At 42.3% G+C, this 57671-nt stretch carries 47 protein-coding genes and 3 tRNA genes (1 of these 50 running past the window's edge); 24 read left to right on the top strand and 26 right to left on the bottom strand.

Annotation, left to right across the window (positions count from 1 at the left end; genetic code table 11):
* Positions 1-270: the beginning of an arsenosugar biosynthesis radical SAM (seleno)protein ArsS gene (gene arsS, locus ACI2JM_RS11435; RefSeq protein WP_404644282.1), read on the bottom strand. 729 nt of this gene lie to the left of the window's left edge; the window shows 270 of its 999 coding nt (coding positions 1-270); its start codon is at positions 268-270; its stop codon lies beyond the left edge, outside the window.
* A gap of 536 nt (positions 271-806) precedes the next feature.
* Between arsS and ACI2JM_RS11430 the strand changes: the two genes are divergently transcribed.
* From ACI2JM_RS11430 to ACI2JM_RS11400, 7 genes are all read left to right on the top strand, one after another.
* The gene (locus tag ACI2JM_RS11430) at positions 807-2540 is read left to right on the top strand and encodes an amidohydrolase (protein ID WP_404644280.1); all 1734 of its coding nucleotides are present in this window, start codon (positions 807-809) and stop codon (positions 2538-2540) included.
* 135 nt (positions 2541-2675) lie between these two features.
* The gene (locus ACI2JM_RS11425) at positions 2676-3632 is read left to right on the top strand and encodes an alpha/beta fold hydrolase (RefSeq protein WP_404644278.1); all 957 of its coding nucleotides are present in this window, start codon (positions 2676-2678) and stop codon (positions 3630-3632) included.
* Positions 3633-3775: 143 nt separating this feature from the next.
* Positions 3776-4597 carry a 2,3,4,5-tetrahydropyridine-2,6-dicarboxylate N-succinyltransferase gene (gene dapD / locus ACI2JM_RS11420; RefSeq protein ID WP_045445317.1) on the top strand — a complete coding sequence of 274 codons (822 nt, stop codon included), beginning with the start codon at positions 3776-3778 and terminating at the stop codon, positions 4595-4597.
* 241 nt (positions 4598-4838) lie between these two features.
* Positions 4839-5570, top strand: a complete 732-nt coding sequence (gene queE, locus ACI2JM_RS11415; RefSeq protein ID WP_404644276.1) for a 7-carboxy-7-deazaguanine synthase QueE — start codon at positions 4839-4841, stop codon at positions 5568-5570.
* A 61-nt stretch (positions 5571-5631) separates the two neighbouring features.
* Positions 5632-6786, top strand: coding sequence for a multidrug resistance efflux transporter family protein (locus ACI2JM_RS11410; RefSeq protein ID WP_404644274.1), 1155 nt, complete (start codon positions 5632-5634; stop codon positions 6784-6786).
* Positions 6787-6917: 131 nt separating this feature from the next.
* Positions 6918-7553 carry a trimeric intracellular cation channel family protein gene (locus tag ACI2JM_RS11405; RefSeq protein WP_201539950.1) on the top strand — a complete coding sequence of 212 codons (636 nt, stop codon included), beginning with the start codon at positions 6918-6920 and terminating at the stop codon, positions 7551-7553.
* 261 nt (positions 7554-7814) lie between these two features.
* Positions 7815-8480: a trimeric intracellular cation channel family protein gene (locus tag ACI2JM_RS11400; protein WP_404644272.1), complete on the top strand. Its 666-nt coding sequence runs from the start codon at positions 7815-7817 to the stop codon at positions 8478-8480.
* A 73-nt stretch (positions 8481-8553) separates the two neighbouring features.
* Here ACI2JM_RS11400 and recJ read toward each other — a convergent pair whose 3' ends face one another.
* Positions 8554-10383 (bottom strand): single-stranded-DNA-specific exonuclease RecJ, encoded by a 1830-nt coding sequence (gene recJ, locus ACI2JM_RS11395; protein ID WP_404644270.1) that lies wholly within the window; start codon positions 10381-10383, stop codon positions 8554-8556.
* 313 nt (positions 10384-10696) lie between these two features.
* On the opposite strand from recJ, the gene ACI2JM_RS11390 reads away from it, so the two are divergent.
* Positions 10697-11212: a hypothetical protein gene (locus tag ACI2JM_RS11390; RefSeq protein WP_055123847.1), complete on the top strand. Its 516-nt coding sequence runs from the start codon at positions 10697-10699 to the stop codon at positions 11210-11212.
* A 281-nt stretch (positions 11213-11493) separates the two neighbouring features.
* On the opposite strand, the gene ACI2JM_RS11385 is transcribed toward ACI2JM_RS11390, so the two are convergent.
* The gene (locus ACI2JM_RS11385; RefSeq protein WP_404644268.1) at positions 11494-11808 is read right to left on the bottom strand and encodes a hypothetical protein; all 315 of its coding nucleotides are present in this window, start codon (positions 11806-11808) and stop codon (positions 11494-11496) included.
* A gap of 204 nt (positions 11809-12012) precedes the next feature.
* On the opposite strand from ACI2JM_RS11385, the gene ACI2JM_RS11380 reads away from it, so the two are divergent.
* The 3 genes from ACI2JM_RS11380 to ACI2JM_RS11370 all read left to right on the top strand — a co-directional run bounded on the left by ACI2JM_RS11380 (position 12013) and on the right by ACI2JM_RS11370 (position 14637).
* Entirely contained in the window at positions 12013-12234 is a 222-nt protein-coding gene (locus ACI2JM_RS11380; RefSeq protein ID WP_404644266.1) for a hypothetical protein, read from the top strand.
* A gap of 195 nt (positions 12235-12429) precedes the next feature.
* Positions 12430-12819 (top strand): hypothetical protein, encoded by a 390-nt coding sequence (locus ACI2JM_RS11375; protein ID WP_045451282.1) that lies wholly within the window; start codon positions 12430-12432, stop codon positions 12817-12819.
* A 153-nt stretch (positions 12820-12972) separates the two neighbouring features.
* A complete protein-coding gene (locus ACI2JM_RS11370) occupies positions 12973-14637 on the top strand; it encodes an alkaline phosphatase D family protein (protein ID WP_404644264.1) in 1665 nt (554 codons plus the stop codon).
* 137 nt (positions 14638-14774) lie between these two features.
* On the opposite strand, the gene ACI2JM_RS11365 is transcribed toward ACI2JM_RS11370, so the two are convergent.
* The 4 genes from ACI2JM_RS11365 to uvrB form a co-directional block, all read right to left on the bottom strand.
* The gene (locus ACI2JM_RS11365; protein ID WP_404644262.1) at positions 14775-15152 is read right to left on the bottom strand and encodes a hypothetical protein; all 378 of its coding nucleotides are present in this window, start codon (positions 15150-15152) and stop codon (positions 14775-14777) included.
* Positions 15153-15429: 277 nt separating this feature from the next.
* Positions 15430-16482 (bottom strand): pyridoxal phosphate-dependent aminotransferase, encoded by a 1053-nt coding sequence (locus tag ACI2JM_RS11360; RefSeq protein WP_404644260.1) that lies wholly within the window; start codon positions 16480-16482, stop codon positions 15430-15432.
* Positions 16483-17028: 546 nt separating this feature from the next.
* Positions 17029-18081: a pyridoxal phosphate-dependent aminotransferase gene (locus tag ACI2JM_RS11355; RefSeq protein WP_404644258.1), complete on the bottom strand. Its 1053-nt coding sequence runs from the start codon at positions 18079-18081 to the stop codon at positions 17029-17031.
* A 239-nt stretch (positions 18082-18320) separates the two neighbouring features.
* On the bottom strand, positions 18321-20432 hold the full coding sequence (gene uvrB / locus ACI2JM_RS11350) for an excinuclease ABC subunit UvrB (protein WP_025652097.1): 2112 nt from the start codon (positions 20430-20432) through the stop codon (positions 18321-18323).
* Between the two features lie 370 nt (positions 20433-20802).
* On the opposite strand from uvrB, the gene dps reads away from it, so the two are divergent.
* Positions 20803-21285 (top strand): DNA starvation/stationary phase protection protein Dps, encoded by a 483-nt coding sequence (gene dps / locus ACI2JM_RS11345; protein WP_045451268.1) that lies wholly within the window; start codon positions 20803-20805, stop codon positions 21283-21285.
* A 219-nt stretch (positions 21286-21504) separates the two neighbouring features.
* Here dps and ACI2JM_RS11340 read toward each other — a convergent pair whose 3' ends face one another.
* The 8 genes from ACI2JM_RS11340 to ACI2JM_RS11305 all read right to left on the bottom strand — a co-directional run bounded on the left by ACI2JM_RS11340 (position 21505) and on the right by ACI2JM_RS11305 (position 29713).
* Positions 21505-22131 (bottom strand): DUF2059 domain-containing protein, encoded by a 627-nt coding sequence (locus ACI2JM_RS11340; RefSeq protein ID WP_404644256.1) that lies wholly within the window; start codon positions 22129-22131, stop codon positions 21505-21507.
* 73 nt (positions 22132-22204) lie between these two features.
* Positions 22205-23326, bottom strand: a complete 1122-nt coding sequence (locus ACI2JM_RS11335) for a cation diffusion facilitator family transporter (protein WP_404644254.1) — start codon at positions 23324-23326, stop codon at positions 22205-22207.
* Between the two features lie 102 nt (positions 23327-23428).
* On the bottom strand, positions 23429-23974 hold the full coding sequence (locus ACI2JM_RS11330) for an acyl-CoA thioesterase (protein WP_045445278.1): 546 nt from the start codon (positions 23972-23974) through the stop codon (positions 23429-23431).
* A gap of 126 nt (positions 23975-24100) precedes the next feature.
* Positions 24101-24511: a DUF2177 family protein gene (locus ACI2JM_RS11325; protein ID WP_060491490.1), complete on the bottom strand. Its 411-nt coding sequence runs from the start codon at positions 24509-24511 to the stop codon at positions 24101-24103.
* Between the two features lie 101 nt (positions 24512-24612).
* Entirely contained in the window at positions 24613-26106 is a 1494-nt protein-coding gene (locus ACI2JM_RS11320; RefSeq protein WP_404644252.1) for a class I SAM-dependent methyltransferase, read from the bottom strand.
* An 83-nt stretch (positions 26107-26189) separates the two neighbouring features.
* A complete protein-coding gene (locus tag ACI2JM_RS11315; protein ID WP_404644250.1) occupies positions 26190-27161 on the bottom strand; it encodes a DUF1365 domain-containing protein in 972 nt (323 codons plus the stop codon).
* A 41-nt stretch (positions 27162-27202) separates the two neighbouring features.
* Positions 27203-28918: an NAD(P)/FAD-dependent oxidoreductase gene (locus tag ACI2JM_RS11310; RefSeq protein ID WP_404644248.1), complete on the bottom strand. Its 1716-nt coding sequence runs from the start codon at positions 28916-28918 to the stop codon at positions 27203-27205.
* Positions 28919-28975: 57 nt separating this feature from the next.
* A complete protein-coding gene (locus ACI2JM_RS11305; RefSeq protein ID WP_404644246.1) occupies positions 28976-29713 on the bottom strand; it encodes an SDR family NAD(P)-dependent oxidoreductase in 738 nt (245 codons plus the stop codon).
* A gap of 541 nt (positions 29714-30254) precedes the next feature.
* Here ACI2JM_RS11305 and ACI2JM_RS11300 point away from each other — a divergent pair.
* Both ACI2JM_RS11300 and ACI2JM_RS11295 read left to right on the top strand, forming a co-directional pair.
* Complete coding sequence (locus tag ACI2JM_RS11300) at positions 30255-31457, top strand: pyridoxal phosphate-dependent aminotransferase (RefSeq protein ID WP_404644244.1); 1203 nt, start codon at positions 30255-30257, stop codon at positions 31455-31457.
* 301 nt (positions 31458-31758) lie between these two features.
* Positions 31759-31834, top strand: a tRNA-Asn gene (locus tag ACI2JM_RS11295).
* A 259-nt stretch (positions 31835-32093) separates the two neighbouring features.
* Here the strand turns inward: ACI2JM_RS11295 and icmH are convergent.
* The 4 genes from icmH to ACI2JM_RS11275 all read right to left on the bottom strand — a co-directional run bounded on the left by icmH (position 32094) and on the right by ACI2JM_RS11275 (position 36144).
* On the bottom strand, positions 32094-32906 hold the full coding sequence (gene icmH, locus ACI2JM_RS11290; protein ID WP_060491495.1) for a type IVB secretion system protein IcmH/DotU: 813 nt from the start codon (positions 32904-32906) through the stop codon (positions 32094-32096).
* Between the two features lie 114 nt (positions 32907-33020).
* On the bottom strand, positions 33021-34367 hold the full coding sequence (gene tssK, locus ACI2JM_RS11285) for a type VI secretion system baseplate subunit TssK (RefSeq protein ID WP_404644242.1): 1347 nt from the start codon (positions 34365-34367) through the stop codon (positions 33021-33023).
* 9 nt (positions 34368-34376) lie between these two features.
* A complete protein-coding gene (locus tag ACI2JM_RS11280) occupies positions 34377-35063 on the bottom strand; it encodes a hypothetical protein (RefSeq protein WP_404644240.1) in 687 nt (228 codons plus the stop codon).
* Positions 35064-35094: 31 nt separating this feature from the next.
* Positions 35095-36144 carry a M15 family metallopeptidase gene (locus tag ACI2JM_RS11275; RefSeq protein WP_404644238.1) on the bottom strand — a complete coding sequence of 350 codons (1050 nt, stop codon included), beginning with the start codon at positions 36142-36144 and terminating at the stop codon, positions 35095-35097.
* Positions 36145-36561: 417 nt separating this feature from the next.
* On the opposite strand from ACI2JM_RS11275, the gene ACI2JM_RS11270 reads away from it, so the two are divergent.
* From ACI2JM_RS11270 to ACI2JM_RS11235, 8 genes are all read left to right on the top strand, one after another.
* Positions 36562-38346, top strand: coding sequence for a hypothetical protein (locus tag ACI2JM_RS11270; RefSeq protein ID WP_404644236.1), 1785 nt, complete (start codon positions 36562-36564; stop codon positions 38344-38346).
* A gap of 66 nt (positions 38347-38412) precedes the next feature.
* Positions 38413-42462: a type VI secretion system membrane subunit TssM gene (tssM, locus tag ACI2JM_RS11265; protein WP_404644234.1), complete on the top strand. Its 4050-nt coding sequence runs from the start codon at positions 38413-38415 to the stop codon at positions 42460-42462.
* On the top strand, positions 42459-43439 hold the full coding sequence (gene tagF, locus ACI2JM_RS11260) for a type VI secretion system-associated protein TagF (RefSeq protein ID WP_201554346.1): 981 nt from the start codon (positions 42459-42461) through the stop codon (positions 43437-43439). Before tssM ends, tagF begins: the two co-directional genes overlap by 4 nt.
* Before the next feature lie 233 nt (positions 43440-43672).
* Positions 43673-44386: an OmpA family protein gene (locus tag ACI2JM_RS11255; protein ID WP_045451536.1), complete on the top strand. Its 714-nt coding sequence runs from the start codon at positions 43673-43675 to the stop codon at positions 44384-44386.
* Between the two features lie 172 nt (positions 44387-44558).
* Entirely contained in the window at positions 44559-47225 is a 2667-nt protein-coding gene (locus tag ACI2JM_RS11250; RefSeq protein ID WP_404644231.1) for a DUF2345 domain-containing protein, read from the top strand.
* 10 nt (positions 47226-47235) lie between these two features.
* Positions 47236-48222 carry a DUF2515 family protein gene (locus ACI2JM_RS11245; protein ID WP_404644229.1) on the top strand — a complete coding sequence of 329 codons (987 nt, stop codon included), beginning with the start codon at positions 47236-47238 and terminating at the stop codon, positions 48220-48222.
* 104 nt (positions 48223-48326) lie between these two features.
* Positions 48327-49454, top strand: coding sequence for a hypothetical protein (locus tag ACI2JM_RS11240; protein WP_060491504.1), 1128 nt, complete (start codon positions 48327-48329; stop codon positions 49452-49454).
* A gap of 354 nt (positions 49455-49808) precedes the next feature.
* Complete coding sequence (locus tag ACI2JM_RS11235) at positions 49809-50522, top strand: GAD-like domain-containing protein (protein ID WP_404644227.1); 714 nt, start codon at positions 49809-49811, stop codon at positions 50520-50522.
* 259 nt (positions 50523-50781) lie between these two features.
* Here the strand turns inward: ACI2JM_RS11235 and ACI2JM_RS11230 are convergent, their stop codons facing one another.
* The 3 genes from ACI2JM_RS11230 to ACI2JM_RS11220 all read right to left on the bottom strand — a co-directional run bounded on the left by ACI2JM_RS11230 (position 50782) and on the right by ACI2JM_RS11220 (position 52794).
* Positions 50782-51516 carry a DUF305 domain-containing protein gene (locus ACI2JM_RS11230; protein WP_404644225.1) on the bottom strand — a complete coding sequence of 245 codons (735 nt, stop codon included), beginning with the start codon at positions 51514-51516 and terminating at the stop codon, positions 50782-50784.
* 125 nt (positions 51517-51641) lie between these two features.
* The gene (locus tag ACI2JM_RS11225) at positions 51642-52109 is read right to left on the bottom strand and encodes a DUF305 domain-containing protein (protein ID WP_404644223.1); all 468 of its coding nucleotides are present in this window, start codon (positions 52107-52109) and stop codon (positions 51642-51644) included.
* A gap of 76 nt (positions 52110-52185) precedes the next feature.
* Entirely contained in the window at positions 52186-52794 is a 609-nt protein-coding gene (locus ACI2JM_RS11220) for a DUF411 domain-containing protein (protein ID WP_404644221.1), read from the bottom strand.
* A 223-nt stretch (positions 52795-53017) separates the two neighbouring features.
* Here ACI2JM_RS11220 and ACI2JM_RS11215 point away from each other — a divergent pair, with 223 nt between their 5' ends.
* Together ACI2JM_RS11215 and ACI2JM_RS11210 are read left to right on the top strand one after the other, a co-directional pair.
* A complete protein-coding gene (locus ACI2JM_RS11215) occupies positions 53018-53785 on the top strand; it encodes a heavy metal response regulator transcription factor (protein WP_404644219.1) in 768 nt (255 codons plus the stop codon).
* Between the two features lies 1 nt (position 53786).
* Positions 53787-55268, top strand: coding sequence for an ATP-binding protein (locus tag ACI2JM_RS11210; RefSeq protein WP_404644217.1), 1482 nt, complete (start codon positions 53787-53789; stop codon positions 55266-55268).
* A 286-nt stretch (positions 55269-55554) separates the two neighbouring features.
* On the opposite strand, the gene ACI2JM_RS11205 is transcribed toward ACI2JM_RS11210, so the two are convergent.
* The 4 genes from ACI2JM_RS11205 to msrB form a co-directional block, all read right to left on the bottom strand.
* Positions 55555-55631, bottom strand: a tRNA-Asp gene (locus tag ACI2JM_RS11205).
* A 51-nt stretch (positions 55632-55682) separates the two neighbouring features.
* Positions 55683-55758, bottom strand: a tRNA-Val gene (locus ACI2JM_RS11200).
* A 304-nt stretch (positions 55759-56062) separates the two neighbouring features.
* Positions 56063-56548: a glutathione peroxidase gene (locus tag ACI2JM_RS11195; protein WP_404644216.1), complete on the bottom strand. Its 486-nt coding sequence runs from the start codon at positions 56546-56548 to the stop codon at positions 56063-56065.
* Positions 56549-56709: 161 nt separating this feature from the next.
* A complete protein-coding gene (msrB, locus tag ACI2JM_RS11190) occupies positions 56710-57135 on the bottom strand; it encodes a peptide-methionine (R)-S-oxide reductase MsrB (protein ID WP_045448234.1) in 426 nt (141 codons plus the stop codon).
* Positions 57136-57671 lie beyond the last annotated feature (536 nt).

Genomic DNA, 57671 nt, shown 5'->3' with positions numbered 1-57671 from the left:
GGCTGTGACCAAATACTTAAAGTCTTCATGCATCTCAGGCGCACCGCCCGTTAAATCAAGCGTCTCGATATTTTGTGCTTGCAAGACTTCTAGAATCAACTCAACAAGCTCACGCGACATCATCTCTGTGCGGTAAGGACTGGCAGCCACATGACAATGCACACAAGACATATTGCATAAGTAACCCATATTGACCTGTAGCGTGGTTAACTCACGACGTTTGATCGCTGGGAAATCCGTGTGCTCGAGTAATTCGATAGTTGATTTCATAATGGTATAAAACCCCGTTGGTAGCACCTCTAAAGCAAAAAGGATGACGCAAAAATAAAAGGTTAAAAAAAGACAAATTCACACGCAAGCAATTGCTTTTTATGACTATTTCATAAAATTATCATCTCATTTTTAGCCTTATCACTTTACGCTTTATCTAATTAATCATACCTGATTGTGAAACAATATTGACAACTAATATCGTGATTTTCATCTTTTATGCCAAATGAGCATGACGTCTCGTAGGATGTCATACAGCGCTTGTCAATTTGCATTTTAAGATATTATATTCAGCAGCTTTATAGATCGACCTTCTCCTCCAATTGGCAATGCCACAGTTGTCAGTGCAAAACTCTTAAATAGCATTGACCGCACAAGGCTTTATCGCTAAATTGGTTGCAACATTCCTATCTTTTAAAACAACAGTCACTGATAAAATATGAATACTTTTAGAATATAGAAAGCCCACCACGTACCAATGCTTATGACACACGGATGTAAGCATCAAATCACCTTTTAAGGATAACGTAATGAATATGAGCACATTACTAAAACCAACTGTACTGAGCATTGGATTAATGAGTGTCATAGGTTGCACTACCATGCAGACCGCGCCCAAGGATATGAGCAACTCAGCAACTGTCTATTACAATGGCAACATCATCACGATGGAGGGCGATCAGCCACAAATGGCTGAAGCCTTAGTCACTCAAGCGGGCAAGATTGCCTATGTGGGCAATTTACAAGAGGCACAATCGAAATATAAAAATGCCGCGCAGATTAATCTACAAGATAAAACCTTATTACCCAGCTTTATCGATCCGCACAGTCATTTTGATATGGTGTCGAACACCATGGGTCAGGTCAATCTCAACCCGCCGCCCATCGGTCAAGTCGATAGTATTCCCAAAATGATGCAAACGCTAAAAGATTATAAAGTGGACAATAACATTGCTGATGGCGATTGGATATTTGGTTGGGGTTATGATGAAACTCAGCTCGCTGAGGGGCGTCATCCGACCAAAAGTGAAATTGATAAAGTATTGCCAAACAATCCAGTGTATTTACAACACACAAGTGGTCACATGGGCGTGGCAAATAGCAAGGCGCTGGCCATGATGAACATCACTGCTGACAGTAAAAATCCACCAGGCGGTAATATTGCTCGAATTAAAGGCTCTAATGAACCAAACGGTCTCGTACAAGAAACGGCGATGTATCCGTTCGTGCGCAATATGCTAGAAGTGTTAGCGCCGAATCAAGGCAAATTCTTTGAGCAGACGCAAGAGTATTATGCAAAGAATGGCATAACGACGGCACACAATGGCTCAACGGCTCGAAACACTATTCAGTTTTTTCAAAAACAAGCCGATGCAGGTAAGCTCAAAATTGACTTGGTCGCACTAGCAGGAGTGAGTGACTTAGATGAGAATTTGGCTGATAAAAACTTCGTCTGGAAGACCTATCAAAACGGTTTTAAAGTACAGGGTACCAAAATCGTCGCAGATGGCTCGCCACAAGGCAAGACCGCCTATTTTAGCCAACCTTATCTCACACCGGTTCCAGATTGTGAAAAGGACTGCCGCGGTCTACCAAGTGTCGGCCAAGATGAGCTGAACGAGATGTTTGTCAAAGCCTATGCTCGTGACAATCAGCTCTTTATCCATAATAATGGTGATGGCGCAACCGATATGCTCATCAAGGCACACGAGTATGCCGTCAAAAAGACTGGTCAAGCAGCTGATAAAGATCGCCGTACTGTGCCCATTCATGCTCAATTTGCCCGACCTGATCAGCTAGCCGCATTCAAAAAATACAATATGGTACCGTCCTTCTTTACCAACCATACTTACTTTTGGGGAGATGTACACGTTAAAAACTTAGGTAAAAAACGTGCCGACTTTTCAAGCCCGATTGCCACTGCTGATAGAATGGGACTTAGATACACCAATCACTCTGATGACACAGTGACACCTGTTGACCCGATATTTACAGTCTGGTCAGCAGTCAATCGTACTTCGCGCTCAGGTAAAATCATTGGTAAAAATGAGCGAGCGACGCCGTATCAAGCGTTAAAGGCCATTACCAGCAATGCCGCTTATGAGTATTTTGAAGAAGACAGCAAAGGCACTTTGACGCCAGGGAAACTGGCTGATTTGGTTATCTTGGATGCCAACCCATTAACTATAGAGGCAAGCAAGCTCAAAGACATCAAAGTCATCACAACCATTAAAGAAGGTCAAACGATTTACCAACGTCCAGTACAATAGTTCATGGTAAGCGCCGTATAATAAGCCAAATTTTAGCAGGCGATTTCAAATTGTCATGCCTGCTATTCATTAAGATGATAAACCATTAAAGCCATTTATTAAAAACATTCATTAAAACTGTTTAAGGAATCCTATATGAGTACCAACACCGATACAGGTAGCGACCACATTCTCTCCTCCGATAATATTCATTACTTGCATCATAATTTTTTTGAACCAAGCCATGAAAACACAGCGGTAAAAGCCACATTACTGATTGTCCACGGTATGGCAGAGCATAGCGGACGTTACGCAGACTTCGCTCAGTTTTTAGCGAATAATGGTATCGCAGTGGCAACTTATGACCATTTGGGACATGGAAAGACCGTCAAAACATCAGCAGATTTAGGTTTTTTTGGTGAAGAGCATCCAGTACAGTCCCTGCTAAAAGACGTCATTGTCATGGCAGATAGCTTAAAAAACCGCCATCCTGACGTGCCGCACTTTGTGATGGGTCACTCTATGGGCTCGTTTATTGTGCGTAATGTCCTAAAGCACCATGCACACAATTTTACAGGTGCTATTTTGATGGGTACAGCAGATGCCAACCCCTTGACTAAAGTACTACTCCCAGTCAATAAAGTACTGGCAAAAGTAGCCCCTAAAAAACCAAATGCAATATTTGCCAAGGTGATGAATAAAGTCTTGAATAGTAAGCTTGAAGATCGCATCTCTTCATCAGAATTTGCATGGTTAACTGAAAATCCTGCTGCCATTGAAGCCTATGAAGCGGATCCCTTAACGGGCTTTGATTTCACCAATAATGGCTTTATGACATTATTCTTTCTGATGGAAACTGGCTTAAACAAAGGCTGGGCAATGACTATTCCAAAAAACTTCCCGATGCTATTTATCAGCGGCGAAGATGATCCTATCGGAGATATGGGCAACGGCATTCGCAAAATTGTCACGCGCTTAAACAAGCAAAATTTCAGTCAAGTAGATATCCAACTCTACCCAAACATGCGTCATGAGCCTTTGCATGAAAAAGACCACCAAACAGTTTATGAAGATATCTTAGAATGGATAGAAAGCCATAGCTCAGACAATTAACCGCAGCGCTCATCTTGGCGGTTAACTCGTTTGCTAAAAGTCGCCAAATTAGCGACAATACGGCAAGCAAGTTTTTACGCCAAGTCATGCGAGTTATTTAACGATAATATATGCTTTACCTTCCACTAACTTTAGGAACCTTTATGTCATTACAACAAACCATCGAACAAGCCTTTGAAAAACGCAACGAATACAGCCCAAGCACGATGCCACAGGACGTGCGTGATGCTATTAATCAAGTACTTGAGCAATTAGATAACGGCACATTGCGCGTTGCAGAAAAAAAGGATGGCGAATGGGTCGTGAACCAGTGGGCAAAAAAAGCCGTTTTGCTCTCTTTTCGCTTAAACGACAACTATGTTCAGGCAGCGGGCGAACATGTGCAATTCTATGACAAAGTGCCGACTAAGTTTGCCAACTGGACCGAAGCACAGTTCAAAGAATCAGGCGTACGTGTTGTACCACCCGCTGTTGCTCGTAAAGGTTCATACATCGCAGCAGGTGCAGTTTTGATGCCATCGTATGTCAACATCGGCGCGTATGTCGATCAAGGCGCGATGGTAGATACGTGGGCGACCGTGGGTTCATGTGCCCAAATTGGTAAAAATGTGCATTTATCAGGTGGCGTTGGTATCGGCGGCGTATTAGAGCCATTGCAAGCGAATCCAACAATTATTGAGGACAATTGCTTCATCGGTGCACGTTCTGAAATCGTTGAAGGCGTAATCGTCGAAGAAGGCGCTGTTATCTCGATGGGTGTATTTATTGGTCAATCAACGCGCATTTATGATCGCGAAACGGGTGAGATTCATCGTGGCCGTGTACCAGCAGGCTCTGTTGTCGTACCGGGTAGCTTGCCATCAGAAGATGGTACGCATAGCTTATATGCTGCTATCATCGTCAAAAAAGTCGATGCACAAACCCGCGCTAAAACATCAGTCAATGAGCTATTGCGTTTAGCCTAGTATTTTTAATACTTAGAGTCTCGTACCCAAACCGTACGGACAGCGACAGATCCTCTTTATTAAAGACGCTGAAGAAAACTTCAGCGTCTTTTTTGCAGCTTAATAGAGGGTGGTGCGTTATAATCCCTTTTTTTGGTTTGGCTTTATCCAAACGCAAAACGCCCATACCAGAACCTGCCTTTTTATTACGATTGATAAATGCCTCATCCCATTAGCAATCTTTAACTGTATTTGACATATTATGAGTGAATCACTATTACGCACCGCCGCCATTCCTGTCACTGACCCTGAAGCAGGTCTACGTTTGACAGAAATTTTTTATTCTTTGCAAGGTGAAGCGCTGACCTCAGGCTTGCCAACGATATTTGTACGCTTGACTGGCTGTCCACTTCGCTGTGTCTATTGCGATACTGAATACGCCTTTACTGGCGGCGAGCGGCAGTCGCTAGAAACCATTATAGAGACCATCAAAAGCTATCCTTGCAAGCGTATTTGTCTGACTGGCGGAGAGCCTTTAGCTCAGCCGAACGCCATTGAGCTGATGAAGCGCTTACTGAGCGACGGTTATGAAATCTCGCTTGAAACCGCAGGCGCGCTCACGGTAGCAAACGTGCCAAAAGCCGTCAGTAAAGTCATGGATCTCAAAACGCCAAGCTCAGGTGAAGTCGATAAGAATCTATGGTCAAATCTCGACCACCTCACTCAGCATGACCAAATTAAATTTGTCATTATGAATCGTGAAGATTACGACTGGTCGAAAACCAAGCTGTCTGAGCATAAATTAAATGAATTGGTCGATACGGTTTGGTTTTCGCCGATGTTTAATGTCGCAGAGGATATCGACGACGAAGTCAGCCCCGATATACCTGTGTTGGCGCGCGAACTTGCAGAATGGATGTTGGCTGACGCGCTGCCCGTACGCTTCCAATTGCAACTGCATAAAATCATCTGGGCAGATGCTAAAGGTAAATAATAGTCCAATCATCTAAACGGATATTCAACATAAATAGCGACCCAAGGATAGGAATATAGGTATGGTCAAACTCATTTTATTGGGCTTATTATCGGGGGCATTTTTTAGCTCGACGTTTGTGTTAAACGAAGTTATGAGTGCGGCTGGTGGGCATTGGTTTTGGTCAGCTAGCCTTCGCTATGCATTTATGTGGCTAATACTCACGGCTATTATAATTATGCAGCATGGTTTTGGGCGTATTACAGAGCTGATGACTATATTCCGTCAACATTGGGGCTTTTGGTGTATTACGGGCAGTATTGGTTTTGGAATTTTTTATACAGGAATATGCTACGCGGCTGATCATGTCGCAGGCTGGGTAGTCGCCGCGACTTTTATGTTTACAGTGGTCGCAAGCCTACTCGTTTTGCTAGCATTCGGACAACGTTTTGATAAAAAATTCATTGCATATGCGTTATTAGTATTTGCTGGTGTGGTACTGGTCAATATCAGTGAAGGACTGCATGCCGCTTCTTTGCTAGATGCTGATGCAGTGCCTATGAAAGATATGCTGCTTTATGGTGCCGTGCCTGCCCTAATAGCCGCCTTTAGCTATCCCATTGGTAACCAGTTGGTTTGGCAGGTATCTTACAACGCTCGCAAGCGTAGTGCCGAGCCTACTAGCACTCAAAAAATTGATATCCAAGCCAACGAGATTAGTAAAAAAACCACCTCACTTATTACAGAAGCACCTGCGTTGTCAGCCGATATGAGTTATACGGCGGACGCGGTCGATTCCTTAAACCTTAACCACCCCACTCAAACCTTGCCGAGCTCTTTGCTGCAAACTTTAATCTCACGTATACCTGCTATCGAAACCACCCTCCTACAAAATGCCTTTAACAAAGTATGGTTAATGACCTTGGGCAGTCTGCCATTTTGGTTGGTTTTGGGTCTTGTCGTTCATCCGGATTTGCCTGATACTAAGCAGGTATTCAATACCTTACTTGTGGCTCTATTGGCAGGCGTGGCGGCAACCAGCATCTTTTTATATGCCCGTGAAAAAGCGGAAACTTCGAGCGAAGTGGCTGGGGTTGATGCCACTCAGGCAAGTGAAGTGATATTTGCCTTAATTGGCGGTATGCTATTGCTCAATAATACTTTGCCATCAGCGATGGGTTTAATAGGTATTGCTCTGATTATCGTTGGGCTTATTCTATTTGCAAAAGATGGCTAAACTACTACCTAAAGTTAGGTTAACTCTACTTAAATTATTGATATAAACAACTTCAAAACCAAACTAATCTAGCCCAGCCCAGCCCAGCCCAGCCAATCTATTTTGATGGCCATTATATTGGTAATATAATCATGGTTAATGATTTAATTTTTCCTGATATTTTATTATATTTATTAGATATGGTTGGTGTGATTGCTTGTGCGATCGCAGGTACACTGCTGGCACAGCACAAAGGCTTTGATATTGCTGGCTGTATCTTGGTTGCGATGGTCAATGCTATCGGCGGCGGTACACTACGTGATATGGCGCTAGACCGTCATCCATTATTTTGGATGACTGACCTCAATTATGTGATCGTCATCACAGTGACATCGCTTATTTTACAAATATTCTTTCATCTGTATCATAAAATTGATAAGGCATTGAAGCTGTTTGATGCCATTGGGTTGGCGGCTTTTAGCGTGATTGGTTTTAAGATAGCATTGACACAAGATATGTCAGCTATTATCGCTATTATGATGGGGGTTTGGACGGCTATTATTGGTGGTCTGCTACGCGATATCATCTGTAATGAGATACCACTGTTACTTCAACGCGAGATTTATATCTCTGCTAGTATTGTAGGTTCGATCACTTATCTGCTGCTTGATCGTTTGGGTGTAAATGCTGGATTGAATGAATTTATTATGCTGGGCGTTATCTTTGCTGTACGGATGCTAGCATTGCGTTTTGATTGGCACCTGCCTTCTATACGTTTGGTGAAATAAGACCGATATATATGGTTTAAACACTAGAGCGTGTCCTCAATTCAATCGTTTACTTTCTAAATGGGCTAAAAATAGCTAAATTTTGCCAAACATCGTCAAATAGCTTCTTAATATCTCGATATTATGTGCGCTACTTTCCTTGTTTGACGGCAATTTATCTCATTTTTATCACCATTTTTAAAATGAGGACACGCCCTAAGCTCTACTGCATTGGCTAAAAATAATCAGACAATCATCATACAAACTTAGTGAGACTTGCTCATGCTGGCTATCGCATTGAACCCTTCAGCACTAATCACTACGTTTGACCCACGCTCTCTCATTTATCTTTTTGATATGATTGGTATTATCGCTTGTAGTATTTCAGGCACGATACTGGCAAAACATAAAAATTTCGATGTTTTTGGTTGTTTACTGGTGTCTATTGTCACCGCTATCGGTGGCGGCACTGTGCGTGATGTCATTTTAGATCGCCATCCACTATTTTGGATGGTAGATATGAGCTACCTGACTGTTATCACCCTCTCTTCATTAGTGATGCAAATATTCTTTCACCCCAACTCTAAACGCGTTAATAAGTTCCTCAAACTCTCAGATACTATTGGACTGTCAGTTTTTACCTTAATCGGTATCAAGGTTGCCGATAGTATGGGCGCAAATGTGCCCGTGGCATTATTACTTGGGGTGATCACCATTATTATCGGCGGTATTATTCGCGATATGATCTGCAATGAGATTCCGCTGGTGTTGCAGCAAGAGATTTATATTTCGGCAGCTTTGGCTGGCGGCATCCTTTATTTCGCACTACACAATCTGGGTGTGACAGCTTGGATTGCTGACATCGCTACTATGGGTACGATTTTTACCTTACGCATGCTCGCTATTCGTTATGACTGGCAATTTCCAACCATCGAATGGAAATACTAAAAAAGCGTCAACCTTAAACAAAGTCGACGCTATATTTGCTACTTATTAAGTATCTTATAATAAGATAATGCCATCATTCCTGTATGACTGCTAAATCCCTTACCATCAACTGTAGACTTTGTTTGCCGTTCCACTCGTTGATGTCTAGCTGAAATAGTACATGCACTTTTTCTGCACGATAATCCCATATCTCGCTATCAAAGTTAAAATAAATTGATTCAATCGGATATTGCACATCAGGGTAACGCAGCGACAGTTTAAGATGCTTGTCTTTTAATATCTTAAAGCTTAACACTTCAAAGACCCCATCAAATATTGGCGTTGCAAAGCCATGACCCCAAATATTGGCATCAGCTAGGTGTTCAGCAAACCACAAGCTAAAGTCACTCGCCTGCAACGCGCCATCAGTGAATTTTTGCTCAGCAAACACTTCATTATCCATCTGTGCCATGACGTCATTAAAAGCCATAACAAACCCATCAAAGTTACGACGTTTGATCGTTAAGCCTGCTGCCATCGCATGACCACCAAAATGACTGATTAAATCAGGATGGCGCTCGGCAACCTGCTCAATCGCATCACGAATGTGCACGCCAGCGATAGAACGCGCCGAGCCTTTGATAGGGTCATCTTCAGCGGTACGCTCTGTATTCGCGGGTGCAAAAACGATACTTGGCAAATAATGACTTTCTTTTAACCGTCCAGCGACGATGCCGATGACGCCTTGATGCCAATCATCTTGGTATAAAACGATACTGCGTTTATGATTATTATTCGTCTTTTTCTCAGATCTATTTTGAATAATAACATCGCCGCTGTCATGATTATCTGCTGTAGTCTCATCGTCCATGTCTGTATCCGCAGCGGCTAATGTCTGTACGATGTTATCCGCTTGCGCGCGCATCTCGCCTTCTACCTGCCGACGCGTCCGGTTTAACTGCTCAAGCTCTTGCGCCAAACGCTGCGCCGTACCCCAGTCCTCCGTCAACAAACACTCAATACCGATGCGCATATTGTCCATACGACCAGCGGCATTGATACGAGGTCCTAAGACAAACCCAAAATCCTGTGCCTGCAACTGCTTAGGATCTCGCCCTGCTTGTTCAAGGAGTGCCAAGATACCGAGCGAGCAGCGCCCTTGGCGGATAGCCGCCAGTCCATGATGCACTAAAATGCGATTATTTTTATCAAGCACCCCAACGTCGGCAATCGTTCCTAATGCCACCAAATCCAAATATTGACTCACTTGCACGGTAGATTTACCGGCTTCGCGGCGCAGCTTGGCTAAGCGTCCAAGCACATAAAATGCCACGCCCACCCCTACGAGCGCTTTACTGCTAAAGTGACAATCGAGCTGATTGGGATTAACCACAGCCTCCGCAGGCGGTGTTTCTTTAGTCGTCAAATGATGATCAGTAATAATCACGGTGATGCCATCGGCTTGCGCACGTTCCACGCCTTCATGGCTTGAGATACCGTTATCGACGGTCACTATCACCTCAGGATGATACTTCTCAATACCCAATTCAACAATTTCTGGTGTCAAACCATAGCCGTACTTAAAACGGTCGGGCACTAAAAAGCCAACGACTGCGCCCATTTTTGTGAGCGCGCGCATCATCAATGCGGTACTGGTCGCACCATCACAGTCAAAATCACCCACGATAAGGATACGCTGACCGTCATCGATGGCAACGTCTAATAGACGCACTGCTTCGGTGACACCATGTAGCATTTCGGCTGGCAATAGCGCTGAGAGTTGCGTCTCTAGCTCATCAGGCTGAGTAATGCCGCGACCTGCATACAGGCGGGCAAGCGTCAATGATTGGGCGGCAAGTGGTTGCAGCGCGGCGGGCAACTCGTCGATGCGAGTGCTGGTATAACGGGGGGTTAAATTTAGCATGTGCATATTCTACTGGCTTTGGCAGAGGGTCACAATGACAATTTTTGGCGGCTTGGTTTATCGTTTTTTGTTGCAGCACATTGTGATAAGCCATATTTTAATACTAGCATAGAGCAAATAATTCATACGCTGTGCATATAATATGCATAATATTTCATTTACAAAAACGGTGTATAGCGACTGCATTTTTCTGCATTTTGCTACAAAGCAATGATTGTATGCCGCTCAGAAATCCATAAAATGGTAAGCAACTGAGATACTTGCTATCTATTGAGATTTGATTTTTTATTTTAACCATTTATAAGGATGCTTTATGAAAACCACACCACTGGCTGAAAAACTACCAAATACCATTGACCCTAGCTTGGATCTTGAACAAGTAAAAAAAGAATGTCAAAAGCTGGTTAAAAAACGCGCCAAATATTCTGCTGGTGTTGCCATCGTTCCTGTACCATTTTTTGATGTGGCAGTAGACGCAGGTATGCTTACTCAACTATTACCTGACATTAGCGAACGATTTGGCTTACTTGAAGATCGTAAGGCGGCAGTTGATTTAGAATCACGAGCCATTCATTGGGGCGCATTAAAAGATCGTACTGTCGATTTTGCAGGGTTGATGGCGACTCGTGGTATTGTTAAAAAGACCGTACAAGGCTTTGGTGGTCGTATCGCTGCCAAACAAGTAACGAAATTCATCCCACTAGGGGGTCAAATGGTTGCTGCTACAATGGGCTATATGATTTTCAAAAAAATCGCCAATGACCACATCAATGAGTGTTACAAGCTTGCAAAAGATATTCAGCAAAAGCAACACGGTAAAAATGTCTAAAACAGTTAAAAAACCGACACTAGGGCGTGTCTTCAATTGAAAAATGGAGATAAGAATGAGATAAATTGCAGTCAAACAAGGAAAGTAGTGCAGATAATATCGGGATATTACCTAGCTATTTAACGACGTTTGACAAAATTTAGCCATTTTTAGCCCATTTAGAGATTTATCGATTGAATTGAAGACACGCCCTAACTTTATAAAATAAAACCAGCTAAGAGCCATTGCCTTAGCTGGTTTTTTTATGCTTAGCTACGCATATATGGGTTTAATTTTTCAATTTAATAACAGCCTTTTTCATAATACATCTCTAACTCAGAATACTCTATGTCACTAATTATAATAATGTTATCGGCATAAGGACGATACTTTCTAACCATTATTTTTGCCGCTGGTTTGTTGTTTATGAGAATTACGCCATCTTTAAGCCGAACATCATCATTGAAAGTAAATCCATCTCCCATAACTTTAGATCCAGCTCCTTTCCAATGACACTGCTGTACGTGATAATCAGACATCACATATACACTCCTGATAAAAAACAGGCTGAGTGTCAAAGCAATTAAAAGACAGGGTATTGATAGCTTTTTATCCATTGAATCTCTAATTGAATTTAGGAAACCTATTTTGATGAAATAAATATTCCTGTCCATGCATGTTTCATGATATCTCGATGCATAGCATTAACAGTGGAAAATAATAAACACGCTACCCAAATATAGCAATACTTCATGAATATTTCACCTCTCTCAGTTAATGAACTCGTTAAAGTAAGATAAATTTTATTCATGGATTCTGGTATGCTGCACTTTAGCGTAGATAGTTATGAGCTAACCTTAACACTGATATTGCTATTGGGTTGCATCATTCTTTTCATCGCGAGTATTTATGACCGTTTTGATGCTTTTTCATGCAAACACCTCACCACTTGGTTATTTATCGTCGGTGGTTTATTGATGATTATCGGCTATATTGGTTATAAAGCCTATGCATATTATCACCCTTATGCGTGGCTGGATTGATAACGTCAAGCTTTGATAAAAAAAGCTTTATTCAATACTAATAATAGTTGGTGGTGTTATTGATAAGTTTTGCTGATAATATACGACCTGCTTGGAGAAAATACGTGTCAATTAGCAAACATCAACTCGTACCAAATGCCAGTTTCTATTAAGCATAAACCTTAAAACCAATAAAAATCTTAAAGGATCAGACTCATGAAAAAAATCTTAATATCAACGGCTATGCTCGCTACTCTTGCTCTATCTGGATGCACAACGACTGGTGGCATGAATAATAATGCAGGTACTGCTATCGGTACTGCAAATGAGATTGGTATGAATGTCTTTAAATCAGCGATTGATAACCAGTGCCGCAGTCAGATTGAAAAGCAAACTGCTTGGCGTGTGGCTAGCGTGGCTATGACCGACACACAACAAGAAGCTGTAAAAAGTAATGTTTGTGGCTGCGTCAGTGAGCAAGCGCCGCAGCAAGTGACACTCGTTGAATTGGGCAATGCTGCTATAGATTCGCAATATCGCACACAGCTGGTCACGAAAGTCGTCGCAAAATCTCTACAAAGTTGCTATACCAGTTTTATGAAATAAACTTGTAATAAGTAGCAAAGCACAGTTTTGACAATGTATTTTTGACGTTGATATTAATATTGACACAGGCTGGGTTAGCGATTGCTTAACCCAGCCTATTCGTATAAATTAGGTGTAAATGAAATGGAATTCACTTGATATCAAGGATGACAAATGAAAAGACGTGCGTTTATAAAATTAGGTGGTCAAGTCACTGTGGCTGGCACTCTACTGACCCAGCTGAGCGCCTGTTCATCAGACGACGATGAAAATATCCAGAGTGATAAATTGGACGTCTTAGATGACTTGGGTTATCAAGGCGCCTCACCTTTTAAGCATGGTATTGCCAGTGGTGACCCTCTACAGGATAGAGTAATACTGTGGACACGAATTACCAATGACGGCAGTATCAGTACCACGAGCATCCCTGTTGGCTATACTATCGCAACAGACCCAGAGATGAAAAAAATCGTTGCTCAAGGAAGAGCATTAGCCACCTCTGAATCTGACTTTACTATCAAAGTCGATCCCAAGTCTCTACAGCCCAATACGACCTATTACTATACCTTTCAAGCATTGGGTTATATCTCGCCCACTGGTCGCACTCGTACTATCCCGCAATCAAACTTACCAGCCAGCCAAGTAGACCGTGTGCGCTTGGCCGTGGTTTCTTGCTCGAACTATGGATTTGGCTACTTCAATGGTTATGCACATATCGCTAAGCAAGCTGATATATCAGCCGTACTGCATTTGGGTGACTATATCTACGAATATCAAGAAGGGTTTTATCGTGATCAATCCTTAATAGAAGAACGTCCTATAGACCCCAAAAACGAGATTATTAGTTTAGAAGATTATCGTCGTCGCTATGCCTGTTATCGCACTGATATTGATTTACAAGAATGCCATCGCCAGCACCCTTTTATCGCCGTTTGGGATGATCATGAGATTGCAGATAACTCATGGAAAGGGGGCGCTGGGTTCCATACTGAAAGCAAAGGCAGCTATATAGAGCGCAAGATGTCAGCGGTTCGAGCTTATCACGAGTGGATGCCTATCCGTGATGATAGCAGCAACGAGCTAGACAGCCAGCTGCGGATTTATCGACGCTTCGAGTTTGGTAAGTTGTTTGATTTGAATATGCTGGACACACGTATATTTGGCCGTGAAAAGCTTGATGCTACTGCCAGTAATGAGCCTGAACGCCAACTATTGGGACTCGAACAAGAGAACTGGCTTCATCTAAACATGCTGGCAGGCAAACGCCGCGATGCCAAATGGCAGATACTGGGGCAGCAAGTCATTTTAGCTCCGTTTAGAGGTGCATCTGCCACCAACTCGGGAGACATATGGAATGGTTACGCCAGTGCTCGCGATCGTCTGCTCAATTTTATTGAAAACAATAATATCGATAATACAGTCGTTCTAACTGGCGACTATCACGCTTCGTTTGCCTTTGATGTCTGCAAAAATCCGTTTGATGGGGACAGCTATAATCCAAGCACAGGTTCAGGATCACTGGCTGTCGAATTCGTCTGCCCTGCTCTAACCTCGCTCTCGTTTCCTGAAAAAGGTGCTGGGCCAGAAGCCAATCCACATCAGAAGTTCAACAACCAAACTGATCACGGCTATATGCTGTTAGATATCACCGAGCAGGCGTTTCAGTGTGAATGGTATTATACTAATACCTTAAAAACACGAGATGATAGTACTAGATTTGCCAAAAGCTTGCTCACTCAAGCACAGGCGAATCATTTAATAGAGGGTGAACAATCTCGCCCTATCACTAACGTCGCTGTATTAGCTGCTGCAAATAAAGCTGTCGGGGTGAAAATATAAGTATCGTTAACTGCAGTAGATATTTAAAGCATCAAAGTAATGTTCATTGAGAATAAAAATTAAAAAGGGTGCGTTATAAATAACCCACCCTTTTTATTGCTAAGTCTTTGTACCATCACTTATCTTATTATTTTGGCTTAGAACTTGTTTTTGTCAACTGGATTCTGTGACAAAGCTGCTGTAAAAGGCAGTATTTTACTGCGGCTAAAATACTTAGAAGAGTCATCAATAATCTTATCTACTTCTTTGATCAAATCATTAATAACGTCATCATAAACACCATGATATAGTTCGGTTTCGAATGCCGTAAAGGGATGCTTACGTGATGCCGAGCCGACCTCTGTCACGCCTTGCTTACTATAAAAAATATCGACTCGACCATCACTGTTGAGTACACAATTTAATACTCCGCCCTCCAGCTCCATCTCTACTCGCTCAGGCATAAAAATATAATCATCTACATTGATGAGTTTTTTTTCTACTTCTCTCTTAAAAAATGATTTGATATCAAACATGGATATATCCCTGACCTTAAAATTATAATATACGTTAGCACGACTGATTTTATGACTATCACCAAGCATTCAACTGCATGCTTGTTCGTTCGTGCTTTATGAATCAATACTATAAGATGACGTGATATTTTTTAAGACAGGATATGTAAAACTGCGTTTGATGTTGGTAAAAATAGAATGTTAGCTGTGGCTTCTTTATCCTATTGCAATAAACAAAGGAAATGGCAAACTAGGCAACTCCCCTTTTCTAATGATAAAACCACTCTATCTGGCTTAATCACACCCAGCCTTTCTCACGAAACGATTTCAACACCTCAACAAACACTGCCATCTCATCAGGTCTGCCAAGCGTCAAACGATTAAAGCCAGTGATAGGCGCAAACTCGCGACCAACAGCGATGCCATGGTCGCACATTCTATCGATATAGGTTTGTACATCGCCTTTGATTTCGTGAAATATAAAGCTGGCTTGTGATGGTAAGTAGCGTAGTCCAAGCTCATTCAACGTCTGCTCAACCAGCTGACGCGATTGATTGGCAGTATGAAAACTCAACGCCAAAAACGCCTCATCATCCAAGGTTGCTATCGCGGCGACAGCACCAGACAGATTGGTGTTATCCACTGAGATAAACGCCTCTAGCTCAGTGATCATTTGCGGACTGGCAACTGCATAGCCGACACGCATACCCGCTAGCGCACACAATTTGGAGAAAGTCCGAACCACGATAATATTGTCTGAGCGCTGCTCTCTTATCCACGCAATCCCACTCTCAAAACTTGGGTCAGTGACATATTCTGAGTAGGCTTCATCTAGCAAGAAATAATGATGGTCTGGTGCTGTTCCTATCCACGATTTTAACTCATCTGTGTCAGTAATCGTCGCTGTTGGATTGTTGGGATTGCAGAGATAAAACAAGCTTATACCATCAAAATCATTAGCCGCTTTTTGCATATTTTGTAAATCAAAAGAATAGCTTTCAGGCATCAGTGCTACTTTTACCACCGGCACATTGATAGAGGTTGCATATAATTCCGCATAAGCAAAGGTTGGGTGCGGCACAATTACTTGGAAGTTTCTGCCTTCTCTTAACGCTTTGTCTTGCAGCATTTGTACGACGGTGCGGATATTCTCACTGGAGCCGCTACCTAGAGATATTTGAATTTCAGTCACGTCATTAATTTTCGCAACTTTAGTGATTAAAGCTGCACGCTGGTCATCTGGATAACGAAAGCCGATATCTAAAGCATCGATAACCGCTTTTTTGGCAGAGTTTGCCATGCCCAATGAGTTTTCGTTAGAGTTTAATTCTATTAATGAATTGGTAAGCACAATAGTAATACGCCTAATTGATACCCATACCAAATTTGCGATGAACAATGTCAAACTCGCTCAGCCAGCGGACGTAGCACTTGCGCTCGTCTTTTTTGCTACTCTGATTATTTAGTAGGGTTTATATATGGATGGTGAGATGCATTCGGATAATAATGGTTATGGTAAGTGGCATTTACCCTGATTACAAGCGCTCTGAGCGATGAAACTCGTTAGCAGCTGTTATGAGTAAGATGCTCATTTATTGATAGTATCCGTTAAATAAAAAAGAGCCACCCTATAGGCAACTCACTTTGTAAAATTCTTAGCATTTTTGCGACTACTAGAGCATGTCCTCATTTCAAAAATGGTGATAAACATGAGATAAATTGCCGTTAAACAAGGAAAGTAGCGCAAATAATATCGAGTATTAAGAAGCTATTTGACGATGTTTGGCAAAATTTAGCCATTTTTAGCCCATTTAGCAAGTAATCGATTGAATTGAGGACACGCGCTAGTCTTGCTAGTTTATCAATATTTCAAATTATCAATTTTTTAATGCACTACTTAGACCCAGCCTTTTTCACGGAACAGCTTTAATACTTTAATAAATGCTGCCATCTCATCAGGTGTGCCAAGCGTCAAGCGATTGAAGCCTGTAATAGGTGGAAACTCGCGACCAACCTTGATGCCATGGTCACGCATTCTATCGATATAAGTTTTTAAATCACCCTTTATTTCATGAAAAATAAAATTGGTCTGTGAGGGTAAATAACGCAATCCAAGGTCATCTAATACTGTCTCAATCATCTGGCGCGACTGATTGGTATTGCGCAAACTTAGCGCTAAAAACTTGGCATCATTTAACGTCGCAATAGCAGCAACCGCACCTGACAAGTTGGTATTATCCATAGACATAAACGCTTCGACACTCTCAATAGCTTGCGGGTTAGAAACTGCGTAGCCCACTCGCATACCTGCTAAGGCACATAACTTTGAGAAAGTATGGATAACAATCAGGTTGTCTGATAACCCTTGTTTCACCCACTCAATCCCACTTTCAAAGCTTGGGTCTGATACGTACTCCAAGTAAGCTTGGTCTAATAAAAAGTAATGGCTATCTGGTGCATTACTTACCCAATTTTTGAGCTTTTGCGTTGATGTAATGATGCCAGTTGGGTTGTTTGGATTGCAAATATAGAGCAGGCTGATGCCATCAAAATCGTCAGCTGCTTTTTGTAATTCATCAAAATCATAATCATAGTTTTCAGCGGTTAATGGTGTTTTGACCACAGGCACGCCAATGGAATTTGCATACATCTCTGCACAATCAAATGTTGGCACAGGAATCACCATTTGAAACTGCTTACCCTCTTTCAATGCTTTGTTTTGCAACATTTGTAAGGTAGCTCGAATATTTTCAGTCGAGCCATTGCCTAAGGAGATTTGGTTTTCTGCCACACCATGGATGGTGGCAATTTTGCTGATGAGCGCCGCGCGTGGATTATCTGGATAACGAAAGCCCTCACCTAAAGACTCTATAATGGCTTGTTTGGCAGAATCTGCCATACCTAGTGAGTTTTCATTCGCATTTAATTCTAAGCATTTATTATTTTGCATGATGGATTATGTGCCTTAACGTCCGTTGTTATAAGTTCATATTGCTCATTGATATCATATTAAGGGGCATTTGGTATAAACACAAGTTTTGATATAACCAATTATTAGTTATTAATAATCTCGAACAAAAGCGAGGCTATTTTGGTCATAAGAAGACCATAAAAAAGTGAGCTGCACCGTTGGCAACTCACCCTTTTTGTTAGATACAAACTGATATTAACGGCAGTTCAAATAACCTATTAGATCAAATGCGCTTTTAACTCTAGCACTTTATCACGCGTTTTCGCCGCATCTTCAAACTTCAAATCACGTGACATTTGCTTCATAAGCTTTTCAAGACGGTTGATTTCTTTCGCCAGCAAATCAGGACTGCGTAAGATGCTAATATCAACATCAGGCAGATTGCTCTTGATTGGAATCACTTGATTGTCATTGGCATTCTGATCGTCACCCGTATCGATTTTATCGGTGATACTGCGACGTGCCCCTTTTGGCGTGATGTTGTGTTCAAGGTTAAATGCCACTTGTTTTTCACGGCGACGGTCGGTCTCGTCTATCGCCTTTTGCATACTGTTGGTAATACGATCCGCATACAGAATGGCTTTACCATTAATATGACGCGCAGCACGACCAATGGTCTGAATAAGTGCGCGCTCAGAACGCAAAAAGCCTTCTTTATCGGCATCAAATATCGCGACTAATGATACCTCTGGCATATCTAAACCTTCACGCAATAGGTTGATACCGACCAGTACGTCATGCACGCCAGTCCGCAACTCATGAATAATCTGCATACGCTCTACCGTATCGATGTCCGAATGCAGATAAGCAACTTTGACATCGTATTCTTTTAGATAACTGGTCAAATCCTCTGACATACGCTTGGTCAAAGTGGTAATCAGCACGCGCTCATCTTTTTCTCGGCGCTTAGTAATCTCTGATAACACATCATCGACCTGCGTCAATACAGGACGAATCTCAATCTCAGGATCAATCAAACCCGTTGGACGCACGACTTGCTCGACCACTTGCTCGCTGTGTTCAAGCTCATACAATGCAGGCGTGGCACTGACATAAATAGTCTTAGGTTTAATACGCTCCCACTCTTCAAACTTCATCGGACGGTTGTTCATCGCACTTGGCAAACGAAAGCCATAATTGACCAAATTTTCTTTACGCGATCTATCGCCTTTATACATTGCACCGATTTGCGAAACAGTGACATGTGACTCATCAAGGAACAGCAGTGCGTCTTCTGGAATATAGTCAAATAAGGTCGGCGGTGCTTCTCCTGACGGACGACCGGAGAGGTGCTGCGAATAGTTTTCGATACCGTTACAGTAGCCGAGCTGTTGAATCATCTCAAGATCATACTGAGTACGCTCTTTAAGACGCTGTGCTTCAATCAGTTTATTGTTTTCACGGAAATACTCTAAACGTGGCTCAAGCTCAGCACGGATGGTATGACTGGCAGCTTCTAGTTTATTACGCGGCGTCACATAATGCGATTTTGGATAGATAGTAATACGTGGCACGCTACGTACCGTCTTACCTGTTAATGGATCAAACCAAGTAATTTTCTCCACTTCATTATCAAATAAATGCACACGTACCGCCAGCTGCTCAGACTCAGCAGGATAAATATCTAACAGCTCGCCACGCAGCCGATACGTACCGCGTCCAAAGTCTAGCTCATTGCGCGTATATTGCATTTCAACGAGACGTTTAATGGTAGCAGTGCGATCGATTTTGTCCCCAACGACGACGTGCAGCAGCATTTTTAAATAACTTTCTGGATCACCCAAACCATAAATGCACGATACCGAGGCAACAATAATCGCGTCACGGCGCTCTAATAGTGCTCGCGTCGCTGACAGACGCATCTGATCGATATGATCGTTGATGGCACTGTCTTTTTCGATAAAGGTATCACTTGCCGCGACATAGGCTTCCGGCTGATAATAGTCATAATAGCTGACGAAATACTCAACCGCGTTATTTGGAAAGAACGATTTAAATTCACCATATAACTGCGCGGCAAGCGTTTTATTATGCGCCATAATAATGGTTGGACGCTGCGTCTCAGAGATGACCTTTGCCATGGTATAGGTCTTACCCGAGCCCGTTACACCCAGTAGTAACTGCTCATCCATACCAGAATTAATACCGTTGACGAGCTTTTCAATCGCTTGCGGTTGATCGCCTGCTGGCTCAAATTCGGTAACCATCTCAAAAGCACGACTTGATATTTGCGTCCCAGACGCATTGACACCACTAATTTCAGCTTCGCCCTGTAGCTGAGTGGCCAATTGATTTAACTGACGCGACGAGCGCGGTTCAGGCATTCGCATAATGGCTTTCTTCTTCTGAAGGTTTATAACAATGTGGGGTCTAAGCTAGGGTTTTTAAAGGTAATTAAGGGTTTTATCTTGTCATCTTCTCTTACAATATTAGCATCCAGATATGACGTCACACGCCCTATTTATAACGAATAAATAGTACCTTCGTTATAAAAAACGCACACAGTATCCGCTAAATTTACAAAGCTTTTCATGATTAACAAACTCATTACACGACCACCTAATAAAGCCTAACGCTTGAGGCTTTCAATCTTCATTTAAGCTGCTATTATTTATAACGAATCAACAAGTAGTTCATTAGTAATATACCAATAACAACAAATGAGATTTTCATTAAATAATACACATAACGGAGTAGAACATGAGAGAACGTTACGCAAGTGGAATAGATGACGCAACCGCAAAGAAAATGATCGACTTATTGAACGCTAATCTGGCGAATCTCATTGATTTGAGTATGGACAGTAAGCAATGTCATTGGAATTTGCAAGGTACTGGCTTTATCGGTGTTCATCAATTATTAGATGATACTTATGGTCGCTTAACTGAAGCTTATGATACGGTCGCTGAGCGTATTGTTATCCTTGGTGGTAAAGCCAATGGTATTTCTAAACGTGTGGTCGAGGACTCTATTTTAGAGACTTATCCGACTGATATTACTGAAGTCGATCAGCATGTTCGTGAGCTTACCAATCGTTATAAGACCATTGCGGCATCATTGCGTGAAGGGATTGATGCTGCTGGTGATGCGGGTGACGAAGATACCGCTGACCTATTAACGGAAATAAGCCGTACTGTCGATAAAGATGCATGGTTCATCGGTGCCAATGCACCAAAGAAATAATATCTTTGTACTCAAACCAGTTATACCAATAAAACAGGTATATCAATAAGACAGTCTATATCAGCAAAAAAGGTCACTTTTATAGTGACCTTTTTTGTGTGTACTAACTTATGTGTACTAACTTATGTGTAATGATTTATGTGTAATGATTTATGTGTAATGATTTTAAGATTCGCGCTCAGAAACGGGCTTTAAAGTAGATAAATTGTCAGTTATCAGTTAAAAAACACCTTGGATTATTTGTTGCATCTGCGGTAAAAGCTCATCCAGTTGCGCCTCTGTCTCACTGGTATCCTCAGGCAAAGATTGCTTTAGAAATGCCGCTGTCATCTGTGGCTGTTTCGACAAGATACTTTGACCCATCACCGTATCATAAAAATCAATTTGAGCATCAACTTCCGCTTGCGTATAGTAAGTTTTTGCTGCGTTAATATATGCTTGCGTCAACGTCTGCTTGTCAGTAGCATTGCCTATACCATTGGTCATTATCTTGGCATATTGACCTAGCACTTTTTGAATCTGCTTTTGTAGCGCCTGTTGACGTTCATTTAAGTTACCATCACTTACTGACTCAGTACGATTTTGCGTTTGTACATTGATAGCCGCTTGTTGCCCGTTAACGATAGATTCTATTTGCTCATCAATGTGCATCACTTCCATCAGCTTCACAATAGACGTATCTGTTGGAGAGATATTATTCATAAAAGTATTATTGTTAATAGAAGCGCTATTCGCACTTATTCTATTGATACTTACGCTTTGCTGTTGAGCAGGCTCATTATGAATTACCAGCTCAGCCTGTGCTTGAGTCAGACTGGCTACTGCGCTAATAGTGACAACGGCCATACTTAATGAGCGAACTATGATTGAACGCCCAACAGGGCTCCCTATAGCAGACTGAAGACTTAGTTTCTCTTTATTATGCATCTTGATTATAACTATTAGGTAAGCTCAAAGTTTCAGCATTGGGTACAGATAATGTCAGGATAGCTTCCTGAAATAAAGGATTGGCACGGAACTGACTTTCAATAATTTCGAATTTTTGGGCAATCTCTTTTTCTTTTTGATTACCAGCGATATCGACTGCCGCCACCATAAATATCTTTTTGGGTCCCACCCACTCCAAATGTAAGTACGACACACTATCGATATCTGGATGATTGAGTAACTCGGTCAATGCATAGCCATGTATCCTCTCTGATACTTTATAACCGACCAAAAAGTCACGGTTACGGCTAATTAAAAAGATGGCTACCGCACCCAATAATATTCCGACAATGATAGAGCCGAGCGCATCCCAAAACGGCTGTCCCGTATAAGCATGCATACCCATGGCAGCAGCAGCGACAACCAAGCCAATGACAGCTGCCAAATCTTCAAAGAATACACCACGTAAAGTTGGGTTTGACGTATCGACCACATAGCCAATGGCGCTGACATTTATCGCTTCACCATGCTTTTTACTTTGTAAGTAAGCTTGCCCTAACGAAAACCCTTCGAGCACAAACGCAATCGCCAATACAATAAAACCGATGGTATAGTTGGTCTCGCTTTCCGCAGCATTCCACTCGGTGATACCGGTATAAATGGAGACAATCGAACCTGCCATAAAGACACCAAAAGCGGCAATCATCGACCAGACATAAGCTTCTTTGCCATAGCCGAGGGGATGGCTTTCATCAGCAGGTTTGATCGCCTTTTTCTCGGCGACAATTAATAAAGTACCGTTACCTGCATCTGCCCACGAATGCGCTGACTCTGCGATCATAGAAGCAGAACCCGTCATAAATGCTGCTACCGTTTTGGCAATCGCAATGATGAGGTTGGCTCCAACGGCAATTAATACCGTTACCAATGAAGCGGAATGTTGCTGGTCTTTATTGGTTGTCGACTTAGCAGAATCGTCTAATACAGAATGAGAATTACCATCAGAAGTGGTGCCTTTAATGAGCGTGCCAGCACCCCGAGCACGACTATTATGCGGCGCTGGCTGATGAGAAATAGGAGTATGTGACTCGGCTTCCGATGGTTTTAAGCTCATAATAATCTCGATATAGGCTTTTTGAACGCAGATATGTATTTAACCAGATCAATAGACCCTATATTGAAAGCCGTTTAACTGACTATACAAGGTCTATTCCTCTTAACGATCATGAGAATTAGCCAGCTCACCAATCATATCTCCGATATCACAACTGGGTCGATGCGAACTTTCCAGACGCAGGTTTTTACGCTCTAGTGCGGCATCAGCGCGGCATTGCTGCATGGGATTTTTGATATCAAGTGGCGGCGCAGGTGTGGGCTTGCCATTATCATCGATAGCGACCATCGTAAAATAGCAGCTGTTGGTATGGCGTACAGTACGGGCTCGAACGTCTTCTGCTTCGACGCGAATGCCGACCTCCATCGAAGTATTCCCTACATAGTTGACACTTGCTGCAAAGGTGACCAATTCGCCAACATATATAGGCTCACGGAACATTACTTGGTCAACAGACAGCGTCACCACATAATTGCCGCTATAGCGACTGGCGCAAGCGTAAGCGACTTGATCTAGCATCTTAAGCAAATCACCACCATGCACATTGCCAATAAAATTCGCCATATCAGGCGTCATAAGTATCGACATATATAGCTCATGATTTAATGGGGCTTTTTTGGCAGTCGAGCTGGTATTGTATTGCGGCATAAAAATCCTTGAATGATTTAGGGCGTTTTGATAGTAAGTATCATTTATACAGCAGCTCACAAGAGAGCACAAACGGCACTCTGTCATTGAATGGTCTAGGTTATGTAAATCTTAAGCTATTTAACTTTAGCTCAACCAATGAAAACGATAAGCAAGCCAAGCGACAATGGCGCTCACTGAACCTGTCAAGATACCGCCCCAAGCAAAATCAACCAACGCTGTATCCAGTGTAAAACCTTTGTACAACGCTAAACTGGTAAAGTCATAAGTACCGTAAGCCATCAGCCCTATTAGGCCACCAAGCAAGAATATATGACCAATCGAAGCGCCTGCTTTGATTTGTGGATATAAAATCAAGACACAGAGAGCCAGTAGATAAAACATATAGAACACGCCAGCAGCAATCATGTTTGGCTCATCGGCAAGCAGATGCCCGATACGCTTTTCATAAAATAAGCCAGTCATAGTCTTGAGCCAAACTGCGTCAATACCCAAAAATATAAGCACAGCAGCTAGATATATAAATACATAACCCATAACCACATCCTTTTAATTAGCGTTTTTTAATCCCAGCTTGTTTCCAGCATCGCTTGTTAAGTCAGTGCTTGTTAAGACACTGCCTATTGAAACGCAACTTGTTAAGACGCTATGTTTCGTTTGGAGGCGTCTTGGCCATCACTGTTGGCATTACCGCTTTCATGAGAATTCATAATATCGTGAATCAGGCGGCTGCTTTGCTCATCGGTGAGGGTGTCATGAGAAGACAAATCAGAGAAATGCATCACATCAATATTATCCGGCTTCACTGCGGTCAACTGCACCACGCCGATGGTGCGCTCTAAAAACCCACCTTCACAGTAACAAAAGTAAAAATCCCACAAGCGAATAAAGGCATCATCATAACCAAGACCCTTAATTTCTTCACGCTGTGCCATGAACGCTGCACGCCAGTCGCGCAAGGTATGAGCATAGTCAAAACCGTAATCATGTAGCTGCTTGATGACCATGTCGGTTTGTTCCGTAAACTGTGTATTTAGCTCTTGATTAGACAGCAAACAACCACCAGGGAAAATGTGCGTTTGGATAAAATCGACTGAATTAACATAATCTTGGTAGTTTTGATCGTTAAAAGTAATCGCTTGCAGCACCATCAGCCCTGTGGGTTTGAGCAAGCTATTACATTTGGTAAAAAACGTCGGTAAGTACTCGTGCCCAACGGCTTCAATCATCTCGATACTGACTAGCTTGTCGTACTGCCCTGTCAGCTCACGATAATCTTGCTTCAGCAGGGTGATTTTATCAGACAGTCCTGCCGCATCGACTCGGCGCTGCGCCTCGTCATACTGGGCGTCAGAGATGGTCGTCGTCGTTATGTGACAGCCATAATGTGTGGCGGCATAAATAGCAAAACCGCCCCACCCTGTGCCAATTTCTATCACATGATCATCAGGCGTCAATTGTAATCGCTGGCAAATGAGCTCCAGTTTATGCTGCTGCGCTGCGCTCAGTGATACATCAGGCGTACGATAGACTGCTGCTGAATACATCATCGTATCGTCCAAAAACCGCTGATACATATCATTGCCCAAGTCATAATGCGCTAAAATATTGGACTTGGCACCAGACTGATCATTACTGCGTAGCCGATGCTTCGCTTTTTCAAACGCCTTACTCACACCTGCAAAACGATTTTCTAATTTATTCAACACCGCCAAGTTACGCGCTGCCAACCGAATCAGCCCTGTCAAATCGTCCGTATCCCACTCACCATTGATATAGCTGTCTGCTAGCGAAATAGAGCCGCCAAGCAACAGCTGCCGATAGACAGTAGGATCATGAATCATCAAGGTAACGTGTAGTGAATGGCGACCCACTGCCGAACTGCTCGCGACACTATCGGATACTTTACCAAAGCTGACGGTATTAGGTGCTTGCTCATCGAATGCTTCGACTATGGTCAAGCTACCAAACTGGATATGCGCTAATGCGCGAAAGATGAGTTTTCTTGCCAATTGATTCATTCCCGCACTGACGGGCTGAAAAATGGCGCTTTCATTGACGACTTTACTCATCTGTGCGGTCAATTTCCCTAATGTCGAAACGGGTGCTCGGTCGGTTGGTCGTGCTGACATCGTATATTCATCCTTGTTTAAATGCTCTATGCTTAAGCGTTAAGCTGATAAATTTCTTTGGCTGATCGTTAGCCCTTAAACGATCAAAGAATATCTTTTGGAGTCGGTGCTTTGTTCTGTTGGCTATCGGCCAGTTTTTCATCATAATGAATATAAGGCACTTTTTTAATCGCATAAAGCTTGAAAGCATGCCAATAAATACGGGTTACAGAGGTCATGTTCATTAGCGGATTTTTTCGCAAGCTGTTGCGAATCGTTGTGGCGGTCATTAGAACGCCAGCCATTTTTATACCCGTTTTTAATATCTCACCGCGCTCATCGCTGATATCGATAGCAATACGAACTTGCAAGCAATTATCCGGCTGCTTTTTTACCTTAACCTGCCAACTATATAGCTGGTCGATCGGGTTAAAAGGTGAGACATGAAAATCTTTATTATGACAAAATTCAGTATTCGCGCCATTGAGTGTAAACCCATAATAATGGCGCTTATCCCACGGTGTATTAGAGACTTCAGCCAAGAAATGCGAGGGCATCTGCTGCTCATCGAAACCTAAGTAAAAATTGACTGGACTAAAATATATACCCGCATTGCGGCAAATGAGCATCCCAATAATATCGCCTGTTGGCGCACTACCCGCTTGCTCAATAAACGCTTGGTTTAAACGATGATTGAGCGCTTGAATAGGATTTGAACGATCATTATCATGAATTGATAAATTACTTAGGCTATTTGACTCTTGTAAAGGAATAGCTTGTAAATAATCCTCAGGACAAAACTGCTGCAAGGCTTTTTTATTTGCTGAAAATAATGACAATCCTTTGACCAGTCGCCCTTTTGAAAGCAACTTTTTTAAAAGCTTATTTTTGCTACTAATACCTGTACTTACTTCAGGAAGCTCCAGCCCTTTAGCCAATGCGCTGATATTGATGCCCCAATAACGGTATGGGTACGCAAATTTATGCACACTTGGCAGTAACCGACTGTGCCAAGTCGTCCCATGAAATAACTGATGGGGTAACAGCTTATTAGGCGTGTCGGTTTCAATAGACATAGCATTCTCTTCAATAGTGTTCGTTGATCTCACGGCCAAAATCACTGCATTTTATGACGACCAAATAAGCGACGCTTTCGCTTTGGTTCATCATTTTTAACAGTCGGTTGTAAACGTTCAATGTACTCAATCAGCTCTTGATTGGTGAGCGCCGTGACCACCTCACGCTTATTAAGTGTGAGCAATTTGCTATCTGCCTTTACCGGCAGGTCTTTATAACGAAACGGCGTATGTGCGCTCTCGGCATCAGGCAGATGAGTCGGATCAACCTCGTCCTTTATCGCAATATCATGACCGAGCGCCTGACAGACACGTAGACCACTACGTACGCCATCTTCATGAAAACCATTAAACCAATAGGCACCGCAAAAATGTGTGTGCATGTCGTTACCAGAGATACTCGACCATCTGCTTTGCGCCTTAATCATCGCTTTATCAAACACAGGATGGCTATAATCGATGCGCTTGATGACGTGCTTATCATCAACATTTTCATGAACGATTTCTGGATTCAGCGTAACCAAATAATTGTGCTTTTTGGTCAGGCGTTGCAGAATATTCATGTGATAAGTCAGCACTGGTTTTGCTGATGTTTGCGCTTTTTGTTTTGCGAGACTCTCATCAATCAGATAATTCCAGCTGGCCCATGCCAATGGCTTGTTCGGTAGGACACTGACATCGGTATGCAGTACGGCGGTATTTTTGGTAAAGCGAAAATGACTGAGTACCTCATGTTCATCCTTACTGGCATCTTCTAAAATTTTGAGCGCGGTGCCTGCATGACAAGCAAAGATAACTTCGTCAAATACCAATTTTTCGTTTAAGCTTTCGATATTGTTGTCAGTAATACTTTTATTTTTAACCGTCAATAATACTTGCTCACCATCGCGAACCACAGACTGTACGGGACTGTTTACTCTCACCTTACCGCCCGCTTTGATGAAGCGTGGAATTAACTTATTGACGTACTGTTTTGAGCCACCTTTGATCGTAAACCACTGCGGACGATTAACTACATCGAGCAAGCCGTGATTGTCAAAGAACTGTGCAAAAAACACCAGTGGGAAGTCTTGTACTTCATGCAGACTGGTTGACCAAATGGCAGAAACCATTGGCAGCAAATAATTGTCTATAAACAGCTTGCCATAGCTTTTTTCTGTGAGATAGCTGCCCAGTGTTTGCTCAGTAAAAATACTAACATCTTGCCCGTTAGCACGTGTCATTTCGTAGTCTTGGCGTAGCTGCTTGATATGTTTATTGAACTGTAAAATATCTTTGATAAATTGCCAAAATTTTGGATTGAAAACATTCTTACGCTGCGATAATAAAGTATTGAGCGTGTGACCATTGTATTCAAAATGGCGCGCTGTATTCTTTACCGAAAAGCTCATGTCAGTCGATTGAAACGGCACTTGTAGCTCATGCAGTAGGCGAAAGAAATTTGGATAAGTACGCTCATTAAAGACGATAAAGCCAGTATCTATGGTACTGTTTTCCACATTGCTGCTCTTTGCTTTTTTGCCGTCTTGTAGCGCCACATCGATGGTATTTACATGACCGCCAATATAATCATTAGCCTCAAACACTGTCACTTCATGTTGCGCCACCAGATAATGAGCGCAAGTCAATCCTGATACACCTGAGCCAATGATAGCAATACGTTTTTTAGCTTGAGCGTTAGTCGTCTGTTTTGAGAGGCTGCTGGCTTCATGAGAGACTGTCTCTAGTTTCTTACGTTTACGGCGGTTAAACAGCATTGATGCGTTCCTTTCCATATTTTTAGTAATTTGTTTTTAGCAGTTTTTCAATATAAGCTATTTTTTATTAATTTTTTCACTGACTTGCTGCCACACCAAATCTGGTAACGTACCCAATACCTTTAGCGGTAAAGTGAGCTTTTTGGGAAATTCGATCACATCGCGACCACTCGCGATACCATCACGAATAGCTTGGCTTGCCTGCGCTGTTGTTTGGATAAAGGGCATGGGAAAATCGTTTTGCTTAGTCATTGGCGTCTCGACAAAACCAGGCACGACCAAGCTTACCGACACATCATGCGGTGCAAGACTAATTTGCAAAGTTTTCATTAGATAATGGATGGCAGCCTTTGAGCTGCCATAAGCTTCGGCACGAGCAAATGGCACATAAGCAGATGCTGAACCAATGCCAACCAAGCGACCTTTTGAGGCGATTAGTTTTGGCAATATCCCTTCGATAGCATGTGACAACGTACCCATATTTACCGACATCACTTTCATAAACGAGGCGCTATCGAAGTTTGGCATGTCCAAATATTCGCACATGCCAGCGCCACAAATCGCCAAATCAACCTCTTCAATTTTTTCAAAAGCATCGATAACTTTATCCCGATCCATGAGATCTAAGTCAACCGTTTCTGCGCCTAGTGACTCAAGCTCAGCCAATGCCCTATCGTCTCGACCAACGGCATAGACATGATGACCGTCTAGTAGATAGTCTTTTGCCAATTGATTGCCAATACCCGACGTCGCGCCAGTAATAAGTATATGTAATTTCTTAGTAGAGTCAGTCATCGTAAACGTCCTTTTATTTGTGCTGATAGTACGAAACTTACCATGCATTAAGGTGTCAAATACTTGCTTATCATCTTTAGTCAGCTGATGGCATTAACCTTTTTTTGTTAAGGTATCATCCATTTTATTTATTAAATCTAAACAATCATAGCGCAAGACTATCGATTTATTGTTGTGGTTTCGCAATCAATGCGTCTCTTAATTGACTGAACCTGTCTACTCTCACGCACTGGAAAAATTGCTCTTAGGTCTGTCGTTTTATGTTACTAGCCTTATAAGACAGCCTAATTACGGCATGCTACAATACTAAAAATCAAAAATATATTTGAATTAAAGGGCTGATTAGTCAACGTATTTATCATGAAAATATCCAACCTGTTGAAAGCGCTTATGTTTATTAACGGTTATTTATTTTCAAAAATCAACTTCCCTTCCGACAGTTTTTGAAACTGCCTGATATCGTGTCCTAATGACACCTCAAACGTTATACAATTAATGATAGTGCTTCACCAATCCCACTCCACTATAAAAAGGATCTCTCATGAGCGAATTGCAACTCTCTGACCGCGTCAACAACATCAAGCCATCGCCTACGCTAGCGATTACCAATAAAGCCAAAGAGCTAAAAGCCGCTGGTAAAGACATAATCGGTCTGGGTGCGGGTGAACCTGATTTTGATACGCCAGAGCACATCAAAAAAGCAGCAATCGATGCCATTAATGACGGTTTTACCAAATACACCGCTGTCGATGGTACGCCAGAGCTCAAAAAAGCCATCATTGAGAAGTTCAAACGTGATAACAACATCAGCTATGAGCCCAATGAAATCCTAGTATCGGTCGGTGGTAAACAATCATTTTTTAATCTTGCGCAAGCCTTTATCAATCCAGGTGATGAAGTCATCATTCCGGCACCTTACTGGGTCAGCTATCCTGACATGGTCATCATTGCAGAAGGTGTGCCAGTCATCGTCAAATGCCCTGCTGAGCAAGATTTCAAAATCACCGCTGAGCAGTTAGAAGACGCCATCACTGACAAAACTAAAATGCTGGTACTAAACAGCCCCTCTAACCCAACAGGTATGATTTACACGTTGGATGAGCTAAAAGCCATCGCTGAAGTGCTGAAAAAGCACCCACAAGTTTATGTTGTGTCAGATGACATGTATGAGCACATCCGCTGGACGGGCGATAAGTTCTACAATATTTTGAATGCCGCACCTGAGCTAAAAGAGCGGGCGATCATTTTAAATGGCGTGTCAAAAGCATATGCGATGACTGGCTGGCGTATTGGTTACGCTGGTGGCCCTGCCAAGCTGATTGGGGCGATGAAAAAAGTACAATCACAGTCAACCTCATGCCCAACATCGATCAGCCAAGTGGCTGCCGAAGCCGCTATTAGTGGCGATCAAAGCGTGCTCACGCCGATGGTAGAAGCCTTTGAGAAGCGTTGTGATCTAGTCGTTGATGGTTTGAACGCGATTAAAGGTATTACCTGCCTGCATCCTGATGGCGCTTTCTACGTATATCCTGACATCAAACCACTCATCAAAGCTGCTGGTCTGTCATCATGTACTGAATTTTCAGCATGGTTGTTAGAGAAGGCTGGCGTAGCAGTGGTGCCTGGTGACGCCTTTGGTCTTGGTGGCTATATGCGCATCTCTTACGCGACTGATGAAGCAACGCTAAAAGATGCCTTATCACGTATCGAAAAAGCGGTGGCTGATCTAGACGTTGCTGAATAAAGACTAAACAGCCACTGTCTTAAAATTACTATGCTTAGACATGTGCTTAAACATGTGCTTATAAACGAAGACGCCACCTATCCTCTATGTGGCGTCTTTCTTATTTATCTCACAATTGCGAGTTTTTTTTGGCAAAAAACCTCAAAAAAAGCCTTATCTCCTTATTAAAACAATTATCTTTGATAATTATGCAAAAAAGGCTTGACGTATTTTTTATTTTTGCTAGAATACGCCCCACTTAGCAAGAACTCGTTAGAGACTTCTAAGGCTCGTTGTAAGGTTTTAAACACTTGCAGCTTATTCTCCAATAGCTCAGTTGGTAGAGCAACGGACTGTTAATCCGTGTGTCCCTGGTTCGAGCCCAGGTTGGAGAGCCACATTTTAGTTGTAAATTTCTTGAATTATTTTTGATTCAATTATGGCATTTGCCAAAACCCTCATCTCTTTGATGAGGGTTTTTTTATGGCTACTATTTTTATTGGCATGAAGAAATTTATATAAAACTCAGTAGAAAAATAAGTAGCCAACGATATAACAATTATTACCTTGCTGTCCTAACAGTTTTTATTTCAGCACAACGTATGCAGCTGAAATAAAAACTGTTAAAGAAGTTAGCATTTAAAGTAAGGAAAATAATTAAGGTAGGAAAATTGAGATATGAGCTTGCTCTTTGTTTTCTTGAATCACATTGTCGTATGCTGACAGCTGCTCATTCGAGAAACTATTGGTAAACTGCCACATGGTAGCAAATATTGCGGTCAACAACACTGCCATGACCGTGAGTATGACCCATAGTGGCGTTTCGCTCGTGAGCGTGTGTTTGATTTGGTCCGGTATCGCCCAAAATGGCGAGAACTCGTTCTTATTACCCCGTAGATGCTCAATTTCATCCCCTAAGCGTGAGATAAGATAACGAATTTTCTCTGGTGCCTCTAAACGATACTTCCCTTGAAAACCAAGTAGCATCGCATAGTGATAGACTTCCAGAGCAGGCAGACGTCTCTCTCCTTGCTCGCGTAGCCCATCTAAACGCTCAAAGAACTCATTACCAGCAATTTGTGAGCCAAATAAATCCAGCTGCAAAGGATTTAGCTCCCAAGCATCTTTCAAAGTTTGAAACTCTGGCTCTTGCGAGGTCATGATGGTCTCATCAATCAACGCACAATACGCATACTTGGCTTCATGGATATCTTCTGACAGAAATCCTTTTTTGCGCGCATTCATCTCGAATTTATCTAAGAAATCATATATTTTTTGACGAAATTGTCGCGGCTCTGTACTGAAATAATGATTACGCAATAAAAACACCAAGTAAAAACCGTCATACATGATGTCTACCAGCGACTGACTACTGATACGCTTATCTAGACCCGTTGCTGAGACCTTTGAAGCCACCTCGCCTGAATCTAACAACGAAGGTGCAGAACCCATTGAATTATTCCCTGACATGATTATTCCTAATGCTTATTATTTCAAATACTATTGAGGGCGCGTCCTCAAAATGAGAGCGCGCCCTAGTGCATACTCATCTTGCAACCTCAGCACCTCTAGAGACAAAAAGAATTACTGTACGATAGCCATCAGCTCTATTTTTAAATCATCAAAGCCATTTGGCACATAAATACAGATAGATTCAGATTTGAGCATTTCGTCATATAGCTCGCCTACCGGTTCGATGGTGAAGTAGCTAAAGCCTGGTCTCACTGGTATCGCACTGGGTACTTGGCTGACGTGTGAAATAGAAGAGCCTGGCAGCGCTGATAAGACACGTTTCTCTACTGAGTCAGGCGTCGCAATTTTAAATCGGCGTGGTACGATGTCGATGAGCTCGTGCATCGGCAATGATGAGCTAACAGACAGATACAGCTGTGAGCCACGCGTGATCTTGTCACTACTTAGCTCGCCTGTATAATAAGATGGCTTATTCTGACGCAATGGAATCGAGATAAAGTTACTGGCAATGACGGTATTGAGTAGCTCACGAATAATCAAAATGATACTGACAAATGAGTCATTGGCATTATCGTGATGATAAGAAGGTAAGTCGCCCACCTTATATAATGAGCTAAAAGTAGCCAATTGGCTGGCGACATTTAATAATGCTTCATAAAGGCGCTCTGGATGTAGTTTGGCATTATTATATAAATGACTGAGCTGAGAGTATGCGGTATTTAGCGTATGCAATAGCCAAAAAGAGGCAATATCTGAGGAGCGAAACTCCAGTAAGTCATTGTTAGACTGACGATGATGGTCATACAGTGACGTAGACTTGGTATTAATCATCGTCAGCAAACGATATACGTGACCAATAAGCGCAGGGTTACTCGTAATATGCACACTTGGGACGATATAATCATCATCAACTTGATAGACGCCTTGAGTGGTACGCACGAGCTTGGCTACCAATAAGGATACGGTATCTTGGCTAGGCGCTTGCGCAGAATGGCTTAACTGCAAACTTGGCGACAGTTTAATCACGTCAATGACTGCTTCAGCGGCTTGGCTATATAGGTCTTGTGTCTCAATAGCACCCCTGACATAGCGTGCTGGGTTGTCACTACGATCCGTCTGTATATTGCTGCCGCCACTATGGACAATCTCTAAACTCAAAAATACGAAAACTTCATCGCCATTGTCTTGGGTATCTAAGGTAATGGCTTTGGGTAAGGTGTCAGTACGAGGCGCATGATATATCGTACCATCGGGCAATACCGCATAAATACTTTGAAAGCTTAGTAAATTGCTTTCCAAAAGTTGCTTATCAATCTGAACATCAGATACTCCATAAGCATAAGGATGCACCAGCATCATACTCAAAGCGCGTTGCGAGTCATGATAAGTGTCTTGAATCTGAAAATGTTGGGGTCGCAAAAACAACCCTTCTCCCCATAATACCCTGTGTTTACTCAAGACAATCTCCTAAGAACAGCTGACTAGTGGCTGCTGATAATATTTAAGTTTGGTGGTAAATGTAGGTGCCAGTGCTGGGTCAATACCCTCAGTAATGCTGACATCGCATCCACCAATATTGATCGCCAGTGGCGTATCAAAATTGAGACTGGCAAGTGGGATAAGAAACTGTGAACGTTTTTTGGTATATCTCAGCCCCACTTTAATAGCGATAAAGCGCGCGTCTTGTGGAATGTTCACGGTCAGACTGCTCTCACGATTTGGGATAATACTGATTTCTTTGGCAGCCAGCGCTTCAATATCCGTAAACTGACTCTCTTCTTCCAAAAATGCGATATAGGCAGTACTTGCTGTGCCTACTTTGGTACGTCCTGCATTGGCATTAGTGGTGGGTTTTATATTTAGAGTAATCTGCTGACGCTTCAGTTTTTCTTGCAATGCTTGCTGCTCAGCACTCATGGTCGCCAGCTGCTGTTGCTGCAGTTCTAGCTGTGCTTTTAAGCTTTGCAAATCAGCACTATTTTTGCCATTATCAACGATATGGCTCATGGCATCTATAGTAGGAGTCTCGCCTGCCAATGCTGATACCTTGTCATTTGACTTGCTCAATTTATCAGTGCTGCATCCGGCGATCGCACCAGTTAGCAAGCAAGTGGCGGCGATTAATGATACTGGCAATGTCATACATTTATTCATACTTTCAGTTTACCTTAGCTTTTTATTATCATTATTGACTGGTCAAAATCTCAGCCATTTCTGGGCGACCGAGCACGCCTTTTTTGCGCAGCTCGACATGCCCAAGATCCATCATACGCCAATCACCACCCCACACAAGTCCGGCAGATTTGGCTACTTTACCATATAATTTATAGCCCCGCATTGCCCAAGGATCCTTTTCGCTTATGACAATTTTACCATTTCTGATAAAGGCGCTATCGCCCGCTAAACCAAACTGATGATAGCTCTTGTATGATCCTGCCTTCGTTACATGAGTCCCTTTTTTCAATAGTCTTGCTTGCCTTGCAGGGCTACGATAGCCTTCTAACAGCACCATGTCATAGCCATATTGATCACTCATTACTTTATACACAGTCAACAGCCGTTGGACGAAATCCGAGTTCATTTTTTGCCAATTACGGTCAGCATTTTTGATATTGATATGACCATTGTTTAGATGTGCAGCCAACATGTCACCTGAATAGCCAGTGCTATGATCTTGCGTGTCTAAGTCAGACAAGTCAGGCTCAGGGAGCATTAGCGGCCTACCAATCTGAGGTATATTTGTCTGATTATCCGGCCAATACCCTTCCTCTGTCTTGTCAGCTTGATAGCTTGCAATCTCAGCTTCTAGTTCAGCAAACAGCTCCTCTGGCGGAGGCGACGGCGGACGCAGACGCTCTCCTATGAGTAGTTGGCTGATTTGCAGATTTGTCGTGCTAGCCACGGTATCATTGGCATGATAAACCTCCAGAGAATGATTGGTAATCAGGGCATAACACAATCCAACCGTTGCCATGACAATCAAAAAAGACAATGCCGATATCACTGGAATACGAGAAACATCTATATCTGAAATAAAACGAATAAACTGCTTGATACGATAATGAAATGCCTTCTTTGGTGTCTTTATTGATGGACGCTTGAATTTTAGGCTAGGCAATCGATGAAAAAACACCATTACCTTATCTAATAGTCGTCCACATAGCTGCCGATCAAAAAGCATGACCATCATGAGGATAGAGAGCAATGTAAAGACCGATACAGTCAAGTAAATCATAGGCAAGAGTCAGCGACAGTTGAGACGATAAAAACAAAATAACAATAAACAGGCGTTGATAATTACGATTTCGTCAGTATTATATAGACAAATCATCCCCTTTTAAAATAAAGCTAACTTAATTACACTAATTTTTATTTATTGCTATCCATTAGCTTATCTATAGACAGCTTAAAAACACCATTTCATTATAAAAATTTACTTAATAATACTTAGAAGGCTTACTGGTTATCGATTTTATAGTTTAACAACGTTTTCAAAGCGATTCCTATCATTACAATCGAATCATAAAAAAGACAAATAAAGTTAACTAGTATAGTAAAAATAAGCTTATAGATATCATAAAATTTGGATCGAAAAGCTTGTCTACATGGTAATAATCATAAGAACAACCCAACAAATAGGGAGTTTAAATAAGTGGGCGCAAAAAAAATACTGTCATACGGCCGATCTGTTTTAGTCATGATTTTGGTGTTGTATCTCATTTTGGTCTGGATGTACTTTAAAGACAATGCGCGACAGCTGACCTCATCTGGCTTATTACTATGGTTTGTTACCATCCCTTTATTGTTTCTTGGCTCTATCATGGCGCTCTTATGGTGGCAAAAAAAACTGGATAAACAAACAACCGATTCACCAGAGATACTTGATGGAACAACAGATAAAACAGACGCTATTAAGCCGCCCAATACTTATCAGTTATTCATCTATAGCCGTGTCTGCCTACCAGAAGGAGACTGTTGGTCTGAAGTGGTGGACAATGATGCAGACCTAACCGTATTGAGCGAGGATTTGACAGATATTGATGGTATGCCAATGTTGGTCAAACCGATTGCAAGACTCCCTGATGCAGCCGCCCTACCATATCCTAATATCTCTGATGCCTATTCAGCAGATTCAGAGTTTGACGACAGCTATTCAGACCATTATTTAGATTCGAACAGTGATTTAGACAATAGTTTAGACAGCCATCTCGATGATGAGAGATTTACCGAACGTAAAGCCGCGTTAAATGATACTACCTTGCGTTTACAGGCATTAATTTTTGAGCAGCTAGTCTTGAGCCAGGAGATGCTGTCTAGCCTTGCCGAATACTTTTACCAACATCACCAACAAGATACGACTCAGTCCAACGCAGCCATTCATATTCATCCCGAATGGCAGCAACATTATTTGGTGAGTGCCAACGAAATAAGTAGTGAAAATAATAGTACTAAAGAGAACGGTGATGACAAAATGACAGCAGCCTCTGCTGGTCATTTAACCAATCTTCCTATTTATTTATGCTTACCTTCCAGCGCCGATTCAGCATTTTTAATCGCGACCATAAAAGAACAGTTAGCAATTTACGGTATTCCTGATACACGGATTGCTATTACGACCATCATAACTGACAGCACTGACATCGCAAACACCGTAGCAAATAATGGCGCTAACAATACTGCCATTGCCACACCTACAGAATTCATCAATAGACATCTACTGCCTTTATCTAAATCAACTGCGCCGGATCTTTGCTTAATTCTCATTGCAGATTCACAGATAAGTGAAGAATGGCTAGACACTCATTTGTATGCTGAGCAAATGACCAATGTCGTTCCAACTGAGGCGGGTGCGCTGTTGCTATTCTCGAATCAAGCGGCTCAAGAGCTACTCAATATTGACGCCAGTACCCGTATTTTATTAACGGAGATAGCTACAGCTCATCGCACTGAGCTTTTGAGTGATAATCGTCGCTATTTTAATCATTTAACTACTATCAAAAACCTATTAATAGACAATATGCTTTCACTGTCGCCGACCGATACGACCATGCTAAAAACCACTGATAAACAGACAATAAAGCCCGCAAAAAAATCGTCTGACATCAATAGCAAAGAAAAATACAAGACTAATGTTTCTATAACAGACATGACCATTACCGCCATGTCTGACATTAATCCATTAAAGCAGTCCTATGACTTATCAACGTATATGAGCTTTCTTGAAGCATTTATAGCACAAGGCGCTCTAGTAAACGAACATCATTTAGGGCATTATATGCCATTGAATAATTGGTTGAAGCCATTCATCAGCCTATCACTCTTCATTGACTTAGCCAAAGAAGACCAACAAGAGTCAGACAGATCGTTTTTAATTACTCAACATAAGCACTGCAATATTCTTTGGTTGCTAGACTCTTCTCAAAAATCTGAGTCGTAGTTTTAATGGTGTTTTGTCGTGGTAAATACTCGTTTTATTATCTTAAGTTCACACTAGGTAGCACGCATGTTTTCAAGGTTTTTTCATCTTATCTATAACCCAAGAGTATTATTGGCTCTGGGGCTCATAGTCGCCCTAGTCTTACTTTATGATTATGTGACTATTAAAACCTTTGTCATAATCATTGGCGTCCTAATCACATGTACGGTGCTGGGGGCGCTTGGCTATTACCTGTGGAAAAAACGTAAGCTTGCCTCAGATGAGCTGGCAAACTTAGTGGAGGATAATGGTAACGAGAGCCAAGGTGACGATAGCCCTCATGTGGCCAAAGATGAAAACGCTCAAGAAGTGCAAGCGCTACGTCAGCAAATGCAAGATGCCATTAAAACCATTCGCAAATCAAAGATAGGCGATCAAACAGGCAAAGCGGCGTTATATGAGCTACCGTGGTATATGGTCATTGGTAATCCAGCCGCAGGTAAAAGCTCTGCAGTGCTACACTCTGGCTTAAAATTTCCCTTTATGGAGCAAGGTAACAAGCTATCCGTTAAAGGCGTCGGCGGTACACGTAACTGCGATTGGTTTTTTTCGACTGAAGGTATTTTGCTCGACACCGCAGGACGTTACTCTGTATATGAAGAAGATCGCTCAGAATGGCTGTCATTTCTAAGCCTACTCAAAAAGAATCGACCTAAAGCACCAATCAACGGTATCATCATCGCGGTCAGTATCGCCGAACTCACCAAAAATGACCCAAACTATGCGTTGGATTTGGCCAAGAATCTGCGCAGCCGTGTGCAAGACTTAACTGAACAGTTAGAAGTTTATGCGCCTGTCTATGTGGTCTTTACTAAAATGGATTTGATTTCAGGCTTCCGTGATTTCTTTAATGACTATGAGCAAGAAGAACGCAGCCAAGTATGGGGCGCGACCATCCCCTACCCTGAAGACCCAGAAAACATCAATATCACTGACGTATTCGAAGAGCATTTTGGCGTATTAGTCAATGGTCTAAAAGATTTGAGCACCACTAAGCTATCCTTACGTCATCAGCGCACGGTATCTCCCAGTCTAATGACTTTCCCAATGGAATTTCAGTCATTACGTCCCATGATACGGACGCTGATGCATGCGTTGTTTGAGGACAATCCTTTCCAATTTAAGCCTATATTGCGTGGCTTTTACTTTACCAGCGCCTTGCAGGACGGGCAAGTTAGCAGCCAAATGACGTTGCAAATGGTACAAAATTACGATTTGCACCCACCTGCGATACCGCTCAATGCACAGCAAGAAGCCGCAGACAAGCCCTATTTTTTACAAGATCTATTTTCTAAAGTCATTTTAAAAGACAAGCATTTGGTCAAGCAGCATAAAAACCGACACAAGCGCAGTCATCGTGCGCTTGCGACGCTAGCTGCTGTCGTGACTTTGTGTGCGGCTGTCGGTCTGTGGACATGGTCTTATGCCAATAATAAACAGCTCACTGAGCGTGTCGTGGCTGACTTACAGCAAGTCGCAGCGCTACAAAAAAATTCTAATGGTGATTTACAATCGCAGCTTGAATCGCTCAATATTCTACAAAGTCGAATCGAGCAGCTTGAAGGCTATGAAGACGACAAGCCGCTGTCTTTGAGTTTTGGTCTCTATCAAGGCGATAAGCTTAAGCAAAAATTGCTAGCAGAATATTATAACGGCATCAGCATCATCGTCTTAGCGCCAACCAAACAAAATATCGAAACGTTTTTGACCGAAGTAAATACCAATGCCGATCAATTAGAAGTCCGTACAGAAGACTCAAGCACTGATGACTCAAGCACTGATGCTGCCGTTAATGATGCTTATATCCAGTCGGATCCCACAGACGTTGAAGATGCTTATAACGCGCTCAAAGCTTATCTCATGCTTGGCAATCATGACAATTTAGAGGCCAGTCATTTGAGTGATCAGATGACCCGTTTTTGGCGCAACTGGCTCGAAGCCAATCGCGCTGACATGCCGCGTGACAAGATGATTCGCCAAGCTGAGCGTATCTTGAGTTTTACCTTGGCTCATGTCGACGACCCCACCTTTCCATTGATCCAAAATGACTTAGGGCTGATAGACAAAACCCGTAGCAATTTATCCAAAGTTAGCAAAGGCCAACCTGCTCGTGAGCGGGTTTATTCTGAGATTAAAATGCGCGCATCTGCCCGCTTCCCGTCGGTCACGGTTGCACAGATTACGCAAAACAATGCTAATGAAGCACTGCTTGGTAGCTATGTCATATCAGGCACTTTTACTAAAGAGGCATGGGATGTTTTCGTCAGTGATGAGATTGATAAAGCTGCCACTACGAGAGTGGTCGCCGATGATTGGGTGTTGGCCACCAGCAGCCAAGATGACCTTACCTTGACGGGCAGTCCTGAACAGATACGACAATATCTGGTTAATCGCTATAAGCAAGAATATATCAGTGAATGGAAACGTTTTTTATCGCAAGTATATGTTCGGGATAGTACAAGCTTCGATGATCATGCGGTCTTATTAAATCAGCTGTCCAATGCCACAGAGTCACCGTTAAAAACCCTGTTTGAGACAGTAGATCGCCAAACTCAATGGGACAATAAAGCGGCTAATCAAGCAGCTGGCAATGGTGGCGAATCTCGTCGCTCATTTGTCAATTGGTTTAAGCAAACCATCCTGCGTCAAAGCCCTGCTGAGCTGCGGCAAGCAGAAGCTGCGATGAATAATGGTGGCAGCTCTAGTAACGCCGCGCCTGTAGTACAAGCAAGCTCAGGTGTGATTGCTCAAGAATTCTCCTCTATACATGCGCTAGTAACGCCAAGAGAAGAAAATCAGGATCTGTCATTATTAGACAGCTATTTAGTCAGTTTAGGCGATATCAGAACCCGCTTTAACAATATCGCTCGTAGTGACGACATCGGCCCTGATGCTTTGTTGTTTGCCTCACAAACCCTCAGCCCCGAAGGCTCAGAGTTAACCAAATCTCTACAGATATTAGATGAGCAGATCCTGAGTCAAGCCAACTCTGAAATAAAACAACTGGTTCGTCCGTTGTTGAGTGAGCCACTGACTCGTTCATTTAACATGCTGCTGACGCCCACTAAGGCTGAGATTAATAAAGTTTGGAAAGCGCAGGTCTATAAGCCTTTCCTCGATAATTTAGGCAGTAAGTATCCCTTTACCGCCAATGCAAACTTAGAAGCGACGCCTGCAGAGATCGGTCAATTCTTCGGCGAAGATGGCTATGTGGCGCGATTCGTCAACGAAACGTTATCGCCCTTTATCATTCGCCGCGGCGATCAAATCTCCAGTAAAATCTGGAATGGTGCAGGTCTGGGTCTCAACCCGCAGTTTGTCGCTGATTTTGGCCGTTACTTTACCAATTATATGGGCAGCAATAGCCCAGGCGCTGCTGGTGCGAATAATACTGGTGGCGCTGCCAATCAAACCACTTTTCAAATTATGCCATTACCCGTCAGCGGTTTGACTGAATATACCATTGTAGTCGATGGTCAACAGTTGCGTTATCGCATGGGTACTCAAGCGTGGACAACGTTTGTATGGCCAAATCCAAGTAGCCAACCTGGTGCCAGTATTCGAGCCAAGGACTATGATGGCAGAGACTTTACTGTCTTTGAAGAAGCAGGCAGCTTTGGGGTAGAAAGGCTCATTAACAGTGCACGCCGTACTGAACTTGGCAATGATATCTTTGAGATGGCATGGTCTGGTGACGGTATCACTATCTCTGTACGCTTTAGAATCATCAGCGGCAGCGGCAGTAGTACCACTACCGATCAAGGTCGCTCTACCAATCCCTTTACCGGAATGAAACTACCAGAGGAGATTATTGCCCTTGGTGTCACACGTACAGCAAGGCCAATTTCTGATAATAATGCTGTTGATGGCGATACTCCCAATGCGGGTTCTGGCACCAATCAGCCAGTACCAACTGGCGAGCAAAATACAAGCAATGTCACGCCGCCAGCCCGCGTATCTACTATAGTCCCTAATACCAATAGTGAAAATAGTCCACCAGTACAACCGCCTACTGATACCACGACGGCTACTGATGATCGTTCAGCCGTGACTGAACAGCAGGAGCAAACGCCATGACTCCAGACTCTTTGCCTTTAGTATATTTTGGAAAATTGCCTGCTCGCGGGGACTTTGTCCGGGCGCGCGCTCATATCTCTGAGACCAATGCCATTGATGAATGGGTCAGCGAAGCGCTAGCCGTGTCGGAAAGTGTATTTAGCGGAATTCCGATAGACAATGTCAGCAATCATAACTTTGCCTTTTTAAATTTCAGTCATATCGACACTAGAGCTAATGAGATTATCACCGGTGTTTTGATCCCTAGTCACGATAGTAGCTATAGAAATTACCCATTGATAGGTTTTGGCGTGCTTCATCTCGATAAACCGAAAAACTGGATGAACTATCTGCCCGTCAAGTCATCAGCGCTTTGGAATGACACTTATGAAGTTTTAAGTATGGCTAAATCCAAAACTGATAATAGCGATCTTATGGAGCACCTCAACCATAGCCAACTCAGCATCGATAATAATGCCAGTACTTACTACTATGATTTTATCAATACCACTACGTTGCATGATATAGCGATCTTAATGAACATCGATAAAGCGCAGCTGATACAGCAAATCATTGCCACTGGCCTGTTATTTTTACCGACCTTTACTAAGGGTTTCCATGGCTTGAATAAAGCCATCTGCTGGTCACTTACCTCTGATAGAGAAAACTCGATACACATGGCCACTTTTTGGCACGATCTCATCAATGGTTTTTATCAGCCACACCAGCTCTACTTGAATACCTACTTATATCGTGTCGCTAATTGCTATCGCCTGCTCATAAGTTTTACTAAACCCGATGGACGTATACTCAAGCAAATATCAGAAAGTGAAAAAACTTATCCTGAAGATTGGGTAGTCATCGCTCATAGCGACTGGACTCAAGGCTATATCGATGAAGACATTGGATTGACACGGTTTAATAAAGTATTGTTACAAGACAATTTATATCTGTATGATACCAGGCAATTGTTTAAAAAAACTTTTTTAGCACAATAAATAATAGCTCACGATAACTGCTGATTCGTAACAGCTGATAGTAGCCGCCATGCATCATACCCCTGCAATTAGTCACTGCTCAACAATAGACAGATTAAAAAGGTACTTGAATGAAAGTCCTCTCTAGAATAACAAAATCCAAGCGAACAAATCACACGAAAAACCTGCTATTAGCCGCTGCTATCACACTACCTATGAGCGCCGTTGTATTTGCGGAACATAACGACACTCATGTGACAAATAATTCACAAAATGTGCCAGTGGTCATCAAAGGTGTGGTCGCTACCAGTTCAGACAAACAGCAACTGCTCGACAAACTAAAAGCACAGTATCCTGATAAACCTGTCAGAGATGAAATCGAAGTACGTTCGAACATCAGTATACCAACCAACTGGCAACAGATAGCCACGACTATCATTGATAGCGATATCTCTAACATTCGTCAGGGGCGTATCGACATTCATGGGACGACCATTAGCTTACATGGCAAGGTAAGCAGCCTTGAGCAAAAGCAAGCCATTCAAAACCGTATTCACTCGCGCCTAACTGATCTCTATCAATTAGAAAACCAGCTGGTCGTGGTAGAAGGTGAACAACGCCTCATAGACGAGACTTTAGGCAACCGTATCGTCGAGTTCGAGTCTGGTAGCACCAATCTAACGCCGATGGGTCTTGGTATCTTAGACGATATGGCAGGGGTGTTACAGCGGGTCGGTGATAAGCCTGTTCTTATCACCGGTCATACCGATAATGTCGGCAATTCTACTGCCAATCTTGCCCTATCAAATAAGCGTGCAGAAGCCGTCAAACAATACTTGATCGGTCGAAATATAAATGCGACTCGTCTCAGTACTACTGGTAAAGGAGACTCAGACCCTATCGCTAGTAACGACAACGAAGAAGGTCGCACTCGCAATCGCCGTATCGAATTTACCCTTAATGAATAACATCGCTATGTAGAACGTATGACGATAATGGTCACTAAGCAATGACGGTTAAGTGCTGATAGCTGGTTTGATAATGCTGAAAAACATACTGTCATTGCTACTAGAGATATCGATGCTACAAAAAACACCAATGCTAAAAGAGAGCCACTGCTAAAAAAATAGGGACATAACTATGCTACGCTTGACCAATACCGTGCTGCCTATGCACCCTGATCGGCTCTATGCCAGTGAAGGCAGCACTCAAGCGCCCTATCCGAGCGCTCGCCAAGACATCAATGCTCATGGTGCGTGGCAAGATAAGCTCATGCATAGCGCTGATGAAGCCGATATCATTGCTCAACTAAACCCCAATGGTAATCGCCAACACCAGCAGCACGGTATCGACACTTATGTGCTACACGTTTATATCCATGAGCGGCATCACCCTCCTTTTACGCCATTAACCAATCTCATCGGTAGCCCTCTGACCTTGAGCTTTGATATTCCAAGTGGCCTAAGCTTTCGTCATCTTTATATAACGGCTGTGCATCAGCTAGATCATGATGGCAGCTACGGCTATTATCGCCTGCTCGCCCAGCCCATCACTTATCGTCTGCATCAGCATATACGCGGTCACATTGATACTCATTTGACTGTACAAGCGATGGTAGCAGAGCGCACGGCTACGCTGGATATAGAAATCATCGATGACAGCAACAATGGTGAAGATGCTAACTGGTCACCAGCACGCATGACCCAGTGGCAAATAAGCGACTGGACACATATTTGCGAGCGGCTTGCGCGTCAAGGACTCACAGCCTATCTGCGCCATGAGCAAACGAATGAGCACAGTCCACCAAAGCTCATTATTACCACCGCAGATCCAAGTGATAGCGATGGAATCAGCCTAAATATTGGCGGGCTGCGTTACCAGCAAGTGTTACATGACCGTGTCCATGCACCTGTATTGGCATTGAGTGAGCAGGTCATCACCCAACCAAATTCAGTAACGATGCAGCGTTTTAATAGCAGCAGTGTTGCACACCCAACGCAGTCCGCTGACGTTGCGATGAGCAGTAACTCTGATGAAGTAAGCCATTCGAATAACCACACTCTCACATTAGACACACCAGCTGCTTTTGCGCCAGTAACAGATACTGAAACCATAGACGAAGCAACCATCGTGGCAAACAGTCATCAAAATCGATATAGCATCTATCATGCCATAGCCCATGCTACGGATTTGAGTGTTGCTGATACTTTTATGCTTGTCGATCACAGTGCGCTCAATCAGCACTACCGTGCTACTCATATCATTCATTTGGCACGCAATAGTCTGGCGCATGTCACAGGGCTGACCCAAAGCACACGCCACCAACAGCGTCATGCGTCGACATTAGCATCTGGCATTCATTTAACTCAGCTGTGCCTCATTACCGCTGATACCCCATGGGTCGGTCACCTATATAGCAGACATGCCCTACCGCCGATGACAGGTATCACCGAAGCGCAAAGCGATATCGATAGCCGCAATCATATGACGCCCACGCGCAGCTATTTACTGGATAGTCCATCTCAGCCTATCAACCGATTGGAGGCACAAGCTGGCGCTAACTACGGCACCCACTTCACCCATAGAGCGGACGACCAAACCCTGATGCAGTCTATCGGTGATAGCGAACATCTGATTAATACTGGTAGTTTATTGTCATCGACTCGACCTAGCCTATTTGCCACGGATAACGATCAAGCCGTCGAAAGCGGTTATCGCAACACGGACAATGGTTTATCAGAATGGATTACTGATCATCGTACAGAACAAGCTTACTCGCAGCTAAAAGTAGACAGTGGTGGGATATCCGCCAGTCTAAAAATGGGGGTTATCAATCCGTCAGACACCGCCAAACGCGAAGGCATCAATGCAGCTACCAATGCTCAAATCAACATAAAGTCAGGTGAAGCCCTCGTCCTTTCCACTCAAGCACAAACCCACGCACAAGCAGGACAGCATAACTACCAGCAGCATACTCCTACTCTGACCCAAACTGGTCTTGGTGGTCAGCACTTAGCCGAACGTTTAACACAATTGGCGACAGGGCTTGGACGTCATGTCAATGACCACAAAGCGATTAAGACGCAACTTGAAACTATCGCAGAGGAACAGCAAACCAAAACTCATCAAACAATGCCCTACATGCTGATCGACAGCGCAGCAGACAGCAGCTATATCAGTGACGATACACTGATTCACAGAAGCATGGGTGAGATGGTCTCCACCACGCAGCAAGATATGATGATCAGTAGTGGGGAGAGTCATAGCCAAGCCAGTAGCGAGTCACTCAATATCATAGCCGATGGTCAGTTTAGTATGACCAACGCCAAAGAGAATATCACCCTCTCCGCCCATACGGGTAAGCTTGAAGCCACGGCTAAGCAAGATGTCAATATAGCCTCCTCGACCAAAGAGGTTGAGATAGTAGCGACGAATAAGATTACGCTAACGGCTGGTGGTGCGAGTATCACTTTGGATGGCGCAAATATTACGATAGCGGCAAAGCAGTTTACGGAGAAAGGTGGTAAGCATACGAGGGCTGGTGGGGGGGTTGATAGTAGTTATTTATCGCGGCTACCTTTTGATAAGCTGCTAGAAAAAGAGTTTTTTGATGAGCAGGTGCAGTTTCTAAACACGGCAGGACTACCTATAAAAAACATTGATTACCATTTACTGGGTAAGAATCTAAATATGAAAGCTAAGGTAAACGACGAAGGTAAAACCGTTAGAGCAGATACGGATACCAAATCAGAAAAGCTAGAAACTAAAATATTATTTAAATCTATCGAGGGTTTAAAAGACTTATAGCGAGTATGAAATGGCAACACTTAAATTCGATACTAATACAGTAAAAAATAGCTGTACCACTAAAACAATGCCGTGTAGCTACACATGGTCAATAGCTCAATATCAGTGTTTCGAGAAACTTACGACAAACTCGGATAAGAAATCTTCTACTATTCATTTAAAAGTAGTACAGGATGGCGAAGCAAGAGCGCGGCGAATAGCAGCGGTGTATGCTAAATTTTATTTGGAACATAGCGATGTCAATGGTGATAGACAGTTTAAAGGGCGTCATTTTTGGATGGGTCTTGGGGCGTTTGCCAGTAAGACTGTTGCTGATGCATTAGGGCATTGGTCAAGTGCTGCAGATGGCGGAGCTTTAGGTGTTGTATATAACTTTAAGCTCGGTAACTTTTGGCTATACCAAGATATCGCTGGATGGCATTTTGAATATAATCAATGTAGTACTAACTTTAGTACATGTATCAACCAACGCAATACTAACCACTATATCCCAGAAGTTAAAAAAATGGTCTATGACTCACATGGGGCATATGATGTACTACCAAAAATTCGCAACCTCAGTGCAAGCCAATACATCAAACCTGCTTTTGATGCGACCAAAGAATTTGAAAAGTTACCATCTACAGATAGAGAACAAAGAAAAGTAGAACAAAAAATAAATCTTATGAAGCTTGCTAATCACGAGCAGCGTGAAGTGCTACAAAAGATAATCTATCAGAAAAGTGGTTTTAAAGCAGGATTATGGCTAGCTGAAGTTGGAAGAGGAAAGGCATCTATTCCCGAAATCCAAATGGTCTATACTTCTAAAGCAGATACTGACGATTTAGACTTCAAGAATGTTGCACCACCAGATATTGAATTGGCTGATATTACTAAGAGAATGAAGTGGATTACCAGTGTTGCTGACCAATATATCAAGCTTATGAACAATGATAGTACAAGAGCAAAAGTTGAGAGGGAGATGGTTAAAATAGCAGGTTGGATTAATAAGACTTAGGAACAACTATGTTTAGATATAGGCTTTTTAAAACAGTATTACTAGCAGTTTCATTATCACTATCTACAATAGCTTGCAGCAAAAACGATACAACAGGAAATACTATGCCGCCTCATGCTTATGTTTCAGTAGAAGAAAGCCCTGAAACCTTTAAAAAAAATAATGAGGACATTAAACAGTATTGGAGTTTTGATGATAATCCGCTCAATATTGGCAGCTTAGGCGTTACTTTTTACGAAATTAACTTTCCGTCTAACAATGGGACTGCGACTTTCAACTATCCTAACATTCCATCACTTACTGTTGATAATGTTGGTATGACCTCAGGCTTCTATATTCATGATAAACCTAAACGAGGTATACAGTCGGTTCGAATTGATTTTTTCGTCCCTAACTCTCAAGGTAGCTATGCTGTTACGAAAAAAGATGCCTATGTCGCTGTGCAAAAACTGTTTAAACAGCTAGAAGAGCAAGGTTGGCAGAACGATCGTCGTGTCACTAGTGCTCGTATATCTGTCCAAGATAGTTATGCTTATGTCACTGATGAGAATGTATCATCTAGCTTTCTAAACTATCAATACCCTCTAACCTTTGATCAGTTTAAACAGCTACCAAGCTTACAATTTTGGGATCTACGAAATGGTACTGATGTTTTTTTAGATATTACTATGCAATACCACTTTGAAGAAGAGATTAACAATTACGTCTATATGATCAGTTTAGATTTTAGCTCCGAAGAGATTCATATCAACAGCTATCTCAGTTATGACAACCCAAACGATACTATGGAATCAGTTTTTATAGAAGCTTATCCAGACTTACCGCAAGCTAGACTATACGCTGAAACTCAAGCTTTAGAGATAGGCTTAGACGTTCAACAAGATCAACCCGACTACACCCTCCCTCTGATATTAGAGAAAACAGGCATCGACACCAGTAAGTTTATCTCTATTGACCCTTACAAAATAACTTATGAAGAGTTTATGCAGCGTTCTGAGGCGGGTGAAGACATGACGCCTTATTATGAGAACCAGCCTACCGCTAAACCTGAAATTACTAGTCAAGCCAAAGGGCGTTGTCCAGCAAATCAGCCTTGCCCTAAGTCAGGCTACTGGTTCACTCAAGCAAAAGCGAACAGTCGTGCCTACTTTAAGCAAGACGACATCATGCCAGACTATCCCAATAATAACTGGGGTGAAGTGATTTGGCAGTTTGACAGTTTGACAGTTTGACAGTTTGACAGTTTGACAGTTTGACAGTTTGACAGTTTGACAGTTTGACAGTTTGACAGTTTGACAGTTTGACAGTGAAGAAGGATAGTTTGTTATTATTTTACTTAAGCCACCTTCGGGTGGTTTTTATATTTATGACTCTCAAATCAAGCTCGAACTCCAATAGCAAACAGGACAACTACCAGTATCATCCTGCTACTTTGATGCAACTAGGGCTTGATAGAGAAGTAAACGACCACAGGGCAATTAATAAGGCATTGGAAAACAGTAATAATAAATAGCAAGCCAACACCTACCAACAAATATCATTGACACTGATTAATATGTACAAGTAAGCATCTAAAGGATTACAAAATGAGTCACTTTATTATAGACGAAGGATTTGATTACTTTTTAGAGAAATTTGAACAACCCGACTGGCAAAAACCTGTTGATCAAGCTACCTTAAGTTACTATCAGGGTAAATTGCCTAATAGACTTCTATTCTATTGGGAAAAAATGGGCTTTTGCCGTTTTAAGCAAGGTTTGTTTTGGATAGTCAATCCAGCTGATTATGAAGATGAGCTAGCGCTTTGGCTAGATGAAGATATTTCAAAGCAAGATAGCTACTATGTCATTGCTCGTAGTGGTTTCGGTGAATTATACGTTTGGGGGGAGAAGACAGGGTTTGCTTTTGAGATCACCCCTACTCTCGGGTGGGTAAGGCTAAAACAAGGTGACGCAAAAGATATAGCCACTGGGCTCGAGGATAGAAAGTTAGAATTATTTTTTGCTTTCCAACAAATTAAATATATTGAGATGGAAGACAACAACGACAAACCCCTATTTGACCGCTGCGTTAAAAAGTTTGGCGCACTTGAATACGGTGAAATGTTTGGCTTCGTTCCCGCCCTTGCGATTAGCGACAATGCATCTATCAAGAATGTTGATAAGATGAATATCTTTGTCCATCTCAATCTTTTACCCGACTTGATTGAAATTCAACATATCGACTTCGAACGCTTAGGACAAATGGCTTTTGGTGTTGAAGATTCATCAAACTTGCCTGATTTAGATAGTTTAAAGTGATTAATTACGACTTAGCCACCTTCGGGTGGTTTAAATACAGATACACTATCTCAGCAAGTCTTACTCATATCAATGGCGTACCTAAGAGACTCAACCTTTTAAGGCTTATGGTAGACAAAGGTGGCAACGCAAATATTGATACAGGCAATAGCAAAATTTTAGAAAAGATTAAAAAATATAGAGCAGAAGAAGCAGTACCTTAAGAAATCTAAGACACTGCTTTTTATCTAAAATACCTCCACTCTTAAGCACTCATTATTTAACTATTGTGCTTGGCTATCCAGTTTTGCATTTGCTCAATTTCAGGCTGCTGCGCGTTAATTACTTGTTGTGCCAATTGACGCATTTCTTCATTTTTGCCATACTTTAGCTGTATCTTTGCCATATCTACTGCGCCAATATGATGCGGCAACATACTACGAGCAAATGCCATATCTGGGTTAGGGTCAGCGATACCTGCCATCATTTCACTATGCATCGTATCCATACCTTTAGCATAAGCTGTCTGCATGGCTTCAGTATCAGACGTTGGCTCAGCAGCATCAGGATGGTTGGCAAGCCAGTTCTGCATTTGCTCAATTTCAGCTTTCTGAGCGTTAATAATCTCTTGTGCCAACTGACGCATTTCTGCATCTGTACCATACTTTAGCTGAATCTCTGCCATATCAACAGCACCCATATGATGACCGAGCATTCCTTGGGCAAAGGCAGCATCGGGATCGTTGTATGCCATGCCTGCCATCATCTCATCATGCATCTTAGTCATAGAGTCGTTATACTCTCCATGCATGCCCGTCATCGCATCACCTGACATATCATGACCTACATGAGCATCCATCGCGCTAGTGTCGGTTGTAGCATTATTAACGGGAGCCGCTTTGTCTTTGACTGTAGCCTCTGTTACGTCATTCGTCGGCTGACAAGCGCTAAGCATCATCACGGCACTGACACTAACTGCAAGCATGGCAAGACGTGAGTTTCTTATCATTTTCATAGTAGGTCCTTAATTACGATCGTTTGGTAGTTATGGTTCATATAAAAACTGGCAAATCAGCTAAGATCCACCAGTTGGAAAAATCATTTAATTTATGTACTAAGAGCAGTGTGTTTTAAGGCTATTTATTCTAATGCTTCGATCAGTGCCTTCATCTCTTGGATTTCACGTTTTTGTGCTTCGATGATGTCATCAGCAAGTTGCTGTACTCTAGGGTCTTCTATATCGGCTCTTGAGCTGGTTAAGATCGCAATTGAATGATGCGGTATCATAGCCTGCATCCAATCCACTTGATCGACGGTTGCTTGAGATCTGACGCCCCAAATACCCACGGCAAACATCAGCACACTAAGACCATAAATCATTAAATTGACCTTAGTTTTCTTGTACATATTGCTCATAAAGGCGAGCATAATCACTGCCATGCCTGCGCCCATATATAGCGCCATATAGGCTCTGGTCTCACTAAAATAAATATGATCCCACTCATAAGTATTGAAGTACATCATGATATACATCACCACGGTAGACGTCAGAATCATAAGGGTGAACTTTACATAAGGGTTCATCTGTTTTTGCTCTGCATGATTCATCAGTCAGTCTCCATCAATGCTGCTATCAGTACTACAATGAATAGCTGAAATTTAAAAAACTATCTAAAGTATTAACTTATAGCTGCTGCTCTGCGGACTCAATCTCAGCGTATACTTGGTTTGTGCCATCTTTATTGATTTGCATAATTTGGTATGGCATAAACTTATCTTGATATTCCATACCAGGGCTACCGACGGGCATACCCGGTACCGACAAACCAATGGCGTGCTTTGGTGGATTTTGCAAAAACTCAGCCACATACTTAGCAGGAACATGACCTTCGATGACATAACCATCACTGGTAACGGCGGTATGGCAAGAACGCATCTCAGCAGGTACACCGTAACGCTCTTTAAATAATGACAAGTCTGCAACATCATGTGCAGTTGTCGTTAACCCATTATCTTCTGCGTGCCCTATCCATTCTTTACAACAGCCACAATTGGCATCTTTATAGACAGTGGCTGACACGTTCTTGAGCAGGTCTGGGTTGTTGGCTGGTGTCTCTGTCACTGTTTGCTTACTCTGTATAGCGTTTGCCTCACCACTGCTGGCGTTAGAGGCATTGGCAGTAGAGAGGCTAGCATTAGAAGCATTGCTGTCAGATTGCCCGCACGCTGATAATATGGCAGCGGTTAATAAGACCACTGACCCTCGAACAAACTTAACGGTAAAAGGCTTCATAGAGGCTTCTCATAGTGTTGAATATTTCATAGTGTTGAATATTAAAATTAGGATGTATTGAAGCCAAACTAGCATAGCCACTCTGACAGTCAGATGACGCCAAGATGACAATTTTGTCATCTTCTAGACTGAGCATAGGTTTATTACCAGTATTCCTCTATGATTGATAACAATAGAGACATTTTATATTGATCTCATCCTAAATAATTGGTGCGAGTATGCTATGAAAGTATTGTTAGTCGAAGATGAATTATCGCTTGGCGACTACATCAAAAAAGGTTTAAGCGAGGCAGGTTTTATCGTTGAGCATAAAACCACCGGTTTAGATGGTTATCATGCTCTGATGACTGAGGACTTCACTGTCGTGGTGATGGATGTGATGCTGCCTGATGTCAGTGGTTTTGAGCTGGTCAGTAATTATCGCGCTGCTGGTAACACCATCCCTGTATTATTTTTGACCGCAAAAGATGACCTTAGCGACCGCATAAAAGGCTTTGAGATTGGCGGTGACGACTATCTCACTAAGCCTTTTGCCTTCGCTGAGCTGTTGGTCAGAATCAAAAGCTTACTACGCCGTGCCAATCAAGCAGATTACGCCAGCACAGTGCTTCAAATGGCTGATTTAAAACTGGATATCGCTAAACGTAGCGTGCATCGAGATAAGGGTTCTATCAAATTGACGGCCAAAGAATTTGCGCTATTGCAGTTTTTACTTGAGCATCAAGGCGAAGTATTGCCCCGCTCTGTCATCGCTTCACAAGTATGGGATATGAATTTTGATAGCGATACCAATGTGATCGATGTGGCAATAAGACGCTTACGAAGTAAAATCGACGATGACTTTGAAAATAAGCTCATTCATACCGTACGCGGTATGGGCTATAAACTAGAAGCGGACAATAGCACCGTTACAGTCAATAATGACACCAACATTGATGTGAATAATGAGGCTAATACAGTTTCTAACATCAATCACGTTGAAGTGAAATAGCATGGCATATAAATCTGAGCATCGACGCTTGTCATTACTGTGGCGCACTACCCTAGTATTAACGGTATGTGTGCTGATATCTCAAGCTTTTTTGTACATATGGATACAGCGTTCGGTTAATGATCATTTTGAACAAATGGACTCAGAGATCCTGACTCATGCTGCGTTTAATTTACGACAGTATATGACAGAGGTGACATCGGATGATCAGCGCTCTGACAACCTTTCCGACCCTGCTCATCTCGCCAATACAGCATCATCCGTGATAGATATCTTTCGACCAGATTATGAAGTCAAAACAATTATTACTGACCATAATGGACAAGTCATCAATAGTCAGCCAAAGGATTTTATTGATAAACTCAATGACTCCCAATTGGTCGAAAAACTATGGCAGCAGCACCGCGATCAACCCTTTGACTTGCAGCTTAATCATCGTCATTATCGCGCGCTGGTCATTGAGCACTCTAATCGCTTGGCATTAATCGCGCTACCGATTGATGTGCACCATCAATACCTTGCCCAGTTTAATCACCATCTTATCCTGATACTTATTGCGATTACTTTTATCTTGGTATCAGTGGCGGCTTTTAGCGTCTATTTAGGATTCGCCCCCTTAGCGACCATCAGTCAAAAAATGGCACGTATCAACGCCGAGCAGTTAGACGATAGAATCATCGTCTCTGAAATGCCAAGCGAGCTGCGACCATTGGCTGACGCTTATAATGCCATGATGGATAAACTCGAACATAACTTTGCCTCATTATCACAGTTTTCAGATGACATTGCTCACGAACTGCGCACACCACTGGCAACATTAAGTACCCAAACTCAAGTGATGCTCAGTAAACCTAGAGACCATCAAGAATATGTCGAGCAGCTACATCATCAACACGACACGCTCAAGCAACTATCCCTGCTAATTAACAATATGCTATTGCTGGCAAAAACTCAAAAAGGTCTCTACGACTCACAACGTCATCTTGTCGATACCAACTCACTGATAATTAAGCTCATCGATTATTTTGAACTGATAGCCGAAGAGCGCGGTATCTCTTTTGAGAAAAAAGGGGCATTTGATGTGGTATTAGGGGATGAGAGCTTGTTACAAAGGCTGTTTGCCAACTTGATATCTAATGCGATTTACTACGCCGCCAGCGACAGTATCATTACTATTACCGCCGTTTCTAAGACTGCTAGCCTCATAAAACATAACGCTCACGCCCTTAGAGAAACGGCTCAGCAGCCATCGCTAAACATCACCATCACTAATCGCTTGCAGACGCCTCTAACTCAAGCGGATGCAGATAGACTGTTTGAACGCTTTTATCGTCATCACAAATCCAATAATCAGCACTCGGGCACAGGACTGGGATTGGCCATCGTACAAGCAATCGTCAGTGCCCATAACGGCAAAGTCAGTATTACCATTAAGGATGAGTATTACTTTCAAGTTAACGTACAGTTATTAAAAGAATCATAGGGCGTGTTTAATCGAGAATAGTCACCGTTTAGTCACCGAGCAGGTGGTCAGAAAGCGGGTGATCAGCGATTTTCAAAAGTTAGAATGTATGCAACCAAACTTATAGAGAATACCTTATTGAAGATAGACTATTTCTTAGGGGTTGATCAAGACAGAATTACCAACCCTTACGGATAAAGGCTTTAAGAAGAATTTTAAACACAAAAAAACCCCAAACAAAATTATGTTTGAGGCGAAACTTGCTTAAACTCGAGAGTTTAAATTTGTTTTAGCTTTTTACTAAATATGGCGCAGCGGACGGGACTCGAACCCGCGACCCCCGGCGTGACAGGCCGGTATTCTAACCAACTGAACTACCGCTGCTTAGGTCGTCTTAGCATCTTCTCTTATTACAGAGACACTCGCTAAAAAGAGTGGTGGGTGATGACGGATTCGAACCGCCGACATTCTGCGTGTAAGGCAGACGCTCTACCAACTGAGCTAATCACCCTGAGAAGCGTTAAAAAATTGCACTGCAATTTTAACTTCGCAAGTTAAAACTCCTTAAAAGGAATTTTATAGAAAGTTTAATCTTTAAAGTTGTCACGCTTTAAGTCAGTAAAAATTCTAACAACATTGAACTTAATTAAGTCCCCTTGCTGTGGGTGTGTATTATATAGATTTACACATGGCTGTCAAACAGTATTTTCAGTTTTTTAACGTATTTTATAGGTTTTTATTTATTAATCTGACAAGCCTATGTTTTCATTGGATTTATATTTTTATAAAAAACCAATAAATTTTCAAGCATGACCCTATTTACTGGCTAATGCTTGTTCGATATCCATTTTTATGGCTTCTGGTTTGGTGGTTGGCGCATAGCGGTCAATGACCTGTTCATCTTTACCAATTAAAAACTTAGTAAAATTCCATTTGATACCGTCTGTCAATACGCCACCCTTTTGCTCTTTAAGACAATCAAAAATAGGATGAGCGTCTTTGCCATTGACATCAACCTTCGCCATCATGGGAAAACTGACACCATATTTCTTTTGACAAAATGCGCCAATCTCCTCATTACTGCCTGGATCTTGCCCGCCAAATTGATTACAAGGGAAACCAATAACGACCAATCCTTGATCTTTATATTGTTGATACAGCGCCTCTAGGCCTTCAAATTGCGGGGTGAATCCACATTTGCTGGCGGTATTGACGATTAATAACACCTTACCTTGATAATCAGCAAAGGCTTGTGCAGTTCCGTCCATGCGCTCAGCAGTAAAATCGTAAATCGTGCTCATTATTTGTCCTTAAATCGATTCAGTTATTATTTTGATGTTCTTTTAAGCCGTGCTCATTTTTCAATAACAGTGAAAACATTAATAATGCTAATAACTGGCAAGGCAACATCTCGCGCTTCCCCGCCATGATTCTAAAATACTCTAAGCAATTTTTTTAACAATTACTTTTCAGATTTATCTAAATCAATAGACACAGAATTGATGCAATAGCGCATCCCCGTCGTCTCGCTTGGGCCGTCAGGGAAGACATGACCTAAATGTGCGCCGCAGTTACTACAGGTCACTTCTGTCCGCGTCATGCCAAGCGAATTATCCACATGCTCCTCGATAGCGCTGTTATCAACTCCTTGGTCAAAACTTGGCCAACCACAGCTGGCATCAAATTTATTGCTTGAGTCAAATAAGCTCGCACCGCAGCCTTTGCAGCGATAAATACCGTCATCAGTCGCATCGTTATAGACGCCCGTAAATGGGCGTTCTGTACCCTTTTCACGCATCACGTGATATTCATCAGCACTCAAACGCTCTTTCCAATCAGCTTCTGTTAATTGGCTGATCTCTTCTTGGCTAAGTTGATTGTCTTGCATAATGTATCCTTAATTTGGGTATGTATTATCTCGTCCATTAGCATTAGCTTTTATCTGCTATTAACTAACACTTTATCGCCATATTTTTATAAAAACGATGGGCCTTATCTATTGTTTATCCACTCAATATTCAAGGCATACATTACAAGAAAACCATCATAAACAATTGATGGCGTAAGGTATTGAAAAAGCTATGATAAATAAAATACAGCAAATTCTTTTAACCTATCAATGAATACAGATGTAGCCATGATAATAACTCTCTGAAAGAAGTTTGATATCTAGGGCGTGTCCTCAATTCAATCGATTATCTTCTAAATGGGCTAAAAATGGCTAAATTTTGCCAAACATCGTCAAATAGCTTATCAATATCTCGATATTATTTGCGCTACTTTCCTTGTTTAACGACAATTTATCTCATTTTTATTACCATTTTTAAAATATAGTTAAGTCTTTATAAAATCGATACAGCCCATATCATGAAACAGTTTAGGTAGATTATTCTCCATCCATCCTTGGCGTAGAAACTTAGCCTG

The sequence above is a fragment of the Psychrobacter sp. NPDC064578 genome (genome assembly GCF_044901245.1).
Lineage (GTDB): Bacteria > Pseudomonadota > Gammaproteobacteria > Pseudomonadales > Moraxellaceae > Psychrobacter > Psychrobacter cibarius_C.
This window is presented reverse-complemented; position numbering and strand designations above follow the sequence as displayed.

Coding starts and splice junctions, on each gene's coding strand:
- ACI2JM_RS11300 (WP_404644244.1), top strand. CDS start 30,255: ATGAGCGAATTGCAACTCTCTGACCGCGTCAACAACATCAAGCCATCG.
- ACI2JM_RS11385 (WP_404644268.1), bottom strand. CDS start 11,808: ATGGATAAAAAGCTATCAATACCCTGTCTTTTAATTGCTTTGACACTC.
- icmH (WP_060491495.1), bottom strand. CDS start 32,906: ATGTCAGGGAATAATTCAATGGGTTCTGCACCTTCGTTGTTAGATTCA.
- tssM (WP_404644234.1), top strand. CDS start 38,413: ATGTTTTCAAGGTTTTTTCATCTTATCTATAACCCAAGAGTATTATTG.
- ACI2JM_RS11325 (WP_060491490.1), bottom strand. CDS start 24,511: ATGGGTTATGTATTTATATATCTAGCTGCTGTGCTTATATTTTTGGGT.
- ACI2JM_RS11275 (WP_404644238.1), bottom strand. CDS start 36,144: ATGATTTACTTGACTGTATCGGTCTTTACATTGCTCTCTATCCTCATG.
- ACI2JM_RS11220 (WP_404644221.1), bottom strand. CDS start 52,794: ATGAAGCCTTTTACCGTTAAGTTTGTTCGAGGGTCAGTGGTCTTATTA.
- uvrB (WP_025652097.1), bottom strand. CDS start 20,432: ATGCGAATGCCTGAACCGCGCTCGTCGCGTCAGTTAAATCAATTGGCC.
- ACI2JM_RS11340 (WP_404644256.1), bottom strand. CDS start 22,131: ATGGCCGTTGTCACTATTAGCGCAGTAGCCAGTCTGACTCAAGCACAG.
- ACI2JM_RS11240 (WP_060491504.1), top strand. CDS start 48,327: ATGCCGCCTCATGCTTATGTTTCAGTAGAAGAAAGCCCTGAAACCTTT.
- ACI2JM_RS11315 (WP_404644250.1), bottom strand. CDS start 27,161: ATGTCTATTGAAACCGACACGCCTAATAAGCTGTTACCCCATCAGTTA.
- ACI2JM_RS11335 (WP_404644254.1), bottom strand. CDS start 23,326: ATGAGCTTAAAACCATCGGAAGCCGAGTCACATACTCCTATTTCTCAT.
- ACI2JM_RS11410 (WP_404644274.1), top strand. CDS start 5,632: ATGGTCAAACTCATTTTATTGGGCTTATTATCGGGGGCATTTTTTAGC.
- ACI2JM_RS11250 (WP_404644231.1), top strand. CDS start 44,559: ATGCTACGCTTGACCAATACCGTGCTGCCTATGCACCCTGATCGGCTC.
- ACI2JM_RS11310 (WP_404644248.1), bottom strand. CDS start 28,918: ATGCTGTTTAACCGCCGTAAACGTAAGAAACTAGAGACAGTCTCTCAT.
- ACI2JM_RS11245 (WP_404644229.1), top strand. CDS start 47,236: ATGGCAACACTTAAATTCGATACTAATACAGTAAAAAATAGCTGTACC.
- tagF (WP_201554346.1), top strand. CDS start 42,459: ATGACTCCAGACTCTTTGCCTTTAGTATATTTTGGAAAATTGCCTGCT.
- queE (WP_404644276.1), top strand. CDS start 4,839: ATGAGTGAATCACTATTACGCACCGCCGCCATTCCTGTCACTGACCCT.
- ACI2JM_RS11215 (WP_404644219.1), top strand. CDS start 53,018: ATGAAAGTATTGTTAGTCGAAGATGAATTATCGCTTGGCGACTACATC.
- ACI2JM_RS11210 (WP_404644217.1), top strand. CDS start 53,787: ATGGCATATAAATCTGAGCATCGACGCTTGTCATTACTGTGGCGCACT.
- ACI2JM_RS11380 (WP_404644266.1), top strand. CDS start 12,013: ATGCTGCACTTTAGCGTAGATAGTTATGAGCTAACCTTAACACTGATA.
- ACI2JM_RS11375 (WP_045451282.1), top strand. CDS start 12,430: ATGAAAAAAATCTTAATATCAACGGCTATGCTCGCTACTCTTGCTCTA.
- ACI2JM_RS11365 (WP_404644262.1), bottom strand. CDS start 15,152: ATGTTTGATATCAAATCATTTTTTAAGAGAGAAGTAGAAAAAAAACTC.
- msrB (WP_045448234.1), bottom strand. CDS start 57,135: ATGCAAGACAATCAACTTAGCCAAGAAGAGATCAGCCAATTAACAGAA.
- ACI2JM_RS11370 (WP_404644264.1), top strand. CDS start 12,973: ATGAAAAGACGTGCGTTTATAAAATTAGGTGGTCAAGTCACTGTGGCT.
- ACI2JM_RS11280 (WP_404644240.1), bottom strand. CDS start 35,063: ATGAATAAATGTATGACATTGCCAGTATCATTAATCGCCGCCACTTGC.
- ACI2JM_RS11230 (WP_404644225.1), bottom strand. CDS start 51,516: ATGAAAATGATAAGAAACTCACGTCTTGCCATGCTTGCAGTTAGTGTC.
- ACI2JM_RS11305 (WP_404644246.1), bottom strand. CDS start 29,713: ATGACTGACTCTACTAAGAAATTACATATACTTATTACTGGCGCGACG.
- dapD (WP_045445317.1), top strand. CDS start 3,776: ATGTCATTACAACAAACCATCGAACAAGCCTTTGAAAAACGCAACGAA.
- ACI2JM_RS11405 (WP_201539950.1), top strand. CDS start 6,918: ATGGTTAATGATTTAATTTTTCCTGATATTTTATTATATTTATTAGAT.
- dps (WP_045451268.1), top strand. CDS start 20,803: ATGAGAGAACGTTACGCAAGTGGAATAGATGACGCAACCGCAAAGAAA.
- ACI2JM_RS11400 (WP_404644272.1), top strand. CDS start 7,815: ATGCTGGCTATCGCATTGAACCCTTCAGCACTAATCACTACGTTTGAC.
- ACI2JM_RS11320 (WP_404644252.1), bottom strand. CDS start 26,106: ATGTCAGCACGACCAACCGACCGAGCACCCGTTTCGACATTAGGGAAA.
- ACI2JM_RS11195 (WP_404644216.1), bottom strand. CDS start 56,548: ATGAGCACGATTTACGATTTTACTGCTGAGCGCATGGACGGAACTGCA.
- recJ (WP_404644270.1), bottom strand. CDS start 10,383: ATGCTAAATTTAACCCCCCGTTATACCAGCACTCGCATCGACGAGTTG.
- ACI2JM_RS11225 (WP_404644223.1), bottom strand. CDS start 52,109: ATGAATCATGCAGAGCAAAAACAGATGAACCCTTATGTAAAGTTCACC.
- ACI2JM_RS11330 (WP_045445278.1), bottom strand. CDS start 23,974: ATGCCGCAATACAATACCAGCTCGACTGCCAAAAAAGCCCCATTAAAT.
- ACI2JM_RS11390 (WP_055123847.1), top strand. CDS start 10,697: ATGAAAACCACACCACTGGCTGAAAAACTACCAAATACCATTGACCCT.
- ACI2JM_RS11355 (WP_404644258.1), bottom strand. CDS start 18,081: ATGCAAAATAATAAATGCTTAGAATTAAATGCGAATGAAAACTCACTA.
- ACI2JM_RS11425 (WP_404644278.1), top strand. CDS start 2,676: ATGAGTACCAACACCGATACAGGTAGCGACCACATTCTCTCCTCCGAT.
- ACI2JM_RS11235 (WP_404644227.1), top strand. CDS start 49,809: ATGAGTCACTTTATTATAGACGAAGGATTTGATTACTTTTTAGAGAAA.
- ACI2JM_RS11430 (WP_404644280.1), top strand. CDS start 807: ATGAGCACATTACTAAAACCAACTGTACTGAGCATTGGATTAATGAGT.